Source organism: Stieleria mannarensis (genome assembly GCF_014154935.1).
GTDB classification, from domain to species: domain Bacteria; phylum Planctomycetota; class Planctomycetia; order Pirellulales; family Pirellulaceae; genus Stieleria; species Stieleria mannarensis.
Window position 1 is genome coordinate 1 of the sequence record NZ_JACEHH010000008.1, and the last position, 57,671, is coordinate 57,671.

The 57,671-nt window shown below is 59.3% G+C and carries 33 protein-coding genes; 17 read left to right on the plus strand and 16 right to left on the minus strand.

Annotated features, from left to right (window positions below; genetic code table 11):
• Positions 1–91 precede the first annotated feature (91 nt).
• From H1B37_RS07320 to H1B37_RS07340, 5 genes are all read right to left on the minus strand, one after another.
• Positions 92–4,654: an NACHT domain-containing protein gene (locus H1B37_RS07320; RefSeq protein ID WP_182865988.1), complete on the minus strand. Its 4,563-nt coding sequence runs from the start codon at positions 4,652–4,654 to the stop codon at positions 92–94.
• A 498-nt stretch (positions 4,655–5,152) separates the two neighbouring features.
• Complete coding sequence (locus H1B37_RS07325) at positions 5,153–9,961, minus strand: DUF3320 domain-containing protein (RefSeq protein ID WP_182865989.1); 4,809 nt, start codon at positions 9,959–9,961, stop codon at positions 5,153–5,155.
• A 277-nt stretch (positions 9,962–10,238) separates the two neighbouring features.
• Positions 10,239–10,568, minus strand: a complete 330-nt coding sequence (locus H1B37_RS07330; protein ID WP_182865990.1) for a hypothetical protein — start codon at positions 10,566–10,568, stop codon at positions 10,239–10,241.
• A 401-nt stretch (positions 10,569–10,969) separates the two neighbouring features.
• Entirely contained in the window at positions 10,970–12,343 is a 1,374-nt protein-coding gene (locus tag H1B37_RS07335) for a DUF1552 domain-containing protein (protein ID WP_286177506.1), read from the minus strand.
• 19 nt (positions 12,344–12,362) lie between these two features.
• Positions 12,363–14,306: a DUF1592 domain-containing protein gene (locus H1B37_RS07340; protein ID WP_220498089.1), complete on the minus strand. Its 1,944-nt coding sequence runs from the start codon at positions 14,304–14,306 to the stop codon at positions 12,363–12,365.
• A 407-nt stretch (positions 14,307–14,713) separates the two neighbouring features.
• Here H1B37_RS07340 and H1B37_RS07345 point away from each other — a divergent pair, with 407 nt between their 5' ends.
• Positions 14,714–15,751: a patatin-like phospholipase family protein gene (locus H1B37_RS07345; RefSeq protein ID WP_182865992.1), complete on the plus strand. Its 1,038-nt coding sequence runs from the start codon at positions 14,714–14,716 to the stop codon at positions 15,749–15,751.
• A 115-nt stretch (positions 15,752–15,866) separates the two neighbouring features.
• Positions 15,867–16,928, plus strand: a complete 1,062-nt coding sequence (locus tag H1B37_RS07350; RefSeq protein ID WP_353620798.1) for a thiamine phosphate synthase — start codon at positions 15,867–15,869, stop codon at positions 16,926–16,928.
• A gap of 93 nt (positions 16,929–17,021) precedes the next feature.
• On the opposite strand, the gene recJ is transcribed toward H1B37_RS07350, so the two are convergent.
• Entirely contained in the window at positions 17,022–18,785 is a 1,764-nt protein-coding gene (gene recJ, locus H1B37_RS07355) for a single-stranded-DNA-specific exonuclease RecJ (protein WP_182865994.1), read from the minus strand.
• Between the two features lie 302 nt (positions 18,786–19,087).
• The gene (gene rpmG, locus H1B37_RS07360; RefSeq protein ID WP_095736658.1) at positions 19,088–19,252 is read right to left on the minus strand and encodes a 50S ribosomal protein L33; all 165 of its coding nucleotides are present in this window, start codon (positions 19,250–19,252) and stop codon (positions 19,088–19,090) included.
• A gap of 187 nt (positions 19,253–19,439) precedes the next feature.
• Between rpmG and H1B37_RS07365 the strand changes: the two genes are divergently transcribed.
• Complete coding sequence (locus H1B37_RS07365; protein WP_182865995.1) at positions 19,440–21,347, plus strand: sulfatase-like hydrolase/transferase; 1,908 nt, start codon at positions 19,440–19,442, stop codon at positions 21,345–21,347.
• 208 nt (positions 21,348–21,555) lie between these two features.
• Here the strand turns inward: H1B37_RS07365 and H1B37_RS07370 are convergent, their stop codons facing one another.
• Positions 21,556–22,386, minus strand: a complete 831-nt coding sequence (locus H1B37_RS07370; protein ID WP_182865996.1) for a 3'-5' exonuclease — start codon at positions 22,384–22,386, stop codon at positions 21,556–21,558.
• An 86-nt stretch (positions 22,387–22,472) separates the two neighbouring features.
• On the opposite strand from H1B37_RS07370, the gene pepT reads away from it, so the two are divergent.
• The 5 genes from pepT (at position 22,473) to H1B37_RS07395 (ending at position 28,599) form a co-directional block, all read left to right on the plus strand.
• Entirely contained in the window at positions 22,473–23,720 is a 1,248-nt protein-coding gene (pepT, locus tag H1B37_RS07375; RefSeq protein WP_182865997.1) for a peptidase T, read from the plus strand.
• Between the two features lie 4 nt (positions 23,721–23,724).
• Entirely contained in the window at positions 23,725–24,702 is a 978-nt protein-coding gene (locus H1B37_RS07380; RefSeq protein ID WP_182865998.1) for a 4-(cytidine 5'-diphospho)-2-C-methyl-D-erythritol kinase, read from the plus strand.
• Between the two features lie 60 nt (positions 24,703–24,762).
• Positions 24,763–25,284, plus strand: a complete 522-nt coding sequence (locus H1B37_RS07385) for a septation protein SpoVG family protein (protein ID WP_220498090.1) — start codon at positions 24,763–24,765, stop codon at positions 25,282–25,284.
• Positions 25,285–25,732: 448 nt separating this feature from the next.
• Positions 25,733–27,724: an ABC transporter ATP-binding protein gene (locus tag H1B37_RS07390; protein ID WP_182866000.1), complete on the plus strand. Its 1,992-nt coding sequence runs from the start codon at positions 25,733–25,735 to the stop codon at positions 27,722–27,724.
• A gap of 632 nt (positions 27,725–28,356) precedes the next feature.
• Positions 28,357–28,599 (plus strand): BON domain-containing protein, encoded by a 243-nt coding sequence (locus H1B37_RS07395; RefSeq protein WP_286177507.1) that lies wholly within the window; start codon positions 28,357–28,359, stop codon positions 28,597–28,599.
• 69 nt (positions 28,600–28,668) lie between these two features.
• Here the strand turns inward: H1B37_RS07395 and H1B37_RS07400 are convergent, their stop codons facing one another.
• From H1B37_RS07400 to H1B37_RS07410, 3 genes are all read right to left on the minus strand, one after another.
• Positions 28,669–30,120 (minus strand): DUF1501 domain-containing protein, encoded by a 1,452-nt coding sequence (locus H1B37_RS07400; protein ID WP_182866002.1) that lies wholly within the window; start codon positions 30,118–30,120, stop codon positions 28,669–28,671.
• A complete protein-coding gene (locus tag H1B37_RS07405) occupies positions 30,117–33,032 on the minus strand; it encodes a DUF1553 domain-containing protein (protein ID WP_182866003.1) in 2,916 nt (971 codons plus the stop codon). Before H1B37_RS07405 ends, H1B37_RS07400 begins: the two co-directional genes overlap by 4 nt.
• Positions 33,033–33,328: 296 nt before the next feature.
• Complete coding sequence (locus H1B37_RS07410) at positions 33,329–36,862, minus strand: choice-of-anchor Q domain-containing protein (RefSeq protein ID WP_182866004.1); 3,534 nt, start codon at positions 36,860–36,862, stop codon at positions 33,329–33,331.
• A gap of 320 nt (positions 36,863–37,182) precedes the next feature.
• Between H1B37_RS07410 and H1B37_RS07415 the strand changes: the two genes are divergently transcribed.
• Positions 37,183–38,262, plus strand: a complete 1,080-nt coding sequence (locus H1B37_RS07415; RefSeq protein ID WP_182866005.1) for a class I fructose-bisphosphate aldolase — start codon at positions 37,183–37,185, stop codon at positions 38,260–38,262.
• Positions 38,263–38,518: 256 nt separating this feature from the next.
• Positions 38,519–39,073 carry a Uma2 family endonuclease gene (locus H1B37_RS07420; RefSeq protein ID WP_182866006.1) on the plus strand — a complete coding sequence of 185 codons (555 nt, stop codon included), beginning with the start codon at positions 38,519–38,521 and terminating at the stop codon, positions 39,071–39,073.
• 43 nt (positions 39,074–39,116) lie between these two features.
• Here H1B37_RS07420 and H1B37_RS07425 read toward each other — a convergent pair whose 3' ends face one another.
• From H1B37_RS07425 to H1B37_RS07435, 3 genes are all read right to left on the minus strand, one after another.
• The gene (locus tag H1B37_RS07425; protein ID WP_182866007.1) at positions 39,117–39,698 is read right to left on the minus strand and encodes a hypothetical protein; all 582 of its coding nucleotides are present in this window, start codon (positions 39,696–39,698) and stop codon (positions 39,117–39,119) included.
• Positions 39,699–39,754: 56 nt separating this feature from the next.
• Entirely contained in the window at positions 39,755–42,289 is a 2,535-nt protein-coding gene (locus H1B37_RS07430; RefSeq protein ID WP_182866008.1) for a YbcC family protein, read from the minus strand.
• 71 nt (positions 42,290–42,360) lie between these two features.
• The gene (locus H1B37_RS07435; RefSeq protein ID WP_182866009.1) at positions 42,361–43,971 is read right to left on the minus strand and encodes a proton-conducting transporter transmembrane domain-containing protein; all 1,611 of its coding nucleotides are present in this window, start codon (positions 43,969–43,971) and stop codon (positions 42,361–42,363) included.
• Between the two features lie 261 nt (positions 43,972–44,232).
• Between H1B37_RS07435 and H1B37_RS07440 the strand changes: the two genes are divergently transcribed.
• A complete protein-coding gene (locus H1B37_RS07440) occupies positions 44,233–44,625 on the plus strand; it encodes a helix-turn-helix transcriptional regulator (RefSeq protein WP_182866010.1) in 393 nt (130 codons plus the stop codon).
• Positions 44,626–44,639: 14 nt separating this feature from the next.
• Here H1B37_RS07440 and H1B37_RS07445 read toward each other — a convergent pair whose 3' ends face one another.
• Positions 44,640–46,484: a chloride channel protein gene (locus H1B37_RS07445; protein WP_182866011.1), complete on the minus strand. Its 1,845-nt coding sequence runs from the start codon at positions 46,482–46,484 to the stop codon at positions 44,640–44,642.
• A 476-nt stretch (positions 46,485–46,960) separates the two neighbouring features.
• On the opposite strand from H1B37_RS07445, the gene H1B37_RS07450 reads away from it, so the two are divergent.
• A complete protein-coding gene (locus H1B37_RS07450) occupies positions 46,961–48,319 on the plus strand; it encodes a sigma-54-dependent transcriptional regulator (protein WP_182866012.1) in 1,359 nt (452 codons plus the stop codon).
• A 513-nt stretch (positions 48,320–48,832) separates the two neighbouring features.
• Here the strand turns inward: H1B37_RS07450 and H1B37_RS07455 are convergent.
• The gene (locus H1B37_RS07455) at positions 48,833–49,498 is read right to left on the minus strand and encodes a carbonic anhydrase (RefSeq protein ID WP_182866013.1); all 666 of its coding nucleotides are present in this window, start codon (positions 49,496–49,498) and stop codon (positions 48,833–48,835) included.
• A gap of 266 nt (positions 49,499–49,764) precedes the next feature.
• On the opposite strand from H1B37_RS07455, the gene H1B37_RS07460 reads away from it, so the two are divergent.
• The 5 genes from H1B37_RS07460 (at position 49,765) to H1B37_RS07480 (ending at position 57,421) form a co-directional block, all read left to right on the plus strand.
• The gene (locus tag H1B37_RS07460) at positions 49,765–52,404 is read left to right on the plus strand and encodes a PSD1 and planctomycete cytochrome C domain-containing protein (RefSeq protein ID WP_353620799.1); all 2,640 of its coding nucleotides are present in this window, start codon (positions 49,765–49,767) and stop codon (positions 52,402–52,404) included.
• Between the two features lie 127 nt (positions 52,405–52,531).
• Positions 52,532–53,929, plus strand: coding sequence for a DUF1501 domain-containing protein (locus tag H1B37_RS07465; protein ID WP_182866014.1), 1,398 nt, complete (start codon positions 52,532–52,534; stop codon positions 53,927–53,929).
• Between the two features lie 195 nt (positions 53,930–54,124).
• Positions 54,125–54,871, plus strand: a complete 747-nt coding sequence (locus tag H1B37_RS07470; protein WP_182866015.1) for a hypothetical protein — start codon at positions 54,125–54,127, stop codon at positions 54,869–54,871.
• A 31-nt stretch (positions 54,872–54,902) separates the two neighbouring features.
• Positions 54,903–55,649: a uracil-DNA glycosylase family protein gene (locus H1B37_RS07475; protein ID WP_182866016.1), complete on the plus strand. Its 747-nt coding sequence runs from the start codon at positions 54,903–54,905 to the stop codon at positions 55,647–55,649.
• Positions 55,650–56,014: 365 nt separating this feature from the next.
• Positions 56,015–57,421 (plus strand): aminotransferase class III-fold pyridoxal phosphate-dependent enzyme, encoded by a 1,407-nt coding sequence (locus tag H1B37_RS07480; protein ID WP_182866017.1) that lies wholly within the window; start codon positions 56,015–56,017, stop codon positions 57,419–57,421.
• Positions 57,422–57,671 lie beyond the last annotated feature (250 nt).

The following is a 57,671-nucleotide window of genomic DNA, read 5'->3' on the forward strand; positions in this document are numbered from 1 at the left end:
GTCGCAGGTCACGATCCACAGCGCACTCCGGCGTCGGCCACCGGAGCAAGCTCGGCGATGGGCGTAAGCAAAGATCGGGTGAACTTGAAACCTAACGCTCTAGTCTCGAAAGTTCGTCTGATATCCCCATGTAGCCAACGCGTTCCATCTCATCGATCAAGTCTAGGCATCGCACTTTCATGGTTTCACTCAGCGTTTGTTCATACTGCCGGACGACAAGTTTAGAGATAGAGCGCGCAATCATGGACCCGTGGTAAGCGATATGCGTACCTTCCTCACCAAGAAAGCTGAGCACCCTTTCCGCCGCAGCGCACGTCACTTCGGGCAACTCAACTGATGACTGCTCCATCGACCTTAAGAGAGACTCAGGGTCAGTTTCAAAGCTCTTGGATGCAATAAATGCAAACAAGTTGGATTCGTGCTCACGAAGAAAGTCCCCTGACAATCCGCTGAACGCCATGCCCACTCGCTTCCGGACTTCTTCAGATGAGTCGTCATAGAATGCCACGAGCGACAGTTGACACTTTTCGCCGACATGCTCGTTGTCGATGTTGTGAGCGTAGACTGACGCAAGCTTTCTTCGCATGTCATCGGTCCCTGTTCGAGCTTCATTCAGAAGTGTCCCAGTATCGATTTCGGATAGGTCCGCATGAGCGAGTACGACCGCTGCATTCTTGACTGATTTCGATAGGTCTGAGCGGAACGCTTCTTCAACAAGAGGAAGAATCTGGTCTGGATTTTTGCGAACAGCATAGTTGCAAAAGTTTTTCCATGTGTGTGCCGAAGCAATTTCCGGACTTCCATGGCACGCAGACGTGAACAGTTCAATGGCGTCTTGGCTATCAAAGTTGAGTACTGGAAGGGCACCATCGATCGCCGCAGCACGAACTGCCATCGATACGTCACTAATCAACGCGGCAAGCGTGGGACGCAAAGTGTCATAGCGAGTTTCATCAGCAAACAAGAGATGCGAGACAGATTCCGCGGCTTGGCCACGAACAGAGTTGATCGCTAACCCGATCAACGATTTATCACCAAAATCTGCACCTGAGTCGGACGACAACGGACTGGGATCGTTCAGTGCATAGTAGCTCAGTAGGTCCAGAGTACTTCTTGAGAATGCTCGTTTCGCAAAGACACCGATAGTTGTCACGATCGCCGAACCGCAGGGTCTTTCGGGCAACCGGTGAATTCTTTCAAGCGTCTGCTCAAGAAGATCAAGAGGGAAGCGTTGCTGCTGTAGTGCCTGGATCTCCCGATCTTCCTCTTTAACGTTACAGAAACGATTTGAAAGCCCGTGAAGTATCTCAGTGAAGAAATCAGGATGAACGTCGTCTTGCATCTCTATCGCGAGTTCGGCAAACCTAACGCGATCCCTCTGTGTCGCTTCTCGAAGTTGTTTTCCTAGAGAATGTGAGCCGGGGTACTTCCTCATCGCCGAAATCCAATTCTCGTCACTCAACAGCGAAGTCTTCTCATCTGGAATCGACGACTTCTCAGTTGACCAACCATACGAATCGATCGACGACGTTGACTGCTTGGGAAGGTCGGGGAATTTCCGTTCAAGTGTTTCGATCCTCATCTTGGTCGCTTCCGTAGTTCTCCCTGCATCAAGGCATCGAAGCAGGTAGAGCTCATCTCGTCCTCGGATCTGAGGCGTACGTCGCTCATAAGCGTCGCAATAACCATTGATGAACGACTCAATCGCAATGAGGTTCTCGTCGCTGCAATGCGGAGAGATAGCTGCTAGGGCCATGCAACTGATGCGACCTCCCAAACCAACGTTGAGACGAACCTCGTTCCGCAATATGTAATCAGCGCACTCATCGGCGAATTCGCCAGGATTCTCGGTCCATGCATTCAGGAGCAGGTAAGCGAACGTACCGCTGTTTTCCTCCGGCATGTCGGCGGTTATTTCACGCAGTAGCTCCGGCTTCTCCTTTGCGAGATGCCGGAGGGAAGAAGCCAATTGATGCAGCGTGACGTCGTCAATGTCGAAATAGTCTGTTCGACCAGTGATATATGGCCACGCACGGTCTCGCCCATCTCTTCCGGTCGCGTCCAGCGAGTGATGTACGACATCGCGAACAATTGGCAGCATCCGTTGGGCAAAGTAGGTCTGATCATCTTGGCCAGCTTTGGCGATGATCTTTGTACCGCTGTGAGAATGGTTGAGCTTGCACCGATCCATAAACTTGACGGATTTGCCGTCATTGCACTCTGCTGCAGTTTTCTCGAACCAGGTCGCTAGCACATCGATCAAGAATCGTGGTGACTCCTTTTCAGCATTGTGATGCTGAGTCCAGAAATCGCTGTCGCCTGAGATTGGACTTTGGTAGTCGTCGTATGAACCATCACGAATCATTGTCAGGTAGAGGTCAATCATCGCTTTGCTTTTGTGAGCAATGCCCCATGACATGATTCGCTGAAGTCGCTTCGTCCAGTCTCCACCTTGCCCTACATAGGACTTGATCAATCCTGCGATCTGCTCCGACCGTTCGTTGTGAAGATCGCTCGCCTCCAAAATCCAGATCGCCGCGTTAATCCAAATCGTCTCAGGCGATGCGAGCCACTTCTTCAAGTAGCCATGTTCGTTCAATATGTCGAACCAGCCAACGTGATCTCGGCATGCGACGGATACGTAACGCGACAGCTCCGTCTCCAAAAAGTACGGCTCGATAATTTCCCACTCATCGAGTTGGGGATCGGCTATTTGCCCCAATGTTGAAGCCACCATTCGCTTGATGTGGAATCGAACTTTTTCGCTTTCCATCAACTCCTTTAAGTCATCGAGGTAGCGTCGCCAATCAGAACCACGCCGAAATGCAAGTATCTGTCTTACTTGCGACCTGCGAAACAAATGTTGCTCAGAGGATTCGAGCAGGCTAACAATGCTGTCTCGTGAGCGGCAAAAATGGCGTGCGAATGCATAATCGAAAAACGACTCATGGAAAAACCGCAAGCTCTCGCCAGATCGAACCAATACATGTTCCGAAACCATCGCCTTCACGTCGTCACTGAACTGGTCAATGCCAACGCTCGGCGCAAATAGTAGCTGGTCCTCGCTCATGCGACGTGTCAGGTACTCTATCACCTCGTCCCATGCTGCCTCGCGGCCAAGGCGTTCCTTCAGCTTGAATCGCTTGCGATCCCAGAATCCGTTACAGAGATCCAGGCTCGTCGAGAAAGGCTTGAATGGGTCTCCTTCGAGGAACAGAAGCAAATGAAACGGACAAGACAGAATCTCGTACTGTTTATCACTAAGGCCGATTTTTCCGTGCCCGGCCAAGGTGATCGATTCGGTAATTTGCTCGCGGGATAATTTCTCGATGGTGACCTGCTGAAACCCGCTCAACTTATTCGCAAGGCCACGAAGTCTCGGGTCATGCTCAAGGTCAAAATCACGGCATGCGAGCAAGAGACGCATGTTTGGGTAGTTGGCGACCTCGTCCAGCAACCGCTGGAACACATCCCACATCGAAGAATGTCGCCCTGAGATTAGGCTCATCGCGTCCAGCTGATCGACAACCAATACGCAAGCTTCGCCGTCCGCAATACCAGCGAGTACACGTGCTGGTGAAGCGGGCAGGTCGAGCTGTTTTCCGATCTGCAAGGTCGTCTGGCACGGTTGGAAGTTGTCCATCCGAATGCAAAGGAATTCAACCTCTTGCGCAACCAAACCTGAGAGCACCTGCGCTATCACACAACTTTTTCCATATCCCGCCGGAGCTTTGACCAAGACCCCTCGGCACTCGGAGTCTAAGAGGTGCCCCTGGACGACTTCAGTCTCACTACGAGTGATTCCGCCATTGATTAGCTCGGCTTCCGCGACGCTTCGGTACGCCTCATTTGTCGATTCTTGGAGATCTCGAATCCCCTTGTTGTTCTTCCAATCGCGGACACCATACCCAAGCGATCTAACGTGATCGCGGACATCGGCGGTCTTAAGCTTGCGTCCGAGATTAAGGATTGCATACTCAGCGAGATCACGCCGGAGATCGGCTGGAGTGATCGCAGCCTGGGCTGGAAGTTGAAAATACTCCTCAATCCGTTGGTCAACCGACCGTATCAAATCATCGTGACCACGCGGAATCTCCTCGATTGCCTTCAAAATCGAAAGACAATCATCCTCATCGCCATGGGTGAGGTTACGGGTCAAGATAGTGAACTGATTCGACAGGGATTTAGATAGCGCCGACCGAAACTCGGGAACGTCCTTAGCGTTACGTGCGCGATCAACCAATTCCCTTAGATAATTCGCACCGGTCGCGGAAATAAACTTGAGTCGCGCCGAGGGATGCCGGATAAGCTTTTCCGCGAGATCACCAAGAATGCTGCGTCCTGTCGATGGAGCTGGCCGAGTTAAGGCAGCGATGGACCATTCCGACGATTGTGTCTGACGCTTAAGCGAATGGAATTCAATGATTCCCGATTCGGTTTTCGCCTGAAATTCGACGCCGGCTGAATCTTCGCCAAAAGACTCGATCTCCATCTCGCAGTAGCGACCGCGATGCAAATTGATCAAAGCATCAACAGTCCACACCGACTCGTAGTGGTTGCCGATCTTGTCCGCTTCGCCTCCGCCCCTTGGCATATCGATCCTGATTGAGCTGCGGACGCCTCGCACGTCCTCATTAAAGAAACTGAGCAGCAACAACGACCGTCAGAGCAATACCGTGCATATTACCGCAAGAAGGGATTCGACGCCAACTGGAGCAACCGCTCAACCTTAACTCGGTGGTGGAGTTGCACCAGCTTAATGAACCGGAGCTGATTTCGTCGAAAGTTTGATCTGAAGCCGCCCAGCAACTTTCTCGCCAACCCTCCGCGCTCCGGAGGCCGACGCCGGAGTGTCGTTTCAACTGGCTCTTTGACGTTCGCTTTTTCAGCCCAAGTCTTGCTCCTCGTCGCGTCTTTCGTTGCGGCGGTGGAGCTATTTAAAGCATGGCAAGTGATTTAACGACTGCCAGCTGCCCACACTTTGGAAGAGACCTACGAACCGAAATAGTGGCGATTGCCGGTCGTTGATGCCACCGCCCCAACCGCTCTCTATCATTCTGCCCCGTATGATTCTGCCTGCCACCGTTGCGTGGATGATTGGTCGCGTGTGCATAGCTTGGGAAGTACCGATCATCGCAGCGGGCAAGGGCTATCAAACTCCGCTGGGGATCGCTGAGCCGGAGGCGACGAAGAGGCTGCCGTCTCGGTTTTCGAGGGCGTGCATTTCGACGAGACGTTTGATCTGCTCTCGGACGTGAGCCTGCAGAGATTTGCTGTTGCTGATTCCCAGCAGCTTTGCCACCGACGACGCAGTTTGATCTTCGTGAGTGCCGATCTGGTGTTCGACAACCGCAAAGATGGCTCCGCGCAGTTCCTCCGGAGGAATGAAATCGACGTTGCGAAGTTTTGCGTTGTCGAGATGCTTGCGATAGCGGACGGGAAACTGCTGTTGGCCGGCGGTGTAGACGAAGGCATCACGCTGGTCCACCATGCCCGCTTCTTGCAGTGCGTTGACGGAATCGGCAATGCGTGACTTCAGCGACGATACAAGACGCCCCTGACCGCAAATCCGAATCATTCGACGCCCGATTTCGTCGAGGTGGATGGGGGATTCAATTTCGATGATCTGCCTCGCCAGGCCGGTGAGCACCGCATCCGAAAGCTCCGCAGGACCGCCGTCGAAATGCTGATTCGGCATGCGCGTTTCCCTGTAATCCTCTCCTTTCAATTCCCGTGCTGTCGTCGCCTCGGGAAGCTCCTCTCGGCAAATCGGCGGATGCTCGGTAGCGTTCGGGGTAGTGGGCGGCGCTACTGAGCGGCCTGCCCCGTCGCTGTCCTCGGCGTCCTTTTGCTTCCAATGTCGCTTCGCGTCCTCGAGCGCGTCGAGTGTCTTTTCGATTTGCTCCTCGGGACGCTGGAACCAATCGGTGCTCCAAATCCGGTGGATGATCCAGCCACGCGCCTCCAGAACTTGTTGCCGAATCCGATCGCGGTCACGCACCCATCTCGCGCTATGGTATTGCGCGCCGTCACATTCGATACCCAACAGGTAACGGCCTCGCCGTTCTGGGTCTCGGATCGCCAGGTCAATGAAAAACCCTCCGACGCCGATCTGGTGATCGACCTCAAGCCCACGGTTGCGGAGTGCTTTTGCGACCTGTTCCTCAAAAATACTATCCGCTCCGCCGTGGGACTGAGTCGCATCCAGCCGCCCGTGTTCGGCGTAGTTCAAAAACATCTTCAAGGCGGCGACGCCTTCACTCTGGGTATGCGCAAGGTCGATATCGTCGGCCTTCAACGACGTGAACACCTCACAGGCCGACGCGGCGCGGCTGATCAAGACGTTCAGCCGGCGCTCGCCACCCTTGCGGTTGAGCGGGCCGAAACTGTGTGCGAAGTAGCCATCCTTGTCTTTCCCGTAACCGATCGAGATAAAAATCACGTCCCGTTGGTCCCCCTGTACATTTTCCAAGCTTTTCACGAAGAATGGCTCGGCACCGCCGCTGTTAAAAAACTCTTCGACGGAGGCATCTTCTTTTCGGCGCAGCTCGATCTCGTTCCGAATTGCGTCACGTTGGGCGGCGCTGAAGGTCGCGACACCGAGCGAAAGATGTGGTCGCTGACGAGCATGCTGGATGACCGCCTCGGCAACCGCGATCGCTTCGTTGCGATTTGCGCGTGATCCACCCCGGTCGTAGCACCCATCTGCGATGTACCGAAGCTTTAACCCAAGCTCTCCACCGCTGAGCACCGGACTTGGCACGATGAACAATCGATCGTCATAGAACTGGCGATTGCTGACGGCGATCAACGACTCATGCCGGCTTCGGTAGTGCCAACTCAGCATGCGACTGGGCAGCCCCTGAGCCTCACAGAGTCCCAAGATGCTTTCCAGATCGCTTGCGTTGGTCACCGCATCGTCGTCGTCATCGGGCTTGTCGTCGGACATTCGGCCGAAGAAATCGGTCGGCGGAAGCTGCCGCTGGTCACCGACAACAACGATCTGCTTGCTGCGGGCGATCGCGCCCAACGCATCGACGGGCTGAACCTGACTGGCTTCGTCGATGACCAGCAAGTCAAATTCGACTGCGCCCGGCTCCAGATACTGGGCGACCGAAAGAGGGCTCATCATGAACACGGGCTTGATCTTTTGGATGGCGTGCCCCGCTTCCTTGATCAGCCGTCGGATCGGCATGTGCCTTCGTTTTTTGTTGGTTTCCCGCATGACCACGCTGACCTGACCACCGTCCGCGGATCTGGCGGGCAGATTTTCGTGATGCTTCTTTGCAACATCGACGCGGCTTTGTGCGATGCGGTCGGTATCCAATTGGGCAAATCGGCTGCGGAGCTTTTCGTACGTGTCACCGTGAAACTCCGCCAAGTCGCGACGATCGCTCCAGGCGTCTGCAAGAATCGCGTCGCTGCGAATCAATTCCAGTTGCGCCGCCACATCGCCGGCGGCCAACGCGCCACTTTCAATCTCACCGGCCAACTCGCGCAGACCTGCCTCCCTGAGCGTTGTCACGCGAGCCATCGTCGCGAGATAGTGACTCAATTGCTCGGCGGCCCCTTGCCACTCGTCCATGCGAGCCAGCCAGTCAGCCAGGGAGGTGGTCCGTGCATCCGAGGTATTGAATGCTTTGGGAAAATCAATCTGCAGAACAGAAGCGATCTTGCTCAATTCACCATCGACCGTCTTCAGCAGTTTCGCGATTCGGTTTAGCGGCTCTGCCATTGCAGGTGCCTTCGCCGCATCCCCGGCGAGGCGACGGCCGTGCTGGGTGAGCAGTTTCGACTTCTGTCCCTCTTTGACCCAGCCCACGATCGCGTCGAGATCTTCAACCGGCGAATCGGCCCCAGACCAAACGCTCCCAAAGACCGAACGACACATCGCGTCTTCGGCATCAATCTCCTGGGCGGATTTTTGCAGTGCAAGAATGTTGTCGACCAAGCCGACGCGCTGGTCGGCGTCCTTGGGTAAATCACTGATGCATACCCCGCGCAACATCGCGAGGGCGCCGCGAAACGATGAATTGAAAATCCGAAACCAACTCTTGCCGTGCCCTGCCAGCGCAACGCGAGTCGCGGACCAATCGAGGTTCCAGGCGGTGTCGCTGATTCGTCCATCGAGGGACCGACGCGAATCCTGCAACGCCCGGACTTCCCCAATGAGGGCTTCTAACCTTGGGATTTCCGTCTGCCAAGACGCATGGCGGATCGCTTCCCGGTCGACCATGGCAGGACATTGCCGGACATAAGCTGCAAGCTGAGCCAGTCCTGCGGTTTCCTTGATGTTCTTCGCCGCTGGCAATTCCAAGATTTCAGCCAGGGCAACGTTTGCGGCATCAAGCTTTTCGATAGCGGCTTGAACGGTCTTCATGGTGCCAAGCAGCCTTTCGACATTGGCTGGTGTCATCGGCTTGCACCGTGCACCGCGCCAGGGGTTCGATGCGGGTGTCCCTGATGCCAGCAACAATTGGTCTAGCTCCTTGGCGACGTGCCGGCAACGTTGGTACGTCTCTGGCGTCCATTGACTCAATTCGGCAACGCGATAGGCCGGAGCCGGCCGCCCCTGCTGGCGAAGATTCAGAAGACTTCCCATTGCCTGGAAAGGCGAACATCCCGACTCGCCGACTTGACCGTGCAACGTCACGTCATGGTGGCGTAAACGCTGGGCCGTTTGGCGGAGCTCATCAATCGGAACGTGGTTGGCAGCGGTTGGGGCGCCCAAGTTCATCGTCGCCTTCAGATCCTCCAGAACTTCGCTTTTGCGCGCCTTGTGACTGTGCAACTCTAACGACATCGGGCCAAGTCCGACGGCGTCCAGTCGACGTTTCACCACATCCAACGCCGCCATCTTTTCAGCGACAAACAACACCCGCTTACCGGCATGCACGGCGGCGGCGATCGCGTTGGTAATCGTTTGCGATTTCCCTGTTCCTGGCGGTCCCTGCACAACCAGATTGCGGCCGCGAACAATCTCCTCGATAACCACCGCTTGCGATGAATCTGCGTCTGTCACATGCACCACATTTGCCGGATTCACCATCTGGTCGATCGGTTCGTCGTCGCCGCAAATGGGAGGCAAGGCGCTACCGGAGGGGAATGCATCGCCGAGCAGCCCTGCGATCAGACCATTTTCGGTCAAGCCGGAACCTTCCGGCCACGCCGCCGGGGAAAGGTCCCGGAACATTAGGAACTTGGTGAAAGAGAAGAACCACAACAGGATCTCGTTATCGAGGACCTGCCAGCCCTCGCGACCCTCGATCAGCTTGCGGATGTCGTCAAAGTAGGCCGTCGGCGTCCACTGCGGTTCATCTTGGATGCCTTCGGGAAGATCTGGCAGCCGGAGGCCGAAATCCTGTTGCAACCTTGCTTGAATTGACAGGTTGGTCACGATCTCGTCATCGCGAAAATTCACGCGAAACTTGCTGCGCACGGAGTTTCGAGACAGCTCGACCGGGATCAATAGCAGCGGCGCGTAGCGGTCGACCGCCGAGCTTCCCGATTCACGCCATTTCAAAAACCCGCAGGCAAGGTACAGAATGCTGACGCCTTGTTCTTCTTCAGCCGTGCGGGCTTCATAGTACAGTTTCAGCAATCGGTCATTCAGAGCGTCCTGAGAAAATGTTGTCTGCAAAAACAGATCCGTGTAACGCTCAGGAACCTCACCACCGTCACCGGAGCACTCTGCATCGTCATCGAGTTGATCGTCGTTCGTCTCTTCAAATTCGCGGAGAAACTGCTCGCGGTCATCCTCGTCCACTTCGGGTGTGACAGGCAAGAAAGACATCGTCTTGCCTTGCCGAACCAGCAAGTCAAAGACGTTATCAGTGCGTTCGTCGTGAACCTGAACCCAGCTTTTTCGCTTTCCATCCAGCGGAGTATGAACGAGCCGATTGCGAGCGGTCAGTTCCAATAAATCACGTCGCGTCTTTTCGATTACAGCAGCAAGATCCAAGATCCGGTTCCCCCATTGTCAAGTTCGTCGCACCGAAGAACATACGATCAAACCTCCCCCTCTGAGTGTCGGGGTGGTTGGAGGCCCGATCAAAGGTATCGAAAAAGTATCGAATACAACGGCTTAACAGCGCCGCTGCATCCTTCTGGCTACGAAAGGCAGGCCAGAATGGCTAGGCCCATCCTTTCACTGTCGTGGCAATTGAGATTTGAAGTGCCCGGGCTATCTCGATATTGGCTCTCTTCCCGACCTACTCGAGCTCATTCCGAAACCATCCCTAACGCCAGCAGACACGTCCGTCAAAAATGGACAGTTGATCGCACTCGAAGGAGCCAAGGATTGATTCCATTGCTTCGAACCTGACCCCCGGCGCTACGATCTCGTCCATGACTTGATTCATTTCGTCGATCAATTGATCAAACCGGGCGAGGTCTCGGGCTGCGTCTGCCTCCGCGGCAAGCTTGGCCAGTTCGTTTTCCTTCTCGAACAACGCTTCCACCCCAATGAAGGCCTCGGTTGGCTCAAAGGGCTCGCACGGTGATTGGTCATCGAAGCCGACGAACCCCAAGAGCTGGTCACCACGGTAGATTTTGTAGCGTCGTCTCAACTGTGGCTCCGAATCGCCCCGGAAACTTATCGACACAGAGTTTAACCCATTCCACCGTCCAGTACGCGAACAGGCAAAACGATCACAGCTTGAAATTGTTTTGCCCCCGTTGTTTTGCCCTTCCTTGGAGGATGGGGCAACGATCGCGCAATGGCACCGATAGGACTTATAGGTCCCCTATGTCCTATTGGTCCTATCGATCGCGGGCCCACTGACCGTCGCGGTTGGACCCACCGCCGGCTCAAAGCCAGTTTCCTTCGTGCCGTCGGTGGCGGACACCGACACGAGTTTCCGAGGTGTTGCCTTCACTGCTGCGGTGGCCGACACCGGAGTGTCGTTTGAATAGCACGCGCTGAGGTTGGATTTATCGCCTCGCCCACAGCGGGTTCGTCTCAATCCTTTCAGCCGGTCGACGCTTTGATCGCTTCGATTTGTTTGGTGGCGATGCCGACGGGGCGGTCGATCGGAATCCCGGCGCAGGAGAGCAGCGTGGTGAGCAAGTCGCCTTGATTGCCTTTGACGTCAGGCAGATAACGCCCCGTCTTTAACGAGCCGCCTCCGCCGCCCGCGACGATGAAGGGCAGGTTCTCTCGGCTGTGTTTGTCGCCGTCTTCCAGGCCTGAACCCCACATCATGATGCAATTGTCGAGCAGCGTTCCATCGGCTTCTTTTAGAGAACGCATCTTTTTCACCATGTGTGCGAACTGTTCGATGTTGAACGCAACAATCTTCGCAACCTTGTCCATCTTCGTCTTGTCGCCGCCGTGGTGCGTTTGGGAATGGTGCTGGTCGCTAAACCCGAGCTCTGGATAATTCGCGCCGTTGGGCCGTGACCCGATGTAAGTCGAGACGCGAGTCATGTCGGTTTGGAAGGCCAAGACGTTCAGATCGCACATGACCTGCATGTACTCGCTGCGTTTGTCCCCGTCGGGAATCTTGATCTCGATGGGCGGTGAATCAGCGCCCTTGTGATCGCGACGCAGGCCGGCCTTTTCCATCGCGGCTTGCTTTTGCCGTTGCTCGATCGCAGCGATTCGACGTTCGACCGACCGCACGCTATCCAGGTACTCGTCCAATTTGCGTTGGTCGGACGATGGCAGTTTGCGACGCAGATCTCGAGCGCCCCCAAGGACCAGATCCAATAGGTTGCGGTCCAGCGGGCTGGCCCCGCCGGAAACGGCAGCGCTGCCTGAATCTTTCTGATTGAACAAGCGGGCAAGCACGTTTCGCGGGTTCGTTTCTGCGGGCACGACTTGGGTCGGCGAACGGTAGCTGCAGTGCGAGTAGTAGCCTTCGTTCAGCCCCGCTTGGTTCTCTTTCCAGTTTTGCGGCATCGTCGCCAGTTCCAGCGACGGCAATGGCGTCATCGCGCCGACGTAATTCGCTGCGATTTGATCCGCTGAAATCGCGATATTGATTTCGCTACGTTTCGCCGGATCCGGCAGTGTCGCGGTGAGCCACGTCGAAAGCTCCAACGCGTGCGGTGCTCCGTTGAAAGGAGCCGTAGGAACGCCAGAGATTCCCTTCATCATCAAGCATTGGTCCAACACCGGCTTCAGAGATTCGACCGCCGGAGGTGGTGAATCCAGAAAACGCTCCGCATCGGTCGGCCAGAATTGGTCCATGATCACGCCGTGCGGCATGTACATGAACCCCAGTCGGACGGGAGGCTTGTACGCCTGGGCAGCCTTGGTTTCTTGCCAACCCATGACATCCAACAGCGGCAGCGCGAGTGCCGCGCCCAGACCGCGCAAGCAGGTTCTGCGATCAATCATTTGAGATCTGATCATCGTTCTATCTCTCGTCTTGGATTCGGCGGTGCGTGAAGGGATAACTTGTCACCACTTCGGTGATCAGCGTTTGCATTTGGTAGCCGTCGGCGGCGACGCGTTCGGTCATTTCATCGACCACGATTTCGTCGTAGCCTTCGAGGGCGCGACACAGGGCATAGGCCAACATTTTTTCGGCCAAGTTCCGAGCAAAGTCGTCGAGCCGCCCGCTGACCATCGCTTTCAATTCCGCAGGCGTCGAAAAACGACTGCCGTCCGGCAGCACGCCGGAAGCGTCGATCGTGGCGCCGTTGTCATCGGAGTCTCGCCAGCGTCCGATCGCATCGAAATTCTCCAGTCCGAAACCGATCGGATCGAGCAAACGATGGCAATTGGCACAGACAGGATCGCTCCGGTGCAATTCGGTAAGCTCTCGCATGGTCAAGTTCTCGGTCGCTGTCTCGTCCTGCACTTTCAAGGCAGGCACATCCGGTGGAGCGGGCGGAACGTGCTCGCCAAGAACTTGTTCCAGCACCCAGACGCCACGATTGACCGGACTGGTTCGATTGGGAAACGACGTCGCCGCAAGCACGGCCGGCATGGCTAGGATTCCGCCGCGGTTTTGATTCGTCAGAGTGACTTTCTGCATCGCTTGGCCGGTGATGTCGTCCATCGAATACACTTCCGCCAATGGCTGGTTCACGAAGGTGAAGTCGCAATCAATGAAGGTCGCCACGCTTAGGTCTCCGCGCATGACATCCTCGAACAGCAAGCGTGCTTCGTCGTACATCGCACGGCGCAGGGCATCGTTCATCTGCGGGAATTTGTCCTGATCAAACGCGCGCTCGCGCCAATCATCCAAGCCTAACCATTGGGCGCCGAAACCATCGAACAGCGCACGTGACTTTGGCGATGCGAGCATCCGTGTGACCTGTCCCCGCAACGTATCTCGCTCGTGCAATTTGCCCTCCGAAGCCAAACGCATCAATTCGGCGTCCGGCATCGTTGCCCACAGAAAATACGACAGTCGCGATGCGAGTTGGTAGTCATCCAGCCGCACGATCTTGGCGTCTCGGTCAGGTTGCTCCGCCGGGGTGATGAACAGGAATTGCGGCGAAACCAACGTTGCTTTGACCATCAAGCGGAACGCGTCTTCAACGGCCAGCTTGTTCTCCCGCCCCAGTTCATGCACACGGAGCAACGTGGCAATTTCCTGCTCGGACGCGGGACGTCGGTACATGGTCCGTGCCAGCGATCCGGCGATCTTGGCTGTCGCGAGAGCCTTGCGGTTGCCGGGGTCAATCTTCTGGCCGATCAACCGATCAATCACCTCGCCGGAAGGCATCTCACCGACGGGCCAAACCTGATCCAGCACTTTATCCGCGATCGCCAGGTACTGTTCCAGTTGCAGCGGCGAAAGCGAATTCAAGTAGCCTTCCCCGCTGACCTCGTCAGGCAGCGCCGCTGCGATCTCGGGATCCACCCCGAACAAGTCTTGCAGCGTGTTGCCATATTCGGACTTGGTCAGCCGCCGAATGATAAACGGGCCAGGGTCTTTGGGGCTCAAGAATTTGATCTTCTTTTGCCACTGGACAAACATTTGCCGTTCTTCGTCAGACGGTTGGTCCAATCCTTCCGGCGGCATGTCATGCGCTTTCACACGCGCCGCCGCTCGTTTCCATTGCTCGGTAAACGCAGGGTGAGTCGGAGTGTTTAAGGCTGGGGAAAAGTTCACCCCCGCTTCGGTCGGTCGACGGTTTTGGTGGCAATCGATGCAGTAAGTCTTGATGAAGCGTGTGACATCCTTTCGAAACAGCTTTTCAACTTCAACCTTCCGAGCCGCATGTTCGTCATCAAGCGTGTCTTGCGCAGGCGTGCTGTTCGCTGGGCAGGTTGCAAGCAGCACCGCCAGGAAACCCTGCACCCAGCAAGCTGCAAAGCGGGATTGGTTGTAATCGGTCGTCATCATGGCTTTGGCGGGGGGGAGTGCCGTGGAGGGACCTCCATGATACACGGTCAGCAATTGGCGGTGGGGAAATCGAGAAGGATTCCGAAGCCAGTGATCCGGTCACGCCAGACGCACCTGATCGGTTTCTGGGGTCACATCCCCAGACCGGTCGGGTTCCGGGGAAGTTCCCGGACACCAAACCGATTCGAAGCCCTTTTTTTCAAAATGTGCGTCCTCTTGCGGAGCGCCGCGCGGGGTCTCGCGCGTGACCGACAGCCCGGAAGGGCTATCGTACAGAGCAATCGTACATTGATCTGGCTTTGCCGATTGCTGCGGCATTACGATCGCGGCGACGTCTGGTTTGCGAATTCGAATCGGCCTTTGCGAGCCCTTTGCCCCCGAGTTTCACGCCATCTCCGCATTGTTTTATGAAAATCTCGCTGGCATTCTCTGGCGGAGGCGTCCGCGCGACGGTGTTTCATTTGGGCGTTCTGGCCCGGCTGGCGCGGCAAGATTTGCTGGGAAACGTGGAAACCGTTTCCAGCGTCTCCGGGGGCAGCCTGGCGGCCGGGCTGGTCATCGCCTCGGCCGGGTATCGCTGGCCCGGCAGCGCAGAATACTTGCACGATGTCGTGCCGCGGTGCCTATCGGTGCTGACGACGCGAAACGTGCAGCGGACGTATGTCCTGAACTCGCTGCTGTTCCCATGGCGGCTTGCGACCGGCAGAGCGTCGGTGCTGGGCGACGCGTTGGAACGGAATTGGGGCATCCGCGGCTCGCTGGCCGATTTGCCCGTCACACCGCGTTGGATCATCAACGCGACCTGCTACCAAACCGGCAAGAACTGGCGGTTCCAGCGCGATTTGATGGGCGACTATCAAACCAAGTACGTCACCGATCCCGATTTCCGTTTGTCGCACGCGTTGGCCGCTTCGGCCGCCGTCCCTGGTTTGATCGGACCGCTGCGTCTTGCTTCACGACGGCATCGCTGGAGTGAATACCGTGACGGAGGTTGGTACGGAATCAAACCCAAGTACAACCACCTCCACCTTTGGGACGGTGGCGTCTATGACAACTTGGGCGTCGAGTCGCTGTTCAAGCCCGGCGAAGGCCTTTGTGATGGCACCGATTTTTTGATCATTTGCGATGCCTCTCGCCCGCTATCCAGCGAGACGCGGCAATCGCGATGGCGGCCAGGATACTTGAAGGCGTCGATGCGGCTGGTCGACATCGCGACTGACCAAGTTCGTAGCCTGAGAACGCGGATGTTGATGGAATACTTCAAACAGAACCCGGGAACAGGCACCTATCTGCGTCTGGGATTGGCGACGAAGAAGGTTTACCGACGCAATCCCGGCGCCGGCAAACCTGCGCTGACAGATGACGAGGTCGGTTGCCAAAACACGACGCGGCGGCACGTGTTGTTTCAGCAGTGTAGCTCCGTTGTCCCAACCGAGCCCATTTGATTGGCACCCACGACCTGTCGATGCGTTTTCCAATGCCGACACACTGTTCAACTCAAGGTGCTGCCAATACGATCTCAACAGATTTCCTTCTCCCATCATTGCTGGGCCCCAGCCCGTGAACGACTCTCGACAAACCAGCTACCGAATCTTGGATGCGTCGGCCAATCGGGCGGCGGAGGGGATTCGCACGATCGAAGAATTCGTCCGCTTCGGATTGGATGATTCCCTAGCCGCCACGGTCGCAAAGGAACTTCGGCACGCTCTCGCTGCGGCACTGTCACGTTTGAACCGCGCCGAGTTGCTTGCGGCCCGTGATACCGACGGTGATGTCGGCACGGCGCTCGAAACAACGGCCGAGTACTCGCGGACCGAAATCGCCGGCGTGATCACCGCCGCGACCCAGCGCGTGCAACAATCGCTGCGGGTTCTGGAAGAGTACGGCAAGACGATCGACGTGGAATTCGCCCGACAAATCGAATCGCTGCGCTACCGTGCCTACACACACCACCGCCAGATTGAACTCCAGCTGATCGCCGGCGATCGAAAGCGACGATTAGCCGACGCAGTGCTGTACCTGTTGATCGATTGCGGCGGGTCGGAAGATGCGTTCATCGAAACCATCCGGACCTTGTCGACTGCCGGCGTCGATGTCTTTCAATTGCGAGACAAACAGGCGACCGATCGCCAGCTGTTCGAACGGGCCAAGTGCGGCGCATCGATTGCCAAGGACTGCGAGGTGTTGTTCATCGTCAATGATCGCGCGGACATCGCGCTGGCCGCGGGCGCCGATGGGGTGCACGTCGGGCAAGACGAGCTGCCGGCGGCGATGGCGCGGCGCGTGCTCGGTTATGAACGTTTGGTCGGCGTGTCGACCCACACGATCGACCAAGTGCATCAAGCGATCCGCGACGGAGCGGATTACATCGGGTGTGGGCCGACGTTTCCCAGTTCGACCAAGTCGTTTGATTCGCACGCCGGGACAGCGTTCTTGAAACAGGTTCATGCCGAAACGCGACAAACGCCCCGGCCCGCGTTTGCGATCGGCGGGATCAACCGGACGAACCTGGATCAGGTGTCCGCGTGCGGTTTTCACCGCATCGCCGTCACGGCGGCGATCAACGACGCCGACGATCCGGCCGCGGCGGCAAGGGAATTGCGGCGTGGGCTGGTGGGATAGGCATCCAGCCTGTCATGGCGAAAACGACAGGCTGGAAGCCTATCCCACAATCAATCCCCGCCACTTATTCTTCCGACGGGCCTAAGCGACTTGCTATCCGGTGGGGGCGCCGACGTGGACGGGTTTCCAATCGACGACGTGGATTTCGACGCGTCGATAGCCTCGGAACTCGTTGATCACCGGTCGGTAGGCGATTTGAATCGGGCCGTCACAGGCGTTGAGTTCATCGCACCAGTCGCCGGCACCGAAGGCGACGCCGCGAATGGTTTTTCCGCCCTGATCCAAACGGACGCTCAAGTGGCGATCGCCGCTGCCCATCCGTCGCGCCGGTTCGGCCAGCGTGACGTTTTGGCAAAGCAACGTCGGCCGCGGATTGCCCGCGCCGAAGGGCTCCAGCGTTTCGATCTGTTTGATCGTGTTCAGGTTCAATTGAGCAAACGAGGCTTCGGCATCGATCACAATTTCGGGTTCGATTTCACCGTCGGACCATTGTTGGGAAACGGCTTCACAAAAATCCTCGCGGAAACCGTCAATCTGTCGTTCGTCGATTGTCAATCCCGCGGCGGCTTGGTGCCCGCCGAAGCGGACCAGTCGATCGGAACATTCCGAGAGTGCGGCGTGCAAGTCGATCGCGGTGCCGCCGACCCGCCCCGATCCGACCGCGGCGGCTTTCCCCGAGGCGTCCATGGAGAGGATGATGACCGGCTTGGCGTATTTGTCGCTCAACCGACCGGCAACCACACCGATCACGCCTTGGTGCCAACCGACGCCAGCGAGCACGAGCGCGGGATCGTTTTCGGCGTCGAAGTTTTCTTTGACTTGTTTTTGAGCGGCCAGCGTGACGCTGCGTTGCAGGCTGTCGCGGTTCTTGTTGAGCTGGTCGATGTATTCGGCCAGCGCCGTGGCGCGTTCCTGATTGGTGGTCGTCAACAATTCGACGCCCAACTGGGCTTGGCCGAGGCGTCCGGAGGCGTTCAATCGGGGGGCCAAGTTGAAGGCGATGCTCTCGGTGTTCAGCGTCGACGCTTCATCCAGCTTGGTGATCCGCATCAACTCGGCCAGACCCGGCAACGGCTCGCTGCCGAGCATGCGTAATCCGTGCGCGACCAGGATGCGGTTTTCATCGACCAGCGGGACGACGTCGGCGACGGTTCCGATCGCCGCCAGGGACAGCGATTGCATCAGGTAGCGACGCAGCGGCTCGCTGACTTTTTTGGAACCGCAAATCGTTTGGCACAGCGACCAAGCCAATTTGAATGCCACGCCGGCGCCACAGAGTTCGCCGAACGGGTAGCCGGTCCCGGGTAATCTCGGGTGCACGATCGCATCGGCATCGGGCAGGCTATCATCGAGCGTGTGGTGGTCCGTGATGACCAGCTGGACGCCCAGCTCCTTGCACAATTCGGCACAGGCGACGCTGGTGATGCCGCAGTCGACCGAGATGATCATTTTTTTGCCGCGACCGGCCAACCGCCGGATCGCGTCGGCGTTCAATCCGTAGCCTTCTTCCAAGCGGTTGGGGACGTGGTAGGCGACGTCTCCGCCTAGCAGCTTCAATCCGTTGTACAGGATCGCGGTCCCGGTCATCCCGTCACAGTCATAGTCGCCATAAACGACGATCGGCGTTTTCGCGGCGATGGCGGCCGCGACCAACTCGGTCGCTTCGGGGACGCCGGGCAATTCTTGGGGGTCGCGCAGGCCCGTCAGTTTGGTCGACAAGAAGGCGTCGGCGGCGCTGCGATCATAAACGCCGCGGCTGACCAGAAGCTGGGCGACGACCGGCGGCAATCCGGATCCACGGATCAATTGGTCGACGCGGGCGGCATCATGGGGAACGATCCGCCATTTCCGTTTCATCCTTGGACTCACTTGCTGTCGAGGGCGCGTGACGCGTTTCTAATCCGGGTGCATCAGCAGCGATGCTGCGGTTTCATCCGAAAATGGATGACACCCGCTCTGCCAGGGCGTTCGGTTCCTGGAATTAACCCTCCCTGGCAGGGAGGGTCGAGCGTAGCGAGGGGAGGGTCGATTGGTGGCGTTCGGGTGGATCCGAGCCACAGCGGCCCCTCCCCGCGTCGTCGCTCGCTCCTCCGCGGCCCTCCCAAAGGGAGGGTGAATTCCAATACCCGCATGACCTCGCCACAGGGGCGGGGCGGTGCCTACTTTTTCTTTTCGCCGTGCCAGGTGTGGCGGCGCAGTCGCGGGCTGTACTTCTTCAGACGCAGCTTTTCGCCGCCCGGTTTACGCTTCAGGGTGTAGTTGTAATCGCCGGTTTCTTCGCAAACCAGGAAGACCGTTTCGGCCTTTTTCTTGCTCTTAGCCATCGAAAATCAATTCAGACTGGTGTGATTGTGGGGTTGCATGCCGTTTTTCGGGTCGCGGATTATGCCCGCTGACCCCCTGTTTCGGCAAGCCTTGTTTCCAGAAACCTGCTCGGCGGGGCCGGTTCGGGTTAGAATCGGCTGCTCGGACGCCTGCTTCAATGATTCATTCGCACTGGAATTCTCCCCGATGACTCGTCTCATCCCCCCCGCTTGTGCTTTCACGGCCGGTCGCTTTGCCGCCGGTTTTCTGGCCTTCCTCGTCGTGCTCTCTCAGCTGGTCGCGACCGCCGGTGCCGCTGATCCGGCGGGCCGACCGAACGTCGTTTGGATCATGTCGGAGGACAATTCGGCGGACTATCTGAGACACTTCGACCCCGACGGGGCTCCGGCACCGAACATCGAAGCGATGGCGGCCCACGGCGTGACGTTTGACCGCGCGTTCTCCAACGCGCCGGTCTGTTCGGTCGCCCGCACGACACTGATCACCGGATGTTACGCCCCGCGAATCGGCACTCAGTTCCACCGACGATACGTCTCGGTCCCGATGCCCGAGGGGCTGCAGATGTTTCCGGCCTATTTGAGGGCAGCCGGTTATTACACGACCAACAACAGCAAGGAGGACTACAACGCGGTCAAGGGATCGGATGTCTGGAGTGAATCGAGCCGGAAAGCGAGCTGGAGGAACCGTCCCGAGGAATCGATGCCGTTTTTCCACGTGCAGACGTTTACCGATTCACATGAAAGCCGATTGCACTTTAGCCAAGACCAGATGAAGGAGCCGACGCAGACCGATCCGGCCGACGTCAAACTCCAGGCCTACTTCCCCGACACGCCGCTGTTTCGCTATACCCGGGCCCGGTACCACGACCGCATGATGAAAATCGACGAACTGGTCGGCGGCGTCATCGACCAGCTTCGTGAAGACGGCCTGTTGGAAAACACGTTCGTGTTCTACTTCGGCGATCACGGCGGCGTCCTGCCACGGTCCAAAGGCTACGCGTACGAATCCGGATTGCACGTGCCGTTGGTGGTTCGAGTCCCGGATCAATTCCAATCGCTGGCGGCACGCGAACTGGGGTCACGCACGAAGGGGTTTGTCGAATTTGTCGATTTCGGGCCGACGGTGTTGAGTCTGGCCGGGCTGGAGCAACCCGAAGGCGTCGACGGAAAACCGTTTCTGGGGATCGATGCCGATCCGGAAAAGGTCGATCGGCGCGATGAAGCGTTCGGGTACGCCGATCGATTCGATGAGAAATACGACTTGGTGCGGACCTTGCGGATCGGTGACTTCAAATACATCCGCAACTTCGAACCCTTCTATCCGGACGGATTGCAGAACAATTACCGATACAAGTGCCTGGCGTACCAGCAGTGGCGCGAACTCCATCAACAAGGAGAGCTAACCGGTGCGGCCAAGCAATTCTACGAAGCCAAACCGCCCGAGGCGCTGTATGACTTGAGCACCGATCCGGACGAGGTCAACAATCTGGCGTCGGATCCCCAGCACGCGACGCGATTGAAATTGATGCGTGATCAACTGGACGATCGGCTCAAGTCGCTGCCCGACCTGAGCTTTGTGATCGAAGCGGTGATGGTCGATGCAGCGATCAACAATCCGACCGCGTTCGGCGAATCGCACAGCGGGCACATCACGCGGTACATCGATACGGCGAATCTGGCGCTGCTGCCGATCGAAGAGGCGTTGCCGGGAATCCAAGCGGCGCTGGATGACGAGGATCCGTGGGTCCGTTATTGGGCGCTGGTCGCCTGCAGCACACTCGGTGAAGCCGCCAAGCCACTGACGTCAACGATCGAGAAGTTCCTGTTGGACGTCGAGCCGCTGGTCGTGATGCGGGCCGTGGAATTTCTGGCGGTCCACAGCGATGTCGAGACGAAACCGTCCATGTATCGGTCGCTGGAGCGTGCGACGAACGAACCGGAACTGTTGCGAATGCTCAACACCATCGTCTACCTCCGCGACGTTCACGGCTATGAGGTCGATCCCGAAAGGTTTCAGTTTCTGCCGGTGTTGACGCCGATCGACCCCAAAGGCCAAGTGATCCGCCGGCTGCAATACCTGAAGGGCGAGAACTAGGTGCGGTGAAGGGGGACGGCAGAATCGTGCGGGGCAAAACGATGGAAAGGCAAAACGATGGGAAGGCAGAATGATCAGGCCGGATGGGTCGCAAACGGGAGCCCACTTGCTTAGCACCGTGTCATGTCTGCGTCTGTTCAGCCTGCAATTGTTTTGCCCCCATCGTTTTGCCCACTCATCCCCTGCTCCCCAACCTCCTGCTCCCCCATCATCCCTCCGCGTCGGCCGCATCGGCTTCCCAGGGATCGGCCCAGTCTTCCCAGTGTTCCAGATAAGTGGCATAGGCTTCACAGTCGTCGGCTTTGGCCTGGATCCAGGCCTTGCTTTCGGCCGTGATCTCGACCTCCTGTTCCAGCGTCATCTTGCCACTGAGCACCATTGACCGCAGGAACACGAAGTAGGTGTCCAGGACATCACAGCGGCAGTAGTCGCTGATGCCTTTTAAATCACCGTCGTCGTATTGCTGTTGCACCTGGTCGCCGGTAACGGACATCTTGCCGGGTTTGCCGAGCAACTTGGTGGCCAGGTTCAGCCCGCCGTTGAACCGCGAGGCGCTGAAATTGGTCAGCAGGTCTTGCAAGTCCAAGTGGGAATCGACGCTGAACCGATTCCGCGGCGACCGATACCCGTCGTTCTTGAACCAGGGCGCGATCGAGATACCGAAACGGTAGGCCGCCAATTCCATCAGCGGCAAATCAAACGTCCGACCGTTAAACGTGACCCATTGGGGGCGTTTGTAGACCTCCCAACCCTTCCAAAAGTGGGCCGTGATCACGTGGGAGCGAAAATTTGGTTCGTCCAGCGAGACGATGTCGATCAAGCGAAAGTCGTTGGATACCTTGGCGACGACGACCGCGATCGGCACCTGAAACGTGTAGGGGATGAATGTCGTGCCCTTTTGCTCCATCAATTCCGCTTGATAACGCGCGATGGCTTCTTGCGGAGAAAGGGACTCGCCGGGGTAGCGGACTTTCGCGATCAACGCCCCATCGGCGATACTTTCGCAGTCAAATACCAGATGGGAGACGTCTTCGCTCATCAAACACCTTGATCTCGGCTTGAAAATCGTTGTTGGGGTGGGGCTTTTTCCGACACTTGCCGCACGAGCTTAACACAAAACCAGACATGTTCGAAATCAACCGCACCCGATTGTTGGACCGTTTTCTCAGGTACGTTCGCATCGGAACCCCTGCCGATCCGGGCAGCGGGACCTATCCCAGCAGCGAGTGCCAACGGGAACTCGGCAAACTGCTCGCCGCTGAGTTATCGGCGATGTCGGCCGATGATGTTTATCAAGACCAGCACGCATTGGTCTATGGGACGGTTCGGTCCACCGTCGGCGATGCCGATGTGCCCGTCGTCGCGCTGGTCGCCCACGTCGACACCTCGCCCGACGCACCCGGAACAGATGTTCGGCCGCAAGTGATCGAAAACTACGGCGGCGGCGACATCGAACTTGCCAATGGTGAAGTGATCCGCGTCGCAGCCTGTCCGGCGCTCAATGATTTGGTCGGCGCCACCTTGATCACGACCGACGGAACCACCTTGCTCGGCGGAGACGACAAAGCCGGGGTGGCGATCATCATGGAATTGGCCGAGACGCTGATCGAGAACCCGAACTTGAAACACGGCCCGGTCAAGGTCGTGATGACATGCGACGAAGAGATCGGCCACGGGACCGACAAGATCGACTTGGAAAAACTGGCCGCCGACGTGGCCTACACCGTCGATGGCGGCGGAGCGGGAGTCGTGGACGTGGAAACGTTCTCCGCCGATGCCGCCACGGTGCGGTTCATCGGCGACAACATTCACCCGTCGATCGCCAAAGACCGCATGATCAACGCGGTGCGCGGCGCCGCCGATTTCGTCGCCGCCCTGCCACGCGATCGCGACACGCCCGAAACCACCGACGGACGCCAGGGGTTCATTCACGCCAATTCCATCTCCGGCGGAGTCGGCGAAGCTTCCGTCGAATTGATCCTGCGTTCGTTCGATGCCGCCGACTTGAAAACCTATGCCGACTTGCTGCGGCAGATCGCCGGCGAGGTTGAATCGAAATGGCCCGGTTTGAAAGTCCAAGTCACGACGCGGCGACAGTACCGCAATTTGGGTGATGGACTGGCGAAGTTGCCCGAGTCGATCACGTTGGCCGAACAAGCGTTCAAGAACTTGGGCCGAGCGTGCACCAAGGAGATCATTCGCGGCGGTACCGACGGAAGCGTGTTGACCGAAAAAGGGCTGCCGACACCAAACCTGTCCAGCGGCCAACACAATATCCACAGTGTTCGCGAATTCGCCTGCCTGGATGAAATGGTGGCCGCGACCGAACACCTGGTCGAATTGCTGTCGCTGTGGTCCAACCAACGGGCGTAGTGCTATGACCGTCGCCCGAACTTCACCACCGGCCAAACTGAACCTGTTTCTGGAAATCCCCGCGCGACGCGACGATGGGTACCACGAAATCGACACCGTGATGGTCGCCATCGACTGGCGCGATGAACTGGAAATTGAATCGATCCCGCAGGGGCGAATCGAATTGACGGCATCCTGGTTGCCTTCCATCGAAGCGGTTGCCGGCGAACTGGGGTTGGACGCGAGCGACGGCGACGTGCCCGAGTTGCTGCGGATTCCGACCGATGATTCCAACTTGGTCGTCCGCGCCCTCGACGCCTTTCGGACCAGCTTTGGCATCAAAACAGGCTTCCGCGTTCGGCTCGGCAAACGGATTCCCGCCGGCGCGGGGATGGGCGGGGCCAGCAGCGACGCGGCCCATGCGATTAGCTGTGCCGCCCAGATTCACCAAATTGACAACAGGTCCAGAGAGTTGCACGAGATCGCCGCCTCGATCGGCAGCGACGTGCCGTTCTTTCTCGGCCGTGGCGATCCGGGATCACCGGTCGCGGCCCTGGCGACCGGTCGCGGCGAGTTACTGTCGCCGCTGCAGACCTGTCCATCGATACACTTTGTCGTGGCCTACCCTTCGGTCAGCCTTTCCACGGCGGGCGTTTACGCACAGTTGAATGTTCCGCCGCATCCGGTCGGTTCGGGGTCCTTTTTGCAGGCAATGGCGCGGCAGGATCGCGAGTCGATGGGCCGCGAGATGATGAACCGCCTGACCGAGCCGGCCTTGAAAATTCTGCCGCAGCTGAACGAATTGTTAGAATCACTGTGGCAAAGCGGACTCCAACCGTGTCAACTAACCGGTAGCGGTTCGGCATGTTTCGGGATTGCCCGGGATGCCGAGCAGGCCAAGGACATCGTGAAGCGTTTAAAGACCGAGTTGCAACCTGGTGTATTGCTACGCATGGCGCAGACGGTTCCTGCTGCGACACCCATTGAAATCGAGCCGAGCTAGAACGCAGTCAATAGCGAGGGAGTTCAGATCGTGGAGATAACGGAGATTCGAATCAAGTTGATGGAGTCGTCGGAAGATCGACTGCGGGCGTTTTGTTCGATCACGATTGATGGCTGTTTCGTGGTTCGCGATTTGAAGATCATCGACGGTGCCAACGGACCGTTTGTGGCGATGCCCAGTCGAAAGTTGACCGGTCATTGCAATCGCTGTCATCACAAGAACCATTTGCGGGCCAGTTACTGCAATCATTGCGGCAACAAACTTTCGTTTGAAAGCGAAGGCGCCCTCGACTCGCCGCAAAAACTGTACGCCGACGTCGCACACCCGATCAACAGTGATTGCCGCGAGCTGATTCAGGACGCGGTGATCCACGAATTCGAAGCCGAGCTGAGCCGTTGCCAGCAACCCGGTTATCGATCGCGGTACGACGACGATTTTTCCGATGCCGGGGAAGATGTCGATACGGCGATGATCGATCCACCGCATGCCTCGCCGGGTCCGTCCAAGCAACGCCAACCCGATCGCCAGGAAGAAAAACCCGCCGGCGGAAACGACTCGGACTTCGGCGCCGGGATTTTTTGAACCGCCGCGTCGATCGAACTTGCCCTCATCGCCTTCGTTCCCGGGCTTCGCCTGGGGACGAAACGTCCGTGTGGCTCGGAACGTGAAATGTATTGCTTGCAAGGGTATTGGTCAGCAATAAATTTCACGTTCCCCGCCACACCTTGGCTGTCAACATGAGGGGGCTGCCAACGCGAGGCGGAGCCTCCAGTGCAGTGCGTACCCAGGTAGAACCCGGGAACAAGCGGGAGGTGGTTTCCTGATCGCTCCACGCTCGCATCGAAGCGTAGCTACATCAAATCGGTGCCGTAGGATTCACGGTTTCCAGAACGGACTGGCCATGGGAATCGCCTTTCGCTAAAACCGAATCACGTTTCACCGCAAACGGACGAATCACCCAAGCGACGTCCCCCAACGTCGCACGACCCATTTGATAGCATCGCCTACGACGGTGACCAAGGACGGCCCCGTGAACACGCCTTTCGTTCGAGTTTTAAGACTGGCCTTTCGCCGTCACTGGGCAATTGCAGCCATCGCCGTCTCTTCCCTCGCGGTCGCGTTGCTGTGGAGTGCCAACATCAGTGCGGTGCTGCCGATCGTCGACGTCGTCTTCGCCGGCGACACACTCTCGGAATACGTCGACGACAACATTCAAGAAGCCGATCAGGCGGTTGAGACGATCACAGCCCAAATCGCCGCCATCGAGTCCGGCGGGGCCGAGGCGGGGCAATCCCCTCCAGGCGATTCCGTTGACGATCTCCGCGCCCAGGCGGCGCGTCAGTCCAACAAGGCCCATTGGTATCGCCAAGCCAAACCGTGGATCGATGCCTACGCGCCGACGACCCCCTTCGGCACGTTGTTGGCCATTTTATCGTTCTTGGTCATCGGCACGGCGCTGAAACTGGTCGCGTTGACGGCCAACATGATGTGGGTGCAATATGTCAGTGGGCGGACGGCGATCGACTTGCGAGCGATCTTCTTTCGCAAGGCGTTGCGTTTGGACTTGGACGCTTTCGGGGAAAACGGATCGGCTGATTTGACGGCGCGGTTGACCAACGACGTCGCCCTGGTCACCGCCGGTGTTTCCACCTTGCTCGGGCGGATGATTCGCGAACCGCTGAAGATGGCGGCGTGTCTGATCGGTGCCGCGATCGTTTGTCACCGCTTGCTATTCTTGGTGCTGATCGTCTCGCCGATCCTGGCGTTCATCATGCAACAACTCAGTCGGGCCATCCGTCGCGCCAGTAAGCGAGCGATGGAGGAGATGAGCCAGTTGTACGGCATGCTGAACGATTCGTTCGCCGGGATCCGACTGGTCAAAGCATCCAACACCCAGGCCTTTGAACGCGCCCGACTTCGCCGCGGGACATTCGCCTATTACCAGAAAACCATGAAGATGGCATTCTACAACACGCTGGCGCGCGGGACGACCGAATTGATGGGCATGACCACGGTGTCGCTGGCGATTTTGGCGGGCGGCTACCTGGTGCTGAACAAGCAAACGCATCTGTTCGGTTTGCAAATGACGACCGAACCGTTGGAACAGGGACAGATCTTTTTGTTCTTCAGTTTCTTGATCGGTGCCTCGGATCCGGCGCGGAAATTGGCCGACGTCTGGAGCGGGTTGCAACGCGGCATCGCCGCCGCGGTCCGCGTGATGGAAATCGTCGACATGCCCGTGCGTGTCGAAGAGCCGGCCACCCCTCGGTCTCCGCAGCGTCCGCATTCGACGATCCGATTCCAAGGCGTGGAGTACCAATACCCGTCGGGGCCGAAGGTGCTGCGGGGCATCGACCTGGAAATTCCCCACGGTGAAACCATCGCCATCGTCGGCCCCAACGGTTGTGGCAAAAGCACGATGATCAGCCTGTTGTGCCGATTTGATGATCCCCAGGCCGGACAGGTCATGCTGGACGACGTGCCGATCAATGAAATGCGGACCCGTGATCTGCGCAAGCGGCTTGCCCTGGTCACCCAGCGGACGATCTTGTTTGACGACACGATCGAAAACAACATTCGCTACGGCAGCCCCGGTGCCGATTTGCACGACGTCGTCCGGGCCGCGAAGCTGGCCTTTGCCGATGACTTCATCCGCAAGAAAACACCGGACGGCTACAAGACGATCCTCGGGACCGGTGGCATGCGGTTATCCGGCGGCCAGATGCAACGCATCGCGCTGGCCCGCGCATTCCTGCGCGACCCCGACATCTTGATCCTGGATGAAGCGACCAGCCAGATCGATTTGGAAAGCGAACAGCTGATCCACCAAGCCCTGGAAAAGTTTCTGGTCGGCCGCACCGGTGTGATGATCACGCACCGCGCCAGCACGCTCGCGATGGCTGATCGGGTGGTCGTGGTCGAACAAGGCCAGGTCGCCGCCAGCGGACCACACGCCGAAGTGATCGGCCAAAACCGTTTCTATCAAAGCCTGTGTGGAAGCGATCAACCGATCGCGGCCTAGGCTTTGTCCCTAAACCCGGCAAGGGTCGTATGTGGTAGCGGAATTCGCCAAGAATTTCGGCTTTTCCCGTGTGGGTTGCTGCGAGTCGAAAGCCTTGGCGGCTTGCGTTACGGATTTAGGGACAAAGACTCGTCGTCCGCCGCCGCCGATTTTCGCCAAATGTGAATTTTCTCCATTGCGGCAATCTGCGGCGTCGCTAATATCACCCGCCGAATGATCAGCTGGTGATCGATTGCGATACCGGTTGATCGGCGACGCGTGTCGAACAAGCCGACACCGCACGCCCCCGCACCCCTCTGATCGCCCTACCGTCTGATCTTCCGTGCGGGCAATGATCTAAAGAGCGTCAGCATCACTTGGATGAACGTCCTTGGGTGAGCCTCTACCTGAGGTGAGCCGGAATGTGAAAAAGCTGTGTCGAGAGCAGTAGTTTCCTCGACGTGTGAGTCGACAGCTGCGTGGTCAGCATTTGGCGTTCTTGTGGGAACCCCGTCTTCCGAATCGGGCTTCCCTCCCGATTGCAACTTGTGGTCGCCGCTGCGCTTCCCATCCCCCGTTCCTCCGGTCGGCGCAACCATTGACCCGGTGCCGCTGGAATGTGTTTTCCCCTTCTCCCTGGAGTAAACCAATCTATGGCCCTCGGCAATCGAATCCCCGACAAAACCATCCTCAAAAACGTTCAAAGTCGCTTGTCCAAGAAATGTTCCGGCTCGCCCAAGGTCAGCGGCGACGTGCGCAGCGGCGAAGTCACGCTCAACGGCACGATCAAAAACGAAGTCGAACGCAAACAGATCATCCGAGCGGTGTCGACGGTGGAAGGTGTCTCTCGGGTCATCGACCGCATCAAAGTCGAACAGCGTCCCGCGATGGTTTAAAACGACGTTCTTTCTGCCCTGGTAGTCCGTCTCGCCTTAAGTTTCGGGGAAACGCTATTGGCTTTCGATTCAAGCGAGGATCGGGTCAATCACGCGGCCGTAGACGTCGGTTAGGCGAAAGTCTCTGCCGGCGTGGCGGTACGTCAATTGTTCGTGATCAAGCCCCAATTGATGCAGCAACGTCGCGTGCAGGTCGTGCATGTGGACTTTGTTCTGAACGCTGGCAAAGCCGAACTCGTCGGTCGATCCGTACGCCATGCCGCCGCGGAATCCGCCACCGGCCAGCCAGACGGTAAAGCCGCCCGGATTGTGATCGCGGCCGGTGCCGTTGCTTTGTGAATAGGGCGTCCTGCCAAACTCACCGCCCCACCAAACGATGGTGTCTTCCAACAAGCCCCGTCGTTTGAGATCCGCCAGCAGGGCGGCGATCGGTCGATCCACGGCCCGAGCGTGGGTGGCGTGTTTGGGCAAGTTGGAGTGTTGGTCCCAGGCGGGGTTGGCCGAGTTGTCGCCGTAGTTGACTTGCACGAAGCGGACGCCGGCCTCGCACAGCCGCCGCGCGAGCAGACACTTTTGGCCGTAGTCGCGGGTCGCCGGGTCGTCCATCCCATACTCGGCCAGCGTCGTCGCCGACTCGCTGGACAGATCCAAAATCTCCGGGGCCACTTGCTGCATCCGCCAGGCAAGCTGGTAGGACTGTTGCATCGCGTCGAACTCGCTGTGCTCGATCCCACGCCGATCGATCTGGCGCTGATTGAGCCGCTGGATCAAATCCAGCTGTGCCCGTTGACGCGCCGGCGAGACGTCTTGGCGGACCAGGTTGTCCAGGGCCAACTCTTGCCGGCCGGCCGATCCGATCGCCGTGCCCTGGAACCGAGCGGGCAAGAACGCGCTGCCATAGTTGCGCGGGCCGCCGTTGCCGATCGACGGAGCGATGGAAACAAATCCCGGCAGCGCCGTGTTCTCGGTGCCCAGGCCATAATAGATCCACGAGCCGACCGATGGACGAATGAAGTTGGTTGATCCGCAATGCAGAAACAGCGTCGCCGGCCCGTGGGCAACCCCGTCGGTGTGCATCGAGTGCACGAAGCACAGGTCGTCGACATGCCGCGCCGTTTCGGGAAACAGTTCCGACACGTAACGCCCGCACTCGCCATAGGGTTTGAATTCCCACGGCGACTTCATCAGCCGTTGTTCGATGCCGCGTTGACCGGATCGTGCAAATTCGCGGGCATCATCAAACGGCATCTTCTTGCCGTCGTGTGCTTGAAGCGCCGGTTTGTGATCGAACGAGTCGACTTGGCTGACCCCACCCTGCATGAACAGGAAAATGATCCGTTTGGCGCGGGGTGCGAAATGGGGGCCGGGCGACGCTGTGACATCGGCCGTCGCAGCACGGAGCGGAGCGGCCGTGGCGGCGGCAAGCGCGCCACAGGCGAGCGCACCAAAGCCGCATGCCGATTGCTGAAGCATCAATCGTCGGGCGATCCTTTCCCCGTCGGGCGTCTTGTCGTCAGTCATTCCAAATACCGAAAGTCGATGGAAGCGAACAGGGATTGAATCAGATCGGCGAGCCGATCTTCACTTGGCGGCGCGTCCCCGCCACCAAGGAATTCCAGGCAAAGCTGCATTTCCTCCGCATCGGGCGAGCGGCTGAAACAAGCGACGTACAGCCGACCGATCATTGATTCGGTCGGTTGCCCTGCGGATTCGTGCAACAGTCGTTTGGCGGCTTGGCGGGCACGACCGATGATCCAGGGGTGATTCATCATCGCCAACGATTGCGGAGCGACGGTGCTTTGGGCGCGTTGGCCGACCGAGACGCTGGAGTCGGCAAAGTCGAACAGATCAAACAACGGCGGAAGCGAGTTGCGGAACACCGGCAGGTACAGACTGCGACGGTTGGAGTCGTGCCGGTAGTCATAATCAGACCGGGTGCCGGGCCGAATCGATGAACCTCCGATCCGGTGATCGATTTCACCGCTGACACACAACATGGCGTCACGAAGGGCTTCGACCGGAATGCGTTTGACGCTGCCCGAGGCGCAGAGCCGGTTGTTCGGGTCAATGGCGATCCGCTGGGCGTCGTCACAAGCGGCGCGGCGATAGGCGTCGCTGCGAACGATCCTGCGCACCAGCGACTTGGTCGACCAACCGTGATCGATCAGCCCTGCGGCCAGGTGGTCCAACAGTTCCGGGTGCGAAGGCGACTGGCCGGTGGTTCCAAAATTGTTCTCCGTCGCGACCAACCCTTCACCCATCAACCACGACCAAACTCGGTTGGCATACACCCGCGCCGTCAACGGGTTGGTCGGATCGGCGATCCACTGGGCAAGCTGCACGCGTCCGCTTTCATCGCTGCCGATCCGATCGGCATGCAACTGGGCCGGTCCGATGGCGGTCAGGAAACCGCGGCGGACGGTGTCACCGGGTTGGTGCACGTTGCCCCGCACGCGGATCGCGATCTCTTGGCGTGGTTCGCTCTCGGAGATTGTTAGATACATCGGCCGCTGGTTCAGTTCGGACTGCAACCGCTTCAATTCCGCGGTCAGTGTCTCGTGTCGTTGGGCGATCGCTTTCAGGTCCGCGGCCGTTGGGGCATCGACGGAACCCTTTGCCGTGGAGGTCTGATCGGTGACCGGCAGGAACTGAACGGCATCGACGATGACGCAACCGTCGGCGGCGTCGTTGGAAACGATGACAAAGGATTGCCCTTCCTTTTCAAACGGAAAGACACCGAGCGACACCCACAACCCGTCGATCGGCGGCCGTCGCCGTTGGTTCACCCTCACGGTGGTCGACTCGTTCGCGCTGAACACCTTCACCGCAACGTTCGTCGCCCGGTTTGCGTGCGACGTGTAGGACAGGCGGACTTCGTAACGTCCGGTGGGCAAATCGGCGGGATCGAAGGTGACCGATTTGCTGCCTTGCCCCTCGGTGCCGTCATGCCGGTAACCGCCGCCGACGTAGGGTTTGACGAACGTCGATTCGGTCCAATCGCCGACATAACTGGCATCCGCATCGTCCATCACCACACCGGGTAAGCCGTCGACCGAGACGATTCGGTTCCTGTCACCCGGTGTGCCTTTTTCGAGCGACTGCAGGGTTTTCAGTTCGGCGGCGAGGGCGTCGGCCCGAGATTGCAAGGCACGAAAATGCGTTTCGGTCGCCGGGTCCAGCGGCAACGGTTTCTCGATCCACTTGGACAAATTGGCGTGCTCCAGCGGCGTGGTCGAACGAAAAATCGCCGCCAGGGCGTAGTAATCACGGGTGGGAATCGGATCGAACTTGTGGTCGTGACAGCGGGCACATCCGATCGTTTGTGCCAAGAACGCGCGGCCGATCGTTTCCAGCTGTTCATCCAGATGATCGAACTCAAGCTTGGTTTTGTCCTGGTCTTCCAGGTTGGAATTGCCCAGTGCCAGGAATCCGGTCGCGATCGCCCGCTGCTGTGTTTCGACGATGTCGTCACAAGCCAGCAGGTCGCCGGCGATCTGATCGCGAATCATTTGGTCAAAGGGGCGATCGTTGGCGAACGAGGTGACCAGGTAATCACGGTACCGCCACGCCTGGGGAAGGATAAACCCGCGCAGCGTGATCGATTCGGCATAGCGAACCACGTCCATCCAGCGGCGGGCCATGTGCTGGGCAAAACGGGGCGAGGCCAGCAAGCGATCCACCAGACGGTCGTAGGCCATCGGCGACGGATCGGCCAGGTAGCGATCGATCGTCTGCTGCGACGGCGGCAGCCCGTGCAGATCAAACACCAGCCGTCGGACGAGCGCACGTGGTTCGGCCGGTGGTGCCGCCGATAGACCGCTCTGTTCAATCCGTCGGTCGATCAACGCATCGATCGACGCGGTGGAAGGGACGATCGGCCGATACGCCCAGTGCTCTCCGGCTCGGTCGACCGGCAGACCGGTTTGACGTTCCGGTGGGGCGTCCTGCCGAGCCGGTTGTCGGGGATCGACCGCGCCGTTGTCGATCCAGCGGCGAAAGGCATCGATCGTCGCGTCGTCCAGTTTCCCGCGGGGAGGCATTTCCAGCGCCGGGTCGTCGTACGCGATCGCCGTGAACAGGCGACTCGCCGCGGCATCGCCCGGAACGATCGCCGGGCCGAGATCGCCGCCGGCCAGCCATCCATCGCGCGAATCGAGCAACAATCCGCCGCTGGCTTCGGTCTCGCTACTGTGGCATTCGAGACAATGCTCGACCAACGCCGGCCGGATCTTGTTTTCGAACCACCGGACGTCGTCGGTATCCGCATCGATCAGTGATGATTCGTCTTGTTCGCCGGCAGAGGAGGAAACGACCGGACCAACCCCTATCGATGCGACCGAAGCCACGCACACCATCATGGCGTACCCCAGATTCGGCATCAAAGTGACCAACAGGACACGGGGCTGGCAAACGCTTCGCGATCGATCTGGCATGGGAGGGCGGGTGCCAAGACTTGGAATGGAGCAGGCCCGAGCAGACGGGCGGTGGGACCCTTCAGTCTAATCCGCAATCACCAGCGGTGGCAAATCCGCGTAGCTCTGCCTGAAAAGTCGCCGCGAGCGAAAAGGGGACGGGGGTCAATAGTGCGAAGCACCCGAAGGGCCGTACCGGCCGAGCGAAAAGGGGACGGGGGTCAATAGTGCGAAGCACCCGAAGGGCCGTACCGGCTATTGACCCCCGTCCCCTTTTCGCGCCGGATCGCCACGGCCTCATGGACATTCAGACGGGCTTAGAACGGCAACTGCTTCAGAAACCGAGCCCCGAAACGCCCGTAGTCTTGTCCATCGACATCACGGTCTCCGTCGCTATCGAATTGGCGATCGTAGCCGAGATCGCCAGACGATTTCAAGAACGTCAGACCGAACCGTCCGTAATCCTGACCATCGACATCGCGGTCGCCATCGCGATCTCCGAACAATCGAAAGAAGCGGTCGGCTTCTTCATCACCGAACGTGTATTTCTCTTCCATAAAAACGTCAAAACCTTGTGCTTTGACAAACGCGGGGTTGATCTCCAGCAGGTAGTTTCCGTCGGACAGCGAGTCGAGCCCATTGAGCATCGTGTCGACCGAAACACCGGGATCGAATGACAGGTTGACGACCGAGGTATTTCCGTCGGGGCCTTGCTGCATCCCGATCGAGTAGCGTACGGAATCGAGCACCTGATTGGTGTCGCGATTGGTGATTTTGAATGCGGACGGTGCGGTCACGTCGACCAACGAATCGAAGAAGACACCGAGACTGCTGAGCACCGAGCGGGACCCAAGGGCGACGGACCGAACGCGCGGCGGTCGCGCTTGGAATCCTTCGAACGCGCCGATGTCGATCCGCCCGTCATCGACGCGAGTGTGCCCCTCGCCGCGTTGGTCGTACCGCGGCACCTCGGCGGTGCCTGCCAAAGCCGCCGGATCTCCCATGTTGCGTGCCGGGCTATTGTTGAACAGCGCATGGGTCTTGGTTGGACCACCGTTGTCATCCAGCGGCGCCAAACCGGGATCTTGGACAAAGCTTTGATCGCCGGTCTGAGCGAATATCGCACCGCCCCGAAGATTGCCAACAACGTTGAAACCACCACTGATGACTGCGTTGCTTCCAAAAGGAGAGTCGATGTCGACTTGCTGATTTCCGGCAACGATACTCGAGGCGATGGTGACGGCCGTCGATGTCGGGTTTCCGAAGGCAGTCGAGATGCCACCGACAATCCCGGCAGCATTATCGGTGACGGTACTGTGGATCAGGCTCAGTGGACCACCAAAAACCATGATGGCGCCGCCCTGGCCGTTGATCGTACCATTGCCAGAGAACGTTGAATTGATGATTTCCGCCGTTCCCGTTTGAGATCCCCAGAATAAGCCGCCCCCATGGACATCGGCGGAATTATTCGAGATCGTGCTGCCGGCCACGTGAACGGCACCATCCGAGACGAGGCCTCCGCCGGAGGCACTGGCGTAGTTGCCATCGAGCGTTGAATCGGTGATGGTCAGTTCCCCAGTCCGCATTGCGATCCCGCCACCGTATCGCGTGAATCCCGAAAGACCTGTCGTCGCACGATTACCAATCACTTCGCTGTGTTCAATCGTGATCGCTGCATTGTCACCAAGGATTCCGCCACCATCGCCGCCTTCGGCCGTGTTGGCAATGATGCTCGAGTCCGTGACGGAGAGTGTTCCCTGGGCTTGATAGATTCCACCGCCGGTTGGGGCGACACTGTCGCGAACCACGCTTCGCAGCAGTTGCAAGTTCCCCTGCGAGTAAATGCCTCCTCCACGCCCGCCTGACCCGATGACACGTCCGTCGGTGATCGTCACATCGCCGATGACGGCGTCGACGTTCCAGTTGACCTCAAACACCCGCACTTGATCATTGCCACTGAGTGTCATCTGATCGGATCCCAGACCGACAATGCTGACGTCATCAGTGATCGTAAAACCATTTTGGATGGCAAAGATGGTGCCCCCAGCCAAATCAGGTGAGAACGTGATGAGGTCGAACCCCAAGCTCTGGTTGGACAGTCGAATCGCTTCACGCAGCGAAAGATTGCCGGGGCTGACATTGCCATCATCGAGACTGTCCAAGGTATCGACTTCGAAGACGTTCATCGCCGTCGCAATGGCGTAGTCTTCGACTTCACCGTCGTCAGCGGGACCATCATACGAGAGATTCGTTTGCGTACTGACTCGGAATCGAAGCTGAGTCGCGGCGGAACCGGTCGCGGTGTGCGGCACGAAAAAGCGGAGTTGATTGGGGCCGGCATTGAGGAACCGGTCGGTGAAAACCTGTTCCCCCGAATCCGCCCAATCGCCGTCGTTGTTGAAATCAACCCATGCGTTCAGCCGGCCACCGGCGACCGAGGCGATCACGGTGACATCGGCATACTGACCGGGTCGCAGAACGGGCGGCAACAAGACACCGTCATCGTCGTCGATCCCACTCAGGTCGTCGCCCATCGCAGTCGGATCGGGGTGGCCGTCGAGTTCCGCATCGACCGCATCGCCCAGGTACAGGGGGCCGCCGACCACGTGAGACGCTCCGTTGCCCGATTGCAACGTCGGATACAGCGGGTCGGGTGCGTCGCCGTAGTCCATGGTGGCTTGCGGAGCGCACAGTGAGATCGTGTCGATGCGCCAGCCACCGTTGAAGAAATCACCATCGGTCGCCATCCGCCAACGCAGCTGAATCGGTTCGCCCGCGGCATTTGCCGGCAGATCGACGATCGCGTCTTTGTAGTTGGGGAACATGCCTGTCCAGGCATGACGGCCGGCCAACGGATTGCCCGGCGATACGAGCGGTGCGTCGTACCCGCCGGTCACGAACTGTCCGCCGGCGTCGACGATGTCGACAAACGGCGATCCATCGATGGAAATCTCCAGCACACCGCCGTGGGATGTTGAAAACATTTCGTAGGCCGTGCGAAATGCCAATTGGGTGTTTGAGGGATGTAGCGTGAAGACCGGCGATGTAAGCGTGTTGTCACTGGCAAACGGCGGTGTCGGGATGACCGCGTGGTGCGGCGGCGAATCGCTAAAAAAGTCCAGCGTTTGCCAGTTGACACCGGCAAAACTGGTCGTCCACCCGGTCGGCAAGGTAGGCAGACTGACGTTGTCAAAGTCTTCCAACAAGGTGCAGGCCGATGCCGACTCGGATACCAATTCCGTCGCTTCGGTGGTGGCGACATCGATGCTCGGCGGTGGTGGCATCACCTCCAATGTCTCGTCCGCCCACACCAAACGATACTGTTGAGGATCATCGGGCGATGTGGGGATGGTCGGAAAGATCTGAAACTGATCCGACACGTCTTCGATCGACTGCCCGTTGACCATCAACGTTGACGGGCCGACGACCAGCCGGACATTGACACCTCCCGCCTGCCCGTAGTACGTCCCTGTTTTTGAAATCCCACCGGCTTGTCGATCGGCCGAAGTCAGATGACGCTCCAACCGAAACGCTTGCAAGACCCCATTGCCGATCGGCAAATCAACTCGACCTGGCTCGCGGTCGGGACGCAAGTCGGCTGGTTCCTCCGGTCCAAGGCTGCCCCTAATTGGAGCGCTCTCGACGGCACGCAGTAGCGAGGGGTGATCGACTTGATAGAGCGCGCCGGCTGACACGCCGACGTCGGTTCTCTCCGCCATCGGTCCGTCATCATGCGATCCACCGTCAACCAATGCCCACAGATCACTGGAAAGCAAGAAACGATTCTCCAGCGTTTCAATGGCGAAGTGACGTTTGGTGGGGCTGATGATCGGTCGATTTCTTTTTCGCATTGTCCGCCTTGTCGTTCCGGTGATTCGGCACACAGAGTAACTGAAAAAATGTTCAGAGTGGTCCGGCGGGCACTCTCGGGCGGTTTTTTTTTGGCGGACCAACCGGTGTCGCTGCGGGGTTTCATGGCTCGGCTGGCCCAAAACTTGCGTGCAAAACCGGGGCGCGCCCCCTGAGGGCCAGCGTGCGATGCCCTAACCGATTGTGAACCGGGCGGACGTCTGGATTGCGTGCGTCCGCCGCCGCGTCGCACCCGGTGTTTTGTGACGCAGCCGCGCATCGGCTGTGCAGTACCGCCCAACAATGAAAACGGATGACTGTGATGACGACCAAAACAAAGACGAATGTGCTCGATCTGCTCGGTAGTGAAGGTGAAGCGTTGCTGACCCATCAATGCGAGACAATTCCCTCCTCGCAACTCCACCTGCCGGGTCCCGATTTTGTCGATGCGGTCTGGGCCGGATCGGATCGCAACCCCCGCGTGTTGTGCGCGATGCAATCGCTGTTCAACCATGGCCGACTGGGGCGAACCGGCTATCTATCGATCTTGCCGGTCGACCAGGGCGTGGAACACTCCGGGGGCGCTTCGTTTGCGCCCAACCCGATTTACTTTGATCCGGCCAACATCGCCCAGCTGGCGGTCGAAGCGGGTTGCAACGGAGTCGCATCGACGTTCGGCGTACTGGGCGGGATCGCCCGAAAGTATGCCCACCGCATCCCGATGATTTTGAAGCTCAATCACAACGAACTGATGAGTTATCCGACCACGTACGACCAGGTTCCCTTCGCCCGCGTCCGTGACGCTTGGAACATGGGATGCGTGGGTGTCGGCGCGACCGTCTATTTCGGTTCACCCGAATCGACGCGGCAGATCCGCGAGATCTCCGACGCCTTTGCCGAAGCTCACGAGTTGGGCATGTTCACGATGCTGTGGTGTTACCTCCGCAATTCGGCGTTCACCGTCGACGGCGTGAACTATGAAGCCTCGGCGGACCTGACCGGCCAGGCGAATCACCTGGGCGCGACCATCAACGCGGATTTCATCAAGCAGAAACAGCCGACCAACAACGGCGGCTACCGGGCGCTCAACCAGGGCGGCCAAAAGTACGGCAAGTATGACGAGCGGATCTATGACGGACTGTCCAGCGACAACCCGATTGATCTGACACGTTACCAAGTCCTCAACTGTTACATGGGACGCTGCGGTCTGATCAATTCAGGCGGAGGATCCGGCAAGAACGATTTCCAACAAGCCGTTCGCACCGCCGTGATCAACAAGCGCGCCGGCGGCATGGGACTGATCAGCGGCCGCAAAACGTTCCAACGCCCGATGGGCGAAGGCATCGAATTGTTCAACGCCATCCAGGACGTGTACTTGGATCCGGAGATCACCGTGGCGTAACCGCTATGCCAGCGGGACGCGTCAGTGAACGGCCCGTGAATCGCAAGCCGGCAACCAATTGAGATTCTCTCCCTCCGGGAGAGACGGCGTTTGCGCAGCAAGCAAACGCCAGAGAGGGCCATCGTACGGAAAACGTTCCGGCATGCGCACCCAGTTTGTTTCGTTGCCTGTCTGCAACCGCTCTGGTTAAACTAACCGTATGGACAGCGCGATCCCCAACCATGCGAACGACGAGCCTCCCCCAGCGGCGGTGCCGATGACGGTCCCGATTACCACGGCGCAGTACGAAACCCTGGTTTCGTCGGGGACGTTTGAAAACACCAGCGGGCAAACCGAACTCATTCATGGACGGATCGTGCACATGAATCCTCAAGGCCCGGAGCATGCCGATCCGATTGACCATCTCAACGAATGGAGTTTTGAGCAGGTGGGGCGCCGGTTTACGATCCGCATCGAGAAACTCATTTTGCTGGTCGGTCAACACAGTTGCCCCGAACCGGACATCGTTTGGGCGACACGCCGTCGATACTCCCAACGTCATCCCCATCCGGACGAAGTCCATCTGTTGATCGAGGTCAGCAAGAGCAGCGTCCGTTTCGACCGGACCGAAAAGATGCAGCTTTACGCCGAAGCGGGCATCCCCGAGTACTGGCAAATCGACATCGCCGAAAAAACGGTGACGGTGCATCGCGATCCGCATCAGCAACGGTACCGGTCGATCCAGACCTATGAGCAATCGGACATCATCGGTCCACTTTGTCTGCCGGACGCCCAGCTGGCGATCGCCAGCTTGTTCACGCCCGATCGCTAACCGTCCGGGCATCTCCGTCGGTTCTTCCAAAGCGGAATCGCGATCAAGCGAGCGGCCGAAACTCGTTCTTCGACGCATCGAAGAAGAGAAAGCTCTCGCAGTGCGCCAAGTAGAATAGCGCGTGCACGCGCAGCTCACCGGCAGCGACCGCTCGGTGGACCACCGGATGCAAGTAGACCGAGTTCACCAGATCCGCGAAGTGGCTCTTCGCATGCTGAGCCCTGCTCAGCATCAAGCGGGTCGCGTCGAACAACCGTTGCGGCGTTTTATTCCGACCGCCCGAGCTGTCCGCGTCATCCTTGGAACCACTATCGCTATGCCCCACCAACAACAATCGTTGAACGCCGTTCCGGTCGATCGACCGTTCCAGCAATGAAGCCAGCTCGCCTGATTGAAAATTCCACTCGAGTTGGGGCATGGTCAGCAGACAGCTGGATTGATTGCCGGGCACGTGCCTGATTCGGTCCTGGACCTTGGGGTCATGGTGCGAAATGATCAGCCAGTCGATTGTTCTGGGCGCGTCGACCAAAGCGTTTTGAAGCGATTTGACGGATCCGCCGGTGTAGAGCGGAGCGTTGGCACTGGCAACGCTGGGATTGGACGGCAGATTAGCGAGCAGCGACATGGGGCATTCCTCATCAAGGTAGGTGGCAAAACGGGGCAAATGGTTGCAGGGTGTTCTCAGTCGGTGGCGGCGGGCACACGATCGGCATCGATGACGCACCAATCCGCCCGGGCGTATCGGAAACATTTTTGGTGGTTGATCGCGGTCAGGTGGATCCATTGGTTGTCGATCAATTCCCTGATCGACGGATGTTTGTCGAGCACGCGATCGATTTCGGCCGGTGGGGCCGCGATTATCACTTGCAACCGCAGGGGCCGATGTTGGTAGCGGGTGCCGTCATGGATCGATTGGGTCGGCAATCCGGTCATCAGATCGCCGCCACCGCCGGACAACAGGCCGAACCCGCCGACGACGTTGTGGATCGTTTTGTCGCCGCTTCCGAAATGGTGGTTGTCGACCGTCGATGCGTAGTACTGCATGTTGATCCAATGGGCGACCACCATCGGCGCGGTCATGATGTTCTCCAGGACCGCGCCGTCGCTGTCCGCGGCATGGTCGTAGCTGTGCAAGAAGACGCGTCCGTCCAGGTTGATCGACCGGCTCAGCTCGCGCGGTCCGACCAAGAACGCTGCGTTGCCGGCCAAACCCCATTCGGGTCGGACTTCGGACCAATCCATCGCCCGCCCCGTCAGCTCGGCCGGTGATGGGCTGGCGGCCGACGGCAGGCGTTCCTGCCGCGTGTTTTCCGCGGCGCGTCGGGTTTGCTCGATCAACTCTTCCACGTCGCCACGGTGTGACGCCGGGATCGAATCGAGATCGAAATACTCGATTCGGTCGGTTGTCGTGTTGTGCAACGCCGCCAAGAACACCGTGTCGTCGTCGATCTCGATCCCGCGTTCGGCAAGCATCTCGCGAACGTAGGCTTGATTCAGCAACAGCGCCGCGAATCGGGCGTTCGGTTCGCCCGAATGTCCGCCACAGGCGCCGCAGTCCAAGCCCGCGGCGAGTGGATTGTTTTTCGTTTGGCTGCCGTGACCGCACAGGACCACCAACCGCGCGAACCCATCGGTCAATCCGAGGTTGCGGAGCATCGCTTCGGCAAGATCCGCCTGACGCGACGTCGTCCAGCCTTGTTGATACAGGCCACGCAACGTGGGGCCGGTCGAAGGTTGCGTCGCGTCGCCGGTCATCTTGTCTTCCATGCGACGCTTCGGCGTTGCGGAATCGGCCAACAGTTTTACCGAGTACAACAGTCCGGTCGTTTCGACGAACGAAAAGCAACCGACGGCCGACTTTTGGAAGCCGCGCCACAGATTGCTCCATAACCCGTCTCGTTGTCGTGCGGTTTTGATTTCCGATTCGGATCGGCCGGTACCGTCGGTCAGGCCTTCCTGCAGCCGCATCGACGGTTGGATCAGTGCGGGGACGTTGTGGTCGCCAGAATGGTCGCCAAGCTTGACGTACTCGATCGGCATTCCAAAAAAACCGGCGAATCCATAGGTCTCGATCTCCGGCGACAGCGATTCCAAATGTCGGCGGATCCGCTCGCTTCGCACGTCGATGCAAAACACCATTTGAACCCGCTTTCGGTTTTGCTCGGCCCGCTCATCGGCGATCAGCTGACCCAGGATCCCGTCGCGATGGTTGATCTCGCAGGCCCTCAGCAGCAACAGTCGCACGGCCGTGTCGTCGTCGTCAGATCGCTGGGTAGCGCGGAACGTTGCCGAATGCTCGTCGACCATGGCGTCCCAACGAACGCGCAGCCGTTTTGCATCGGCCAACGCAACTTCGTAAACGGTCCGGGCCGCCAACAATCCGATCAGGTGTTCCCGCTGCGCTTCCGGCTCCGCGTCGTCTTGGTACTTCGCCCAGGCACACCAACCGGGCATGTGAAACACCTGGCACAACAGAAAGCTCTCCCACAAAGCCGACGGGATCTGCAGGTGCGAAAGCAATTCGACCAGTGCCGCGGTCGGCGTGTGCGGCAATCGACCGACCAGCCTTCGAAACCCCGTCAGCCCGAGGATTTCCGGGTTGCGGTCGTGCTGCGCCGCGCTCCGCCAGGCCTGGTAAAAGGGCAACTCTTTCCACGGGCTGGCCCAAGTCGATTGGAACTGGTCATAGTGGGCCGCGCAAAACTTGCCGATTTCATCTGTGATGGTTTCACCCCATCCCTGCGGCGAGATTTGATCGGCCAGCTCGGCGATGGTTCGAATCGGACGTCGCTCGCTGCGTGTCGCTGCATGGCTTTGCGGCGACTCGTCGATCGTCGACGCCCGCAATCGGTCCATCACGGCGTCGATCGACCATCCGGCCGCCACACCGTCTTGTTGACTTTCGGCAATCGCCTGACGAACGTCGGCCCGCGTGAAGCGACCTTGGGCGTACTGTGATCGATAGTACGGCAGCGGCATCAGCATTTCACAATCGGAAAAGATCCGCAGAAACGCGCGGGCGTCGGCGAAGGATCGATCGGCGATTCCGTTGTACGGATTGAACGCGACGTAATCCTTCAGCGGCCAGACTTTTGAAACCACCCGTGTCACATCGGCCAAGATCTCTTCTATCTGGCGGTAGATGTGAGGTTCTTCGTAGGCCGGTGGGACAAAGGCTGCCTTGCCCAGGCTGGCAGAGAAAGGCACGTTGGACATGTCGTGGTTCATGTTTCGGTTGGGGCGAGAGGTTGATGGATTCCGTTCGGGGTTCAGGGCTGAGACTTTGGCTAGCTGGAAACGAGCGATCCAAACACCCTTCGCAGGGTGCTTTCGACATAGAATCCGTTGCCGGCGTGGACGAACCAGCGACCGAAGCGGCCGGACAGTTGGGGCCGCGACGTTACTTGGTCGATCAAAAACATCCCGGCGAAACCGCAGCCGACGATCAAGCCGATGACCGACCATTGGAGGGCCGACAAGGATGCCGCCGGTACACTGCCGGCGGCATAGCCGTCGACGATCCGGTACGAAGCCGCATAGAGCAGACAGAGCCCTCCGGCGACCGCAATGCTTCGCACGACCAGTTGACGATCACCGCCGGCGAACGCCTTTTCCAACCACCGGGTGATCGCCAGGAACAAGACGGCCCCCAAGACAAACCCGCCGGGTTTGGTTGACGGGTCGAGACCGAGGATCAAGCTAGCCCCTGCCAAAGCACCAAGTGAAAACACGGCGGCAGCGAGCCACGTGACCAGGCCTGGCAGGGCGACCGGCATGGGACCGCTCGATCCAACAGACCGCGTCGACATCACGCCCACCGCGGTTCGTTCGGCAATCACATTTCCGCTGGCCAGGAAGGCATGCGCTTTGTACATCGAGTGCGCCAAAACGTGCAGCAAAGCGGCTGAGAAAGCGCCTAGCCCGCACTGCAGCATCATGAATCCCATCTGCGCGATCGTGGAATACGCCAGTGACTTCTTCACGCTCGTTTGAGTCGTCATCACAATCGCCGCGTACGCCGCCGTGACGGTCCCAAAGACCGCGAGCACCGCGAGTGTCCATGGGGCGGCGGAAACGATCGGGCTTGTTCGAATGATCAAGTAACCGCCGGCGTTGACGATGCCGGCGTGCATCAACGCCGACACCGGCGTCGGCGTTTCCAGGGTTTGCGGCAACCAGGTGTGAAACGGAAATTGTGCGGATTTGATCGATCCAGCCACCACCAACAACAGCGATGCGACCTGAAGCCTTGGGCTGGCCGCCGCGATGTCTCCCAGCGCGACGAAAATCTCGCCCAGGAACGCCGTGCCAAACTCTGCATCCAGCAAGATCAACGCGATCGCCAAGGCCACATCAGCGATGCGAATGATCGCAAACTTGGTCCAGGCGGCACGCTGTGCCGCCGGGCGTCCCGGATCGTGCAACAGCAAATGATGCAGCCCGAAACTGGTCATCAACCAGGCGACGTAGAACAACAGCAAATGCCCCGACAGGACCATCAACGAGACCGCCGCCAACGTCAGGCCGGTCCAGCGAAAATAGTTGCCCTGGGAAGGATCACCATCGAGATAGCGGATCGAGAATCGACAAATCACCCAGCCGATGAAACTGACCATCAACCACATCAAGGTCGAAACGCCGTCCAAGTGAATCGGCCAGGCTCCAGCGGCAGGAAACCCGGCCTGGATTGCGGCGGGGGCTTCGGTGCCCATCACGAACCGCATGGCAAACCCGACCGCCAGTGCCGCGGCGATGCCCAGCTGCAGCGTCGCGATGGCGGTCACCCAGCGACGGACTCGCCGTGCCGCCGCGTCGGCCACACGCCGAGGGATGACCGCCGCCAGGGCGAGCAGCATTGCGGCGGGCAACACGGCGACGGTTACAATGATCCATGCCATCAGGGACCTCCACGGGCATTCGTCGAAATACGAAACACAAAACACGTCTTCCAATACACGAACTATGAAACACGACATTCTTGTCGTCAATAGTAGTTCGTATTTACCCGGCGGTTTCTTGAGCGGTTTCTCCGCCCGGCCCGGCGGGCGCACGGGAAAACACGGTGTTTTCACGTCGTGTTATTCACGAATTTTTTTTCGCCGATGGAATGCTAGAATGGGTTTGCTGTGCCGATCGCACCCCAGGCGGACCGAAACCGAATGAAACCGAACGTCAAAAAGAAGACCCGCGCGGCGAAGCCCCGCGAAACCACCCCCGCTCCTGATTCCTCCTCCAAGACCACCGCGGCGGAGGAGCGGCACGACCGGTCCAAGGAGGGCGGTTCGCGGTGGACGTTTTTGACAAACCACTCCCATGTGCTGATCGTCTTGCACGCCGAACCGGAGTTGGTCTTGCGCGAGGTGGCGGCGCGGGTGGGGATCACCGAGCGGGCGGTCCAGCGGGTGGTGCAAGACCTGGAGGAGGAGGGGTTCATCCGCCGCGAACGTGTCGGCCGCCAGAACCGTTACGAAGTGCGAACGGATGTGCCGCTGCGGCACCCGATCGAATCACACCGCACGATCGGCGATCTGTTGCAATTGATCACCGGCTAGAACCGGAAAAAGCATTACTCTTCGCCGGTCTGTTTGAGTTCCATCAGTCGGTGGTTGTAGGCGGCGATGGTTTCTTTGCGACGCAACATGCCCAGAAAGACGCCGGGTCGGTCGGGATCCAAGACGGGCAGTTCATCCAGGTTGTGGGACGTGAAGCGGCGCAGTGCGGTATTTAAATCGTCTTGCGGCGTCAGGTACAAGAAGTTGTCGACCATGATGTCGCGGGCGACGGCCAGTTTCCACAGCGCGTCGTCGTACAGGTACGCGCGGACGTCGTCGTCGCTGAAGATGCCGACCATCTTTTGGTTCTCGTCGACGACCGGGAAATAATCCTGATGCGTCGATGCCAGGCGATGCACGATCGTGTCCAACGTCATGCCTTCGGGGATCAGGATCAGGTTGCGATTCTTCTGATACAGATCGCCGACCGACAGCCCCTCCAACACATCGACGATAAAGTCACCGCGGTGGGCCATCGATTCCATCCGCGTCGGGGGCTGGTTGTGATAGAGCCGAAAGTGTTGGCTGAACATGAACGTCAGCGTAGACACCAACATGGTGGGCAGCAACAGACCGTAGTCGCCGGTCAGGGCGCGGACCATGATGATGGTCGAGATGGGAGCCCGCGCGATGCCGGAAAAGAACCCGGCCATGCCGACCACGGCAAACGCTTCCGGTTCGGTAAACAGGTTCGGCCAAACCTGTTGGAGGGCCAATCCGACGGCCGCCCCGGTGCACCCGCCGATCACCATCGACGGTCCGAAGACCCCGCCCGATCCACCGGATCCGATGGTCAGCGCGGTGGTCAAGATCTTTGCCATCGCGACCAGCAAGACGCAGGCGATGCCCAACTGGTCGGCCGCCGTCAGCGCGATCTGCAGCACCCCGTAACCGGTGCCCAGTGAACCGAGCAGGTTGGGGTCGCGATCGAACCCGACGTACAAACCGACGCCGAACGTTCCGGCCAGCGCGGCGCCGATCGCCGGACGCACGTGTGGAATGATCGGCAACCGCTGAAACATCGCCTGGGTGGCGAACAGCGTTTTGACGTAAATCGCGCCGATGACGAACAACACCACCGCCAGCACCACATAGGCGGGCAGTTGCAGCGGCGAGACAAACGTGTGCTCCAGATCCGCGCCGAACAGGGGAATGAATCGCGACTCGACTGGCAACGATTGCACGTACACGCTGTAGGCGATCACCGACGCCGTGGCCGCCGGGACCAGCACATCGGCTTCCAGATCGGCGTCGCTGTACAGGATCTCGCCGGCAAACACCGCCCCGGCCAGTGGTGCGCGAAAGATCGCGCCGATCCCCGCCCCCATGCCGGCGGCCAGCAACACCCGGCGTTCGCGGTTGGACAGTTTCAGCCGCGTCGCCATCCAGGAACCGAACCCGGCGCCGATCAACGCGATCGGTCCTTCGCGACCGCCCGAGCCGCCGGTGCCCAGCGTGATCGCCGAGGCCAGCGTCTTGATGAACGGAATCCGGGCGCGGATCTTGCCACGTTTGTTGTGAAACGCGTCGATCGCGGCGTCCGTCCCGGCACCCTCGGCTTCGGGGGCAACGGCATACACCAAGATTCCCGACAGCAAGCCGCCGACCGCCATCACGGCGACGAGCATCCAAGGCGAAAAAAAATCGGACTGATATTCGAATCGTTGGTGTTCGCCGGCCGCATCGAGCGGTCGATAACCGGCAAACTCGGTCACCGAGTAGCGGACGACGACCTGGCCGAGCACATCAAACGCGATCGCCCCCAGCCCGGCGACGACGCCGATCAACGAAGCCAGAAAGATCCATTTTCCCAGCGAATGCAGCTCGAATCGCTTCAGCAAATTCTGCAGACGGTTCACTTGCAAACGTTTTTCCCAGGGCGTGTCATGGATCGGCCGATATCGTCTCGCCGCCCCCAATCCTGGACGAGATCGTCACTTGTGGCAATACCGTCAGGCGAAAACTCAACCCGCGCACGGTTCGTGTTACGATTGCGTCGCCGCCCGGTTTTCCGCTCGCGGAATTCGCCGGCGGCTTGTTGACTCACTTGTGCCGCAACGCGAGCAAGGGTTTAGGCATCAAGTTGAGAACTAACCCTCCCTTCGAGAGGTTGTGCGATTCTTAACCTCTGATTTAACAGGCGTGTACGACTTCACCCTCCCCCTGGGAGGGTCACGGAGGAGTGAGCGACGACGCGGGGAGGGTTGATCTACGAGGTGACGCGACCAGCGGACGAACGCTTGAGGCTTGAAGCCTTAACTTGATGCGATTGGGCCTCGGCGCAAGCTAGGGGCGCAGCAGATCCCAACCGTTTTGAATCCCCAAACAACTTCCCATGCCCGAACCCGTCCGAATCTTGATCGTTGACGACGAGCCCCACATCCGCAGCGGCTTGGCCAAGGGGCTCGCCAAATCCGGCGACGTCATCGACACGGCCGGCGACGTCAATCAGGCGCTGGACAGATTGGACCAGGCGCAATACCAGGTCGTGATCGCCGACGTGCGGTTGCCCGGTGATCGCGACGGCCTGGATCTGGTGTCCCTGATCAAGCAGCGCTCCCCGGAAACCAACACGTTGGTCATCACCGCGCACGGCACGGTGGAAACGGCCGTCGACGCGATGCGTCGCGGTGCGTTCGACTTCATCACCAAACCCGTCGATTTAAATTTGATTCGCCAGCAGGTCGGTCGGGCGCTCGACCACGGCCGTTTGCAGAGCGAAAACCGAGTGTTGCGAGACCGTTTGGCCGACGCCGGCGCGATCTCCGAAATCATCGGCAACTGCACCATCATGCAGGAGCTGTTTCAGCAGCTGCGTCAGGTCGCCGACACCGACGCGACGGTGTTCATCCAAGGCGAGAGCGGAACGGGTAAGGAACTGGTCGCCCGCGCGCTGCACGATTTGAGCAGTCGGTCCAGTGGCGCGTTCGTCGCGGTCAACCTGGGGGCGCTGCCGGAGTCGCTGTTGGAAAGCGAGTTGTTCGGTCACGAGAAGGGATCGTTCACCGGTGCGTCACGCCAGAAACCCGGCTGTTTTGAACAGGCTCGCGGCGGCACGCTGTTCTTGGACGAGATCACCGAGATCCCGACCAAAAGCCAAGTCGATCTGCTCCGCGTGTTGGAGACCGGACAGTTTCAACGCGTCGGTGGAGAGACGCTGATGAGTTCCGATGCCCGCATCGTTTCGGCGACCAACAAGGATCCGTTGGCGCTGATCGACGATGGAACCTTTCGTGACGACTTGTATTATCGGTTGAACATCGTTCCGCTGCTGATCCCACCGCTGCGGAAACGTCGCGATGACATCCCGTTGTTGGTCGAACACTTCGTTAAACATTTTTGTCAGCGTCACAAGCGTCCGGTCAAACAATTCACCGACGACGCGCTGGCGAAATTGGTGGCGGCCAACTGGCCGGGCAACGTCCGCCAACTACGCAACGTCGTCGAACGGTTGGTGGTCACGCACGTCGGCCAGAGCATCGATGCCGACAGCCTGCCGCCGGAATTGACGGCCGTCCCCGCCGTGGCATCCTCCCAGGTCCGCACGTTGGCCGAAGCGACCGAGGCGGCCGAAACGGAAGCCATCAAGGTGGCCCTGGCATCGTGCGGATTCCACCGCGAACAAACCGCCCAGGCACTCGGCGTGAGCGTTCGGACGCTGCATTACAAGATGAGCCGCTACGGGTTGCACTAGATCGGCGTCGGCTCGCCTCTTTGACGTCGATTGTTTTACTGAGCGACTTTTTGGTCAGTACCGCTCAGTGGTGATCATCGATCTTCTTTGTTAGCCCAGAAAGCTGTTTCGCTATGCTGCGGAATTCATTCCGCAGCATTTGCCCAAAGGGCATACACATCCATAGCCTGGGGTCAGGGAACGAGCGCAGCGAAGTGACCGCCACCCCAGGAAAGAAAGCCCATCTCCTCCCCCCTTTCGCTCGGCCGGCGGCTTTGCCGCCGGCCGAGCGAAAGGGGGGAGGTTTCTTGGTGTGCGTGGACCTGGGGTTACGCCCGGATTCGCTGGGGCTCATCCGGTCTCACCCCAGGCTAAGTTGTAGATCGCCGTTGGCGAACCGAGCGGAGTGATCTTTGATGGCGCACGGAACAAAAGCAACTGAACCCATCAGCAATACAATCAACGTCCCGGCGAAGGTAGCTACGTTCGCACGACGACACTGATGCCCGTGCCATTGTCTTCCCCGACGGAGCACTAGATCGGCGGCAGCGTGCGGACTTGTGCGTCGACCGGCACGGCCAAATCTTGCAGCGGTTTGAACTGCGCCTCGTCGGGATCGAACGCGAACACCTCGCCGGTTTCAAATTTGTAGACCCGGCCGTGCAGTTTCAACTGCCCACGGCCGACCGCGGCGGCGACCGAGGGATGCGTCCGCAAGCTTTCCAATTGGACGAGGACGTTTTCTTCGACCGTCAACGTCAGCCGTTTTTCCGGTTCGGTCAGATGGCCATAGTTTTCTTCCACGATCCGGCGGGTCGCTTCGGCGTGCTCCAAGTACGCCTTGACCGCCGGCAGTTTTTCGATCGATTCCGGGTCCAACAATCCTGCCATCGCTCCGCAGTGGCTGTGTCCGCAAATCACGATGTCGCGGACCTTCAAAACACTGACCGCATACTCGATCGTCGCCGCCTCGCCACCCTGGACACTCCCGTAGGGTGGGACGATGTTCCCCGCGGTCCGTTGAATGAACAACTCGCCGGGTTGGGTTTGGGTCAATCGGCTCGGATCGATTCGCGAGTCCGAACAGGTCACAAAGAGCGCCAGCGGGCTTTGCCCTTCGACCAACGTCTCAAATAACTGTTGGTCTTGACTGAACAGATCACGCTGAAATCGGTGAATACCGTCGACGAGTTTTTGCATCGTTTAGAATCCAGGATGCGGAAGTGTTTGGCCACGAATCACGTTGCCGGGACAAGCGTCGATCGAGTGTATCAAAGATCGATCGTCACTGGTGCCGGTATGATGACGGTGAACGATGCAAACGAAACTTTCTGCTCGGCGATGTGTTGGAATACTCACGCAGCTGATCACTCTTCTTGCTCGCTTGTTCCGGGAGAAAACCGGTGTTTTTGCAGCAAATTTCTCGTCTTGTTCTTTTTTTTGTAAGCGCAGCCTCCGTAGCGGGGGTGGCCGGGCTGGCGGTCGCTGCCGATGACGGCGCCGTGGTGTCGTTGACGAGTGAACAAGCGAAGTTTTTTGAAACCAAGATCCGACCGGTGTTGGTCCGCGAGTGCTACGGTTGTCACAGCAAACAAGCCGGCCAGTCCAAGGGTGGACTGCGATTGGACACCCAAGCGGCGATGATCGATGGCGGCGACAGCGGGCCGGCGATTGTGCCCGGTGACCCGGAGGCGAGTTTGTTTTTCGGCGCGATCACGCACACCGATTTTGTGATGCCGCCCAAGCGAAAGTTGTCCGACGCCGAGATCGCGGATTTCAAAGCTTGGATTCTCGACGGCGCACCCGACCCACGTAGCGTCACCCCGGTCCAGACACCCGCGCAAACGATCGATGACGAAACGATCGCCCAGGCCAAGCGAACGTTTTGGGCGTATCAAAAACCGCGGCGCAGCGAGCCGCCGAAATCGTCATTGACTTCTCAGCCGACCGCGGCGACGGCGGAAACGGTCATCGATCGCTTCTTGGCACACCAACGCGACGAAGCCGACTTGCAGCCGGCCGCCGACGCGCCGACACAAATTGTATTGCGACGCCTGTGCTTTGATCTGGTCGGATTGCCGCCCACCCCGGAACAGCTGCGTTGGTTCGACGCCGCGTTCGACAAGGATCCCGACGCCGCGGTCGCCCGTGTGGTCGATCGATTGTTGGATTCGCCACAATTCGGCGAGCACTGGGGGCGGCACTGGTTGGACGTCGTCCGCTATGCCGAATCGACCGGACGCGAAGTGAACATGACCTATCCCCACGCGTGGCGTTACCGCGACTATGTCATCGATTCGTTCAACGCCGACAAACCGTACAACGAGTTCGTCCAGGAACAGATCGCCGGCGATTTGATGCCCGCCGCCGACGACCAACAATGGTCCGAACATCTGGTCGCCACCGGCTTCTTGGCGATCGGCACCAAGAACGTGAACGAACAGAGCGGTGCCCAATTTGCCGCCGACCTGGCCGACGAACAGATCGATGCGACCACGCGGGTCTTTCTCGGAACCTCGGTCGCCTGTGCAAGGTGTCACGATCACAAGTTCGATCCGATTCGCCAAACCGATTACTACGCGATGGCGGGCATCTTTCGCAGCACCAAGACCTTCTTCGGCACACCGCCGTCACAGTACGGCAGCTTCGGCGGCCCACAACAACGACGTCAAAGCAGTTTGATCTTGTTGCCGATCCCGGACGACCAACCGATCGGCCGAACTTATTCCGCCGACGAGCTTCAGCAATTGCACCAAGACATCCGTGACCGACAAGCCGACTTGGTCGGCCTGCGTAATGGCAACACGACCTCATCGCGACGTCCCGGCGCGACGCCCCAACAGATGCGGATTCGATTGACGAACGAGCTGGGCGAATTGTCGGCCAAGTTGGGTGTCGTCGATGAAAACGGCCAGCCGCGGAGCTATTGCATGGGGGTTCAAGACAACGACACCGTCGGCGACGCGCCGCTGTTGGTCCGTGGCGAGATCGATCAGCCGGCCGGCCGAATCAAACGTGACTTGCCGGCCGCACTCAGTGACGTGTCCTTCAGCCCCAAGCCCGGGACCAGCGGTCGATTGGAATTGGCCCGTTGGATCGGCAGCGATGAAAACTCGTTGGCCGCCCGCGTGATGGTCAACCGGATTTGGCAGCACGTCTTCGGTCAGGGGATTGTGCCGACGACCGAAGACTTTGGCATGACCGGAACGCCGCCGTCGCATCCCGAATTGCTGGATCATTTGGCGATCCAATTTGTCCAGTCGGGCTGGTCGGTCAAAACCATGATCCGCGAAATGATGTTGACGCGGGCCTATCGGATGCAGAGCACGTTTGACGTCGCCAGCCACGAAGCGGACCCGGACAACCGCTTGCTGTGGCGGGCCAACGTCAAACGGCTGGGTGCGGAATCGTTGCGTGACGCGATGCTTTCGATCGCCGGCGAGCTGGAAACCGAACGGCCGGTCGGCTCCAAGGTCGCCCAGGCCGGTTACACCCGCGTTCGCAATGGTCAGCTAAGCGATCCCCGCGATGCCATCCGCCGCAACCTGCAAACCACGTTGACCAGCCGCCGAGGACAGTTCGGTGAGATTTTTGATCGGATGCGAAACGGCAGCCCCCGCCAGCAGGCCCAGGCTCGGAACCAGTTGCGATCGGCGATGGGCAACCGTCAGATCCGAGAGATGGCCGCCGACGCCTACAACGAAGGTTCGTTGGACAGCGTGACGGACAACCATCGCAGTGTTTATTTGCCCGTGGTTCGCGACTTCGTGCCGCGATCCCTGGAAGTGTTCGACTTTGCCGACCCCAGCATGGTGGTCGGCACTCGGGAAGCATCCAACACGCCCAACCAGGCGCTTTACATGTTGAACAACCCGCTGACGATGCGGCTGAGTGAATCGTTTGCCGAGCGGTTGATCAACGAAGGCGGCTCGACGAAGGACCGCGTCGAAATGGCATTCGTGTTGGCCTACGGGCGCCCGCCGTCGACCGAAGAACGCGCCGCGTCCCATCGATTCCTCAGTTCGTCCGGCTTGTTACCCAAGTCGGCCTATGCGGCATTTTGTCAGTCGCTATTCGCAGCGGCAGAGTTTCGTTACTTGAATTGATCAACCGTGGGATAGGCTTCCAGCCTGTCATGCGGTTGGCCCCGGGGGATGGGCTTGAAGCCTGTTCCCAGAATCATTTCGCCAGGCTCCAAGCCTATCCCACTGTTCCATCACCCTCGATAATCCAATGTTTACACGTCGCGATCTGCTGAAACACACCTCGGCCGGGTTCGGCTATTTGGCGCTTGCCGGGATGTCGTCGCTGTCCCGATCGTCCGCCCTTGGGGCAGGGGCGGAAGTGGCGGCAAATCCGTTGGCGCCCAAGCCGCCGCATTTTCCGGCCAAGGCGAAACGCGTCATTTTCTTGTGCATGCAGGGTGGGCCGTCGCACGTCGACACCTTCGACTACAAACCCGCACTGGCATCGGACGATGGCAAACGCGGCAAGTACGGCGGCGCGCTATTGAAGTCACCGTGGCAGTTTCGCCAGCGCGGCGACAGCGGACTTTGGATCTCCGATCTGTTTCCCGAGGTCGCCAAACACGCCGACGACTTGTGTTTGATTCGGTCGATGCACTGTGACCAACCGGTCCACCCCGGCGCGATGACGCAGATGCATACCGGGACGGCACAATTCGTTCGGCCCTCGTTGGGTGCCTGGACGCTGTACGGGTTGGGGACGGAGAACGAGAGTCTGCCGGGCTTTGTCTCGCTGAGCCCGCCGGCGGGCAGCTCACGCAACTACAGCAGCGCGTTCCTGCCGGCGATCTATGGCGGCACCAAAGTCGGCGGGGCGGGCGGGCGGTTCGCCCAAGCGGCACGATTCATCTCCGGCGGCGGCGGCCCGTCGGTGCCCGATATCAGCCACCCCAAACGGACGACCGACCAGCAGCGCCGACAATTGGACTTCATTCAATCGCTGAACCGTAGCCAAATGCCGGCCGGAGATGGGGCCAACGTCGAGGGCGTGATCCAGTCCTACGAGTTGGCGTTTCGGATGCAGGACGCAATGCCCGAGTTGATGGATCTGTCCGGCGAAGACCAACGCACGCTTTCGATGTATGGTGCCGATTCCGATCCGACGCAAACGTTCGGCCGTCAGTGCCTGTTGGCGCGTCGATTTGCCGAAGCGGGCGTGCGGTTCATCGAAATCACCCACGGCAATTGGGATCAACATACCCGATTGACCGAAGACCATGCCGCCCGCGCCGAAGCCTGTGATCGGCCGATCGCGGCGTTGTTGGCGGACCTGAAGCAGCGCGACATGCTCAAGGACACGTTGGTGATGTGGGGCGGCGAATTCGGTCGGACGCCCTCGGCCCAAAACGGAAACGGACGCAACCACAACAACAAGGGCTACACGTTGTGGATGGCCGGCGGAGGAACGAAGGGGGGGCTCAGCTACGGGGCGACCGACGAACACGGTTTCGAGGCCGTGGAAAATCCGTGCCACGTCCACGATTGGCACGCGACCGTGTTGCATCTGCTGGGCCTGGACCACACCCGGCTGACGTACCGCTACGCCGGACGCGATTTCCGACTGACCGACGTGTACGGCAACGTGGTGACGGACATCGTGGGGTAAACGCGGGTGTCCAGGCCTTCGCCGCCCGTCTTGTCGTACGACGTCCCTTCCGGGGCGTCGCGAATCCGTCGTACGGCACGTTGGAGCGACGCCGGCGGCCACCCCGACTTGCCAAGTCGGCCGTCTGCCGGTCAGACTACACGGCGCGTCGAATCCCGCCCGCCTTCACCCCACAGCCGCGAATTTTCCAGCGTCATGGACGGCATCACCGAGCCCGTCGTTTTGGTCCTCGGGCATCCCATTGCCGGAAACCCCGCCCAGTTTGCGCTCGAGCGTGCTTTCGATTCGATGCAACTCCGCTGGCGGGTGATCTCCAGTGACGTGCCCTGTGAGCGCATCGAACAAGCGATCACGGGTGCCCAGGTGCTGGGGTTTCGCGGATTGCTGTTGGACCAGAATCTGATCGGCCAAACCCTGGACCGCCCCGCTGCTGACACCGGCGCCCACTCAGACGCCCCTGAACAGCGAGCGAATCTTTACTGGCGGGACAATTCGCCGGAGAGCCCATGGCAGACCGAAAATGTCCTGACGACGTGGCTGCGGGCGGAGATCGGCAAGCACTTCAAAGCGCTGGAATCGGAAATCGGACCGCTGCTGTGGATCGGGACACCCGATCCGAGTTTCCCCACACAGATCGCGGCCGAAGAGTCCCATTCACCGATCGCCTGGGCGTCGACCGAGGCGATCGAGCACGCGCGGTTGATCGCGGTTTCCGAAACCGTCGACGTAGCCCAGTGGCCGCGGTGTGATGACGGCACGCTGGTGGTGGATTTTGCCAACCCCGCAAACGACCTCCAACAAATTCGCGACCTGGGCTACAACGTGCTCGGCCGCGAGGAAGTTCGGGTCGGCATCCTGATCGAATCCATCCAGCGATGGACGGGCAAGCAACCGAGGGTGGACGTGCTGACCGAAGCGATCGAAGAATACTTGGCGGTCTAAGGACGGCAAAAAACACGTTCCGCAATTAATCATGACACACACCAATGTTTCACACCGCAATCGGCAAGCCCTTGTCCGGGCCGCACGGGAGCTTTCCGATTCGGTCGATCTGCTCTCGTTTTCCGATCCGGTCACGCATGTGTACAACCCGTTGGCGTACGCCAGGAAGTCGCACGAAGCCTATTTGGAGTGGGTCGGAGAGGACGTCAAGGTCGTTCTGTTGGGGATGAACCCCGGCCCCTGGGGGATGGCTCAAACCGGCGTCCCGTTCGGCGAGGTCGTGGCGGTCCGTGATTGGTTGCAGATCGATCAACCGGTCGACAAGCCGCCGATCGAGCACGAAAAACGTCCCGTCGAGGGATTCCAGTGCCAGCGCAGTGAAGTCAGCGGACGTCGTTTGTGGGGCCTGTTCCGAGAGCGATTCGAAACGCCGGCCGCGTTCTTTGAAGACCACTTCGTGTTGAACTACTGTCCGCTGGTATTCATGGAGGCCTCGGCCCGCAACCGCACGCCGGACAAGTTGCCGGCTGAGGAGCGCGAAAAGCTGACCGCGGTCTGTGACACCCACTTGCTGACCGTGATCCGCACGCTCGATCCGGATCACCTGGTCGGAGTCGGCGTGTATGCCGAAGCCTGTCTGAAGCGGGTGGTCCAAATCGAAGGCTGCCGCGCCACGGTGACTCGCATTTTGCACCCCAGCCCCGCCTCACCAGCGTCCAACAACGATTGGGCGGGCAAGGTGACCAAGCAGCTGGAAAAGGCAGGCGTTTGGTCCTAAACCGTACGATGGCCCTTCCGGGCTGTCGCCTCTCGCTGCGAGGGAAGTCGATTGTATGACCGCAACTTTGGCCCCCATCTAAATTCTCTCCCTCGGGGAGAGACGGCGTTTGCGCAGCAAGCAAACGCCAGAGAGGGCCAGCGGATTGCGAAAGTCTTGGCGACTTCCGCTACGAACGAATCCGTCACTTAGACAATCGGCGTCGCGCGCAGCGAGGGGGGGAAATCGCCTCAAGGCTAGACACCAACGTGCGCTGGGGAGCGTCTTACCGCGTGGCACACTGAACCTCGCGGCACCGTTTGGTTACATTACTGCCGACGTGCCCGTTTCCTCTTTCGCCGACACTCACCGCCGAGCCGACATTCGTGAGTCAACCTGCCAACGAATCGACCCAGACGGTCGCTGATGCCCTTCGAAACGACCCCCGAATCGCCCAGGCCAAGCGTCTGGTCGCCGAAGCGATCGGTGAGCACGCGGGGCGACTGTCGGTGCGTCCGTCGCCGGCGTCGATGAAAGAAAGCTTCGCCGCCCTGATCGACCGGTTGTCCGCCGTCCGGGGCGGGCCACCGATCTGGCCCTACCTGTCCTCGGGGCTCGGTCGCGGTCCCTACGTCGAACTTGCCGACGGCAGCGTCAAACTGGACTTCATCTGCGGCATCGGGGTTCATGGTGCCGGGCACAGCGACCCGGGGATGGTGGCCGCGGCGATCGATGCGGCGATCGAAGACACGGTGATGCAAGGCAACCTGCAACAAAACCCGGCCAGCGTCGTGATGATGGAAAAGCTGACCGCGCTGGCCCAGTCCGGCGGCGCGTCACTGCCGCATTGTCTGCTTTCGACCAGCGGCGCGATGGCCAACGAGAATGCTCTCAAAATCGCGATGCATCACAAGACGCCGGCCGATCGAGTGATCGCGTTCGACAACGCCTTTGCCGGGCGAACGTTTGCGATGGCGACCTTGACCGACCGAGCGAATTATCGATCCGGATTGCCGCTGACGTTCCCGGTCGACTACCTGCCTTTTCGTGATCCCGCCAACCCCGAACGAAGCACGCGATGGGCCGTCGATGAATTGCATCGATTGCTGAAACGTCACCCGGGCCGATACGCCGCTTTCTGGGCCGAACCGATCGCCGGCGAGGGCGGTTATTACCCCGGCAGCAACGAGTTTTTCACCGCGCTGTGTCAGCCGCTCAAAGACGCCGGCGTGCCGATCATCTTTGACGAAGTCCAAAGCTTTTCCAGGACCAGTCGTCCGTTCGCGTTCCAGCATTACGGATTGGACCAGTTCGCCGACATCGTCACGGTCGGCAAAATCACCCAGGTCTGTGCGACGCTCTACAGCAGCGAGATGAAACCCACCGGTCCGATCCTCAGCCAGACCTTCACCGGCGCGACCGCCTCGATCGCGACCGGAATCGAAATGCTCGACCGCCTGGAGAGCAACGGCTGCTTCGGACCGGCCGGAGAAAACATGCGTTTGGCGTCGTATTTTCAAGACGCCCTGGCGCGGCTGGCCGACAAGTACCCCGGCCAGATCGGCGGGCCCTTTGGCGAAGGCATGATGGTCGCATTCACACCCGGCGACGGCAGTTTCGATGCTGCCAAGAAACTGATGATGCACCTGTTTGATGTCGGTCTGCTGGGATTTGTTTGCGGAGGCGACCCGACGCGGATCCGTTTCCTGCCGCCCCCGGCAACCACCACCGAAGCCCACATCGATCACGCCATCGAACTGCTGGACCAAGGACTCGCGACGCTCACTTGGTGATCCGTCGCAGCATTTTTTTAGTCCTGACCCGAATGGCACGGCATAAGGCGAAAGAGATGCAGCAACCGAGAATCGCCGAAAGGATAGACACCAACGTTTATGCCCGAGCCATCCGTACCTGCCCCCTTTTCCGCTCGCCCATCACCGAACATTCAGCCGGGTTCGATCACCGTTGCGAAAGCTTGCACATCAGGCGGGTTCAGGATGTTAAACTTCTAGACTCCTCTGACCTGTTTCCTCTTGGCGGGGC

Coding starts and splice junctions, on each gene's coding strand:
- H1B37_RS07395 (WP_286177507.1), top strand. CDS start 28,357: ATGGCCCTCGGCAATCGAATCCCCGACAAAACCATCCTCAAAAACGTT.
- H1B37_RS07400 (WP_182866002.1), bottom strand. CDS start 30,120: ATGACTGACGACAAGACGCCCGACGGGGAAAGGATCGCCCGACGATTG.
- pepT (WP_182865997.1), top strand. CDS start 22,473: ATGTTCGAAATCAACCGCACCCGATTGTTGGACCGTTTTCTCAGGTAC.
- H1B37_RS07380 (WP_182865998.1), top strand. CDS start 23,725: ATGACCGTCGCCCGAACTTCACCACCGGCCAAACTGAACCTGTTTCTG.
- H1B37_RS07370 (WP_182865996.1), bottom strand. CDS start 22,386: ATGAGCGAAGACGTCTCCCATCTGGTATTTGACTGCGAAAGTATCGCC.
- H1B37_RS07420 (WP_182866006.1), top strand. CDS start 38,519: ATGACGGTCCCGATTACCACGGCGCAGTACGAAACCCTGGTTTCGTCG.
- H1B37_RS07430 (WP_182866008.1), bottom strand. CDS start 42,289: ATGTCCAACGTGCCTTTCTCTGCCAGCCTGGGCAAGGCAGCCTTTGTC.
- H1B37_RS07410 (WP_182866004.1), bottom strand. CDS start 36,862: ATGCGAAAAAGAAATCGACCGATCATCAGCCCCACCAAACGTCACTTC.
- H1B37_RS07450 (WP_182866012.1), top strand. CDS start 46,961: ATGCCCGAACCCGTCCGAATCTTGATCGTTGACGACGAGCCCCACATC.
- H1B37_RS07385 (WP_220498090.1), top strand. CDS start 24,763: ATGGAGTCGTCGGAAGATCGACTGCGGGCGTTTTGTTCGATCACGATT.
- H1B37_RS07470 (WP_182866015.1), top strand. CDS start 54,125: ATGGACGGCATCACCGAGCCCGTCGTTTTGGTCCTCGGGCATCCCATT.
- H1B37_RS07345 (WP_182865992.1), top strand. CDS start 14,714: ATGAAAATCTCGCTGGCATTCTCTGGCGGAGGCGTCCGCGCGACGGTG.
- H1B37_RS07335 (WP_286177506.1), bottom strand. CDS start 12,343: ATGATTGATCGCAGAACCTGCTTGCGCGGTCTGGGCGCGGCACTCGCG.
- recJ (WP_182865994.1), bottom strand. CDS start 18,785: ATGAAACGGAAATGGCGGATCGTTCCCCATGATGCCGCCCGCGTCGAC.
- H1B37_RS07440 (WP_182866010.1), top strand. CDS start 44,233: ATGAAACCGAACGTCAAAAAGAAGACCCGCGCGGCGAAGCCCCGCGAA.
- H1B37_RS07455 (WP_182866013.1), bottom strand. CDS start 49,498: ATGCAAAAACTCGTCGACGGTATTCACCGATTTCAGCGTGATCTGTTC.
- H1B37_RS07435 (WP_182866009.1), bottom strand. CDS start 43,971: ATGGCATGGATCATTGTAACCGTCGCCGTGTTGCCCGCCGCAATGCTG.
- H1B37_RS07415 (WP_182866005.1), top strand. CDS start 37,183: ATGACGACCAAAACAAAGACGAATGTGCTCGATCTGCTCGGTAGTGAA.
- H1B37_RS07475 (WP_182866016.1), top strand. CDS start 54,903: ATGACACACACCAATGTTTCACACCGCAATCGGCAAGCCCTTGTCCGG.
- rpmG (WP_095736658.1), bottom strand. CDS start 19,252: ATGGCTAAGAGCAAGAAAAAGGCCGAAACGGTCTTCCTGGTTTGCGAA.
- H1B37_RS07365 (WP_182865995.1), top strand. CDS start 19,440: ATGACTCGTCTCATCCCCCCCGCTTGTGCTTTCACGGCCGGTCGCTTT.
- H1B37_RS07405 (WP_182866003.1), bottom strand. CDS start 33,032: ATGCCAGATCGATCGCGAAGCGTTTGCCAGCCCCGTGTCCTGTTGGTC.
- H1B37_RS07465 (WP_182866014.1), top strand. CDS start 52,532: ATGTTTACACGTCGCGATCTGCTGAAACACACCTCGGCCGGGTTCGGC.
- H1B37_RS07425 (WP_182866007.1), bottom strand. CDS start 39,698: ATGTCGCTGCTCGCTAATCTGCCGTCCAATCCCAGCGTTGCCAGTGCC.
- H1B37_RS07340 (WP_220498089.1), bottom strand. CDS start 14,306: ATGATGACGACCGATTACAACCAATCCCGCTTTGCAGCTTGCTGGGTG.